Origin of the sequence: Sphingomonas crocodyli (assembly GCF_004005865.1) — a bacterium.
In the GTDB taxonomy this organism is placed as follows: Bacteria; Pseudomonadota; Alphaproteobacteria; order Sphingomonadales; family Sphingomonadaceae; genus Rhizorhabdus; species Rhizorhabdus crocodyli.
Genome location: NZ_SACN01000002.1, coordinates 111073 through 166447, shown reverse-complemented (window position 1 = coordinate 166447; position 55375 = coordinate 111073). Strand labels below are relative to the sequence as shown.

Genomic DNA, 55375 nt, shown 5'->3' with positions numbered 1-55375 from the left:
GCCCGCCCGCAGCAGCGCGCTTGCGGGCACGTCGCCTTTATAGGTCGTCAGCACGATGATCCGCGCGTCGGGGAACTCGCCGCGGATGGCCACGACCGCGTCCAGCCCGTTCATGCCGGGCATCTGCAAGTCCATCAGCGTGATATCCGGCGCAAGATCGCGATAGCGGATCAAGGCTTCCGCGCCATTCGACGCTTCGCCGCACAGCTCGATATCGGACTGATGCTCAATAAGTGCTGAAATACCGTCCCGCAGAAGCGGGTGATCATCGACGACCAATACTTTTATTGGCCGATCTCCACTTGCCATCGTTACGACACCCCCTCCTGGGTTCGGCGCCCCTAATCTAGCCGCGCGCGGCCGCAGAGGCGATGAATTAATATTTTGTTTCGCCACCCACATGGGGATTTCCAAGGCTTCACTTGCCGATGAAAGTGGAGCGGCGCGTCGCAATGTTCGCAGCGTGCGGTGACGGCGATAGGGACGTGGCCTCAGGCGCTTTCCGCTATCGCTGGCGAGAGGGGTAGGGTTGTGGACCGTGAAGCGGATGCTCAGCAGGCACTCGAAAATGGCGAGCAAGCCGGCTGCCCCTCCACGGACGCGGCGTCTGCGGCATCGGTCGGGCACCGCACAATGGAAACGTCTCGCCAATATCCGGATCTGACGCTGGACCCCATCAGGATGGGGCTGACGGTGGTGCAGCAACTTGTCGACTCGCTGGCGGTCGAGGTGAAGCGCCCACTCGCGACGATCGTCACGAGCGCCCAGGCCGGCATGTTGTGGCTGGAACGGCCCGATCTGGACGGCCAGCGCCTCAATCGGCTGGTCGACACGATCCTTCGCAGCGCAAGCCAGGCGACGGCGATGATCGAGCGTTATCGTAGCGTCACCGATATCAGGGAAGCCGTCCCCGGCCTTTTCGACATGAACGATATCGTGCGCGAAGCGGTGCTCGATCTCACGCAGGATGTCTCCGCCAATCGCGTGGGCGTGATCGAATTTCTGGCCCCCGACCTCCCCCATGTGCGCGGCTATGATCGCCATTTCCGTCTGATCCTGTCCAATCTCCTCGCCAACAGCATTCAGGCGCTCGCAACCAGCGAGACAAAGCAGCGCCGGATCGAAGTGGCCACCCAAGTCGACTCCGCCGGCGTCAGCGTCGAAGTGCGCGACAATGGCGGGGGCTTCGGCGGACATCATGGCTTCGCGTTCGAAGCACTCTATTCGACGAAGCCGGCGGCGCTCGGCATGGGCCTTACTATCTGCCGGACCATCCTCACCATCTATGGCGGCACGATCGAAGCAGGCGATAATGCGGATGGCGGCGGCTGGGTGCGCTTCACCATTCCCGCTTATGTCGCGGTGCAGGCGGCCTCGGAAGCGGCCTGACAGTGAGCGAAGCGGGCACGGTCCATATCGTGGACGACGATCCCTTGATCCGTGATTCGATCGAGGAACTGCTTCTGTCGATCGATCAGCCCGCCCGCGGCTATGCCAGCGCGCTCGATTTCCTGGAAACCGCCCCACTCGACGCACCCGGCTGCATTCTGGTCGATGTCCGCTTGCCGCGCATGGGCGGGCTGGAACTGCAGGCCAAGCTCGCCAGCGAAGGCTGCACCCTGCCCGTCATCCTGATGACCGGCCACGCCGACATTCCGATGACCGTGCAGGCGATGAAGGCCGGCGCGGTGGACTTCCTGACCAAGCCGTTGCGTGAGCAGGATATATTACAGGCAATTGGCACAGCCCTTTCGTCCAATTCCGAACGCCGAAGCCAATCGCAGGAAAAGGCGCGACTGACCGCCAGCTACGCAACCTTGTCGTCGCGCGAGCGCGAGGTGATGGCACTGATTTCCGCAGGCAAGCGGAACCGGGACATCGCCACCGCGCTTTCGCTCAGCGAGATCACGATCAAGATCCACCGCGCGTCCGCCATGCGGAAAATGGGCGCGCGGAATACGCAGGAGCTCGTGCGGATCGATCATGAACTGCAGAAGTTCCTGCCGGCCATCTAGCCGCCTCAGTCGTCCTTCCTCACCGCAGGCGGCAGCGACTCCCAGATATGGACCACATCGGCGACAGTCGATGCCGCCAGCTTCTTCATCATGCCCCCGCGATGAAGCTTCACCGTCACTTCCGAAATGTTGAGATCGTAGGCGATCTGCTTGTTCAGTTGCCCAAGCGCGACGGCCTTGAATATCTGCCGTTCGCGCGGCGTCAGCTTGGCGAAAAGCGCGCGGTTCCGTCGCTCCGCCAGCGAGGCGCGACGCTGCGCGCGGTCGATCGCGATCGCGCCCAGAACGGCATCGAGCAACGTCTGGCTTCGCACAGGCTTGGTCAGAAAATCGCAGGCGCCGGCCTTCATGGCCTGGATCGTCATCGGGACATCGCCATGCCCCGTCAGGAAGATCACGGGCGTTCGAACGGCGCGGCCGGCCAGGGTCGATTGAAGTTCCAGTCCGCTGATGCCGGGCATACGCACGTCCAGCACCATGCAGCCGGGCCGGTCGGGCAATTCTGCCGCCAGCAACTCGGCGGACGAACCGAAGGCGAGGCTTTCGATGCCGACGGACAGGAGCAGTTCGACCATCGCATCAACATGATCGCGGTCGTCATCACAGATCAGGACGAGCGGCTTTTCGTCCGAAGGGAAATCAAGGTCGGGCACGCAGGCATCCTGTCAGGAAGTCAGACAGCTTCCCGCGCCGTTTGCCCCGGCGCAAGCGGGAAGACGCGCGCCATGCCGCACCCTATCCCTTTGTATGATCCTGCCGCGCCTCTCATCTGATCGTCGGTGGGCAGGCCACCCCTTAGCCTCGGCGACATAGACCTTTTCCTACGTCGTTGAGGAGAGTTGGCATGCAGAAGATACTTATCATCGGTTCCGGTTTCGCCGGGGTGGACGCAGCTTTGTCCGCGGCGCGCCTGCGTGATCTGCAGGGGGTGAGCGCTGACGCGCTCGAGATCGCGGTCGTGTCCCCCGCTCCCATATTGGGGATGCGCCCGCGCCTCTACGAAGCGAAGCCCGAAACGCTCTCCCCCTCGCTCACCGAACTCTTCGATGCGATCGAGATCCGCTATGTGCAGGGCGTGGTCGAACGGATCGATACCGGTGCCCGGACGGTCGATTATGTCGATGCCGAAGGCACGGTTGGCACGCTCGACTACGACCGCCTCGTCCTCGCCGCGGGCAGTCGCCTGTTCCGCCCGGATCTGCCCGGCCTCTCGGATTACGGCTTCAGTGTCGACAGCGTCGAGGATGCGGTGGCGCTGGACAAGCATCTGCACGCGCTAGCCGACAAGCCGGACAGCATCGCGCGCAACACGATCGTGGTCGGCGGCGGCGGCTTCACCGGGCTTGAGGTGGCGACCGAAATGCCGGGCCGCCTGCGCGAGATTCTGGGCGCGGACGTGACGCCCCGGATCGTCATCGTCGAACGCGCCGCCGCGATCGGCCCCGACATCGGCGATGGCCCGCGTCCTGCCATCCTCGCCGCGCTGGAGGAACTCGGCATCGAGACCAAGGTCGGTTCGGGCATCGCATCGCTCGACGCCGGCGGCGCGACCCTGTCCAGCGGCGAACGGATCGAGGCCGCTACGGTCGTCTGGTCGGCGGGCATGAAGGCGAACCCTATCACCACCCAGATACCCGGCGAACGCGACAATCTGGGCCGCCTCATCGTCGATCGCGATCTGCGCGTGCCGGGCGTGGCCGGTGTTTTCGCAACCGGCGACGTCGCCAAGGCGGCATCCGACGATGAAGGCAACTTCGCCGCCATGTCGTGCCAGCATGCCAAGCGCATGGGTGCCTTTGCGGGCAACAACGCCGCTGCCGAACTGCTGGGCGTCGCGACTGAGGCCTATCACCAGCGCCCCTATGTCACCTGCCTCGATCTCGGTGCCGCAGGTGCATTGTTCACGACCGGCTGGGATCGGCAGATCCAGATGACCGGCGAACAGGCCAAGAAGATGAAGCAGGAGATCAACCAGGTGTGGATCTACCCGCCGCGCCCCAACAAGGCGGAGGTCTTCGCCTATGCGGTGCCGGCCAACGTCGTCGACCTCAGCTGATCCGATGCGCCGGGGCCACATATCCCGTGCGGCCCCGGTACCATTACAGGCCAATCATCAGGGAGACATGAGATGCTCACCGCCACCCGCCCCGCTAAAGCCCGCAACACGACGACGGCACCTTCGCCGATCGTGGCGACCTATGGTCCGGCGGTCGGACGACTGCTCACCGCCCCACTATTCCTGCTCAGCGGCATTGCGAAGCTGAGCGATCCTGCGCCATTCCTTGCCTATATCGCTTCGGTCGGCCTGCCCTTCCCGACTCTCGCTCTCGGCATCGCCATCCTCGTCGAATTGCTCGGCGGCGCCCTTCTGGTGGTGGGATATAAGACGCGATATGTCGCCGCGATCATCGCGGGCTTCACGCTGGCGACGGCGCTCGTATTCCACACGAACCTCGCCGATCAGACCGAATTCCTGTTCTTCTTCAAAAATCTGGCGATCACCGGCGGCCTGCTTCACGTCGTGGCGTTCGGCGGCGGACCGTTCAGCATCGATCGGCGTTGAAATCCTGGACGACGGCGGGGCGGTAAACCGTCTCGCCGTCTTCAGCGATGATGGCGCGGATCCGTGAAGGACGAACTCACCGATACCCACGCGACCGACGCAACCAGCGTGATGATCAACGCCGGCAGACGATCGTCGAAAACGGCGACGAGCTTGAGATAGATCAAGATCGCCAGCAGGATGCCCGCGACGGGATAGAGCCTCGGCGCTCCATCCGACAGCTTTGCGAAGATCGATTGCAGTTCGGGCCACATCGCATGATTCCAGCATGATTGAGCTGGTACCCGCATCGCATATGGGCGGCCGCGATATCATTCTACGCTGGATCAGGCCGCCCTATCCAAAGGTGCAGGCCGTCATGCCTCGTCACGCTTTCGGTGGTCGGCTTTCCAATGCCGCGACAAGTTCGTCGAGCAACCGATCCGCATTGACCGGCTTTACCAGCACATTCCTCGCGCCCAGTTCCAAAGCCCGTGCGCGCGTGATGTCGTCATCATAGGACGTCACGAAGATCAGCGGCAGATTGTCGTCGAGTTCGCGCAACCGTCGCTGCAGTTCCAGCCCGTCCATGCCCGGCATCCGCATGTCGGAAACCACGCAGTCGAACGCGCCTGGCTGATAGCTGGCCAGCAGGCTGCGTCCGCCATCGAAGGTGCGGCTCTGAAAATCGAGCACCTCAATGAGTTCGGACAGCGCGTCGCGCATTCCGACATCATCATCAACAACGGCGATTACGGGCTGCAACACGGATGATCCTTGGGGTGCCATGCACTGGTCTCTACTCAACCCACACTCGACAGTTTGGATGCAACGCGACAGCCATACAAAAGTCTAGCCTCCTACACTTCATCGCACCAGCATGGCACATTGCCCGCACCGGACAGCCCCTGGCGCACATTGCGCATGGGGTGGAGGCAGGGAGATGGTCGGTCATATGAACATGGCATTCGATCTGCCGCCCGACCTGTTCGACCTCTCGCCCGAAAGCATCATCATCTATGATGTCGACGGTGTCGTGCGCAATTGGAACGCCGCATCGCAGCGGCTTTACGGCTGGCCTGCGACCACGGCCGTCGGGCACCGGCTCGATCCGCTGGCGAAAGGCGACTGGCTGCCGCTCGACGAGATTCTGGCCACTGGCCATTGGCGGGGCGAAATTGTCCGCCGCACGATTCATGGTTCCGATATCACTACGCAGATCACCGTTACGGTTCGCCACGACGAGAAAGGGCAGGCGGCCGAACTGATCGAATTCGGGCGAAAAACGCTCACCCCTGTCAAACCGGCAGACGCGCGAAACCTCTCGGTTGCCATCGAACAGCAGCAAGCCGGACGCTTCGAACAACTGCTCGATCATTTGCCGATCGCCTTGTGGGAGATCGACGCCCGCGCCGCTGGCCAGAATTTCGCGCGGCTGCATGATGACGGCGTTCGCGATCTGGCTTCCTATCTCGATGCCCATCCCGACGTCGTCGATTTCACCTGCGACACGGTCCTGATCAGCAAGGTCAATCGGGCCGCGATCCAGATGTTCGGCGTCTCGTCGGCCGAGCCGCTTCTGGGGCCGATCCGCTATCTTTACACGGAGACCCCTTCCACCGCGAACCGGATCATGTGCGCACACTGGAACGGGCAGCGCCATCATGTCGAGGAAATGAAGGTCAGAACCTGTGAAGGCCGCGTGCTCGACGTTCTGTTTCTCGTCACCTTCCTTCAGCTTGACGAAGACGTCGCCACGACCTTCCTAATGTTGGTCGACATATCGGACAGGGTCCGCACCGAGGCGGAACTGGCGGCGCTGCAGGCGAACTTCGCCCATATCGACCGGATCGCAACCCTTGGCGAACTGGTCAGCTCGATCCGGCATGAACTGGAGCGGCCGTTGCGCGCCGCCGAACAGACCGCCCGTGCGATCGGCCGAGATATCGACCGTGGCGTCACGCAGCCCGCACTTCTTGTTCCTCAGATCGAACATCTGATGGCGCAGGCGCTGGGCGCGAACGAAACCATATCGCGCGTGCGCGCGATGACGGTGAAGCGGACGCCCGAGATCCGCCCCGTCGATCTGAACGCGGTCAGCCGCGCCGCGATGCTGATCGTCGATCAGAATTGCCGCGAGAACGCGATCACCCTGGCCGGCAGGCTCGCGCCCGATCTTGCCGATGTGGAGGGCGATGCAGTCCAGTTGCAGCAGGTGATGGTGAACCTGCTGCTGAACGCGATCCACGCCATTGCGGACCATGATGTCACCCCTCGGGACATCGTGATCGAAACAAGCCAGCAAGACGGCACGATCATCGTCGAGGTGCGCGACAGCGGCATCGGCATACTCGACGACGATATAGAACGGATTTTCGCAAGCTTCGTGTCGTCACGTCCGGGCGCGATGGGGCTCGGCCTGTCGATCTGTCGCAGCATATTGCACGCCCATCGCGGTTCGATCGACGTGGAGAACAGGCCGGAGGGCGGTGCGTGCGTGCGGTTTCGCCTCCCCGCTTTATGATCGCCGATATCGCGGGCAGCCATCCCGAACCGATGGCCTGGGCCGATCGCTCCGATCAGGCCATCATCATCTATGGCCCGGATGGTGGCATCCGCTTCTGGAATGTCGGCGCAGAACGTATCTTCGGCTGGTCGGCCGCCGAAGCGACCAGCGGCGGGGCCGCTTCCCCCCTACTCCGCGACGAATGGTTTGGCGCGACGGAGGCGGATTGCGCCTTTCAGCCCCATGTGCGCCGCCGAATGCGGAACGGCGAGGCGATCGACGTCCGCCTCTGGCGACATCAGGGCGCAGCGATCGGACGCCCTGAACTTGCAGTGATCGAGTTTTGCGAACCGCTGGATTTAGACGTGGATATTCCCGGCAAGGCCGCGGAACCGTCGCCCCTTGGGCGCGGCGCGCAGGTGCCTGAACGCTTCGATATATTGCTCGAACATATGCCGATTGCCTTGTGGCAGGTCGATATTCGCAGCGTGACGAACATCTTCGATCGGCTGCGCGGGGAGAATGTCACCGATCTGCCCGCTTATCTTGCGGAGCGCCCCACGCTCATCGATTTCATCTGCGAGACCGTCACCATCATCCGCGTCAACCGTGCGGCTGCGGATTTGATCGGCGCGCGCGACAGCGATGCATGTCTTGGACCAGTCCGCCCGCTTTTCGAACTGTCGCCGGACGCCGCGCTGCGCATCACCGAAGCCCATTATCTCGGTGCGCGAAATCACGCCGAAGAAATCCGACTGCGACGGCATGATGGTGGGGAAATCGACGTTCTGTTCCTCGCGACCTACCCCCGGCCGCCTGAAGACATGACCGTGGCATTCCTTGCCATGTTCGACATTGGCGATCGGCTGCGCGCGGAGCGGGCATTGCACGACGCCCGCGCCGATTTCGCGCGCGCCACGGCACATACGACGATGGGCGAGGTGGTGACATCGATCGCGCACGAGTTGCGCCAGCCGCTGGGGGCGATCGTCACCAATTGCGAGGCGAGTCTGCGCTGGCTGACGCGCGCGGAACCCAATATTCCCAAGGTCCGCCAACTCAGCGACCGCGCGGTCGAAGCCGCGATCCGGGCGTCCGACATTATCGATGGGATTCAGGCCGCGGCGGCACCCGGCAAGCCGCGCCACATCCCCGTCGATATCGCCGAACTGGTCGATCGCGCGTTGCACCTCGTCCGCGATGGTGGCCAGGCGGATGGCGCCGATCTGTCCTGGCGACAAAGCGGCGCCCCCGGCCCGATCGTCGGCGATCCGATGCTGCTCCAACAGGTCATCGTCAATCTGACGATGAACAGCCTGCAGGCGATCGATCCCGCAACGTCGCCCCCACGCGTCAGCATCATCGTCGAGAACGATGAAGCCGGCGCCACGATAAGCGTCCTGGACAACGGCCCCGGCTTTCCAGAGGCGGACCTGCACCGCGTTTTCAGCGGCTTCTACACCACCAAGCCATCCGGCTTCGGCATCGGCCTGACCTTGTGCCGTTCGATCGTGCAGGCGCATGGTGGAACGATCGAGGCAGGCAATCAACCATCGGGCGGCGCCATCGTCCGCATCTCACTGCCGTGTCGGCCCATGCCTTATGACGAAGGCGCCCTCGCCACCGGCCTGATGGCCTGAGACAGTCTGGCGAAAAGAAGACGGGCCGATCTTAGGGGGGAGATCGGCCCGTCAAGGATGCGTCTAGCATCGCGAGCCGGAAGGGGAGGGGCTGACAGGGCAGTTCCGTCTCGCAAAACCTGATTAGCAGCCGCAGCCCCCTCGATCGATCAGACCCAAGGCACAGCGATATCATCCGAACGTATAGCCAGAGGGGTCAGATCCTGATGCGTCCTCCCCGAACGAAATCCAGAAAGAGACGAAACGCCGCCGAATGATGTCGCTGACGGGGGTAATAAAGGCGCAAACCCGGAAAGGGCGGCGTCCAATCGCCGAGCAGTTGCACGAGCCTGCCCTGCGCGAGCGCCTGATCGGCTTCGCAGCGACTGACATAGGCGATGCCAAGGCCCAGCACCGCTGCCTGATAGGCAAGAGCGACCGATCCCATTTGCGCTCGCCCTCGCACCGGAACCGCGAAAGTCGCGCCATCGCGCTCGAACTCCCAGGCCATGACACGACCGCTCGGCAGCCGCGCCGGGATACAGTCGTGATCCGCTAGATCTTCCGGTCGTTGTGGCGCCTTGCGCGCGGCCAAGTAGACTGGGGACGCGACAACGATCAGTTGCTCTTCGTCGCTGAGCGAAACGGCGACCATGTCCTGCGGGACAGCTTCGGCAAGACGGATGCCGGCATCGAAACCGTCGGCGACAACGTCACTGAGAAGTCCGTCACTCCGCAGTTCGACGTCGATCTGCGGATAACGCGCCATGAAATCAGCGAGCGCGGGGAGCAGGCGCGCCGCCGCGACTTCCGAGCTGTTCAGGCGGATGCGCCCCGATGGAGTGGCGCGCAGCCCTTCGACGATCTCGAGCGCTTCCGAAATCGAGGACAATGCGGGTGCCATCCGCGCGATCAACTCATCGCCGGCTTCGGTGGGGCAACGCTGCGCGTGGTGCGGTTGAATAAGCGGATCCCGACACGCTCTTCGACCGAGGCAATCATATGGCTCAAGGTCGGTGGAGAGACGCCCAGTTCCAGTGCTGCCACCCGAAAATTTCTGCGTATCCCCAACAGCCGGATCGCTTCGAGTTCGCGAAGATTGAGGGGTTTCATAATTCGGATTTCTGCAACGATCTATATGATACTGTCGCTATTATCATAACTATCCCTCTCGCCATATTGCTGTCGGCAAGGAGATCGACAGACGATGAGCAAGGTGGTTGTAACCGGTGGAAGCGGCTTCGTGGGCGGGCATTGCATCGCACAGTTGATTGCCGCGGGTCATGATGTGCGCACGACTGTGCGAGACATGTCACGCGCCGAAGAAGTGCGGCGCGCTGCAGGCTCAAACGGGGAAGATTCTTCCAGGGTCGATATCGTCACCGCCGATCTTCTGAATGATGCCGGATGGGCGGAAGCTGCTGAGGGTGCCGACTATATCCTCCATGTGGCATCGCCCTTTCCCAGCGATGCGCCGGCCAATGCCGATGAACTCATAATTCCCGCTCGCGATGGCGCGCTTCGGGTGTTGCGGGCCGCGCGGGATGCCGGTGTGAAGCGCGTGGTGATGACGTCGTCCTTCGCGGCGGTGGGCTACGGCATCCCACAACGCGAGCAGCCTTTCGATGAACGCGACTGGACCGATCCGTCGGAGCCCTCGGTCCAGGCTTATATGCAATCCAAATTCTACGCCGAACGCGCAGCATGGGATTTCATCGATCGCGAAGGCGGAGAACTCGAACTCTCCGTCATCAATCCAACGGGAATCTTCGGTCCGGTTCTGGGTAGCGACGTTTCCACATCGGTTGGCCTGATCCAGGGGCTGCTGGCCGGCGCGATGCCAAAGGTACCGCGTATCTCTTTCGGCGCCGTGGATGTGCGCGATGTCGCAGACTTGCATATCCGCGCCATGACGGCTCCTGCCGCGAGAGGCGAACGCTTCATTGCGGTTGCTGGCAAAGCGCTGTGGCTCATTGAGGCCGCCCACATCCTGCGCGAAGAACTGGGTGTCTCAGCTGCCAAGGTTCCACTGGAAGAAATGCCCGATGCTGAGGTTCGCCGCCTCGCCGAACGCGCGCCTGCTCTTGAGGCGATGGTCCCGCAGCTCGGCATTTTGCGGGAAGCGACCGCAGGCAAAGCCGAACGACTGCTCGGCTGGCAGCCCCGGCCCGCGCGTGACGCCATAATAGCGACCGCCAGATCGTTGATGAACATGGAACCGACGCCTGCTGCATGATCAATCCCTTGGGGCAGCTCTTCCCCTGCCCCAAGGGTATGAAAAACCTATACTTTGGAAATGGGCACCCGCGTCGAACGCGTTAGGCCGATAGCGGTTCGGGCAATAAACCGGCGCGCGCCCACCTTCTACCTGTGTCTCGTCCGGCGTCGTGGTCGGCGTCATTACGAAAGGTAGATCCCATGAAACTCACCGCCTCGCCCTTCATCGCGGCAGCCGCGCTGCTGTCCGTCTCCGCCCCGGCGGCGGCCGAGACTTTTGCCGGCCCCTATGCCGGCGTGCAGGCCGGCTGGAGCAAGAACAAGATCGGCGGCGCGCAGACCGACATCGGCCGCGCCGACATCGGCCGCTCGCGCGACGCCACCACCGCCGGCGTGTTCGCGGGCTATAACTACAAGGCGACCGACCGGATCGTGCTGTCGGCCGAGGCCGGCTTCAGCATGGGCTTCGATGATCAGGTCACACGCATCCGCGGCGCAAACCTCGCCAGCATCGATCCCGAATATGCCTTCGATCTGGGCGCCCGCGCCGGTTATCTCGTGACCGACAATACGCTGCTCTATGTTCGCGGCGGCTACGAAAACATGCGCGCCGCCGTCCGGCTGACCAACGCCGCCGGCGCACGTTACGGCAAGGACGTCTTTGACGGCTGGTCGCTGGGCGGCGGGGTCGAGCGCGCGATCAACGATCGCATCTCCGCCCGCCTCGAATATCGTTACAGCGACCTTGGCGAGGGGTCTTCGAAGTTCGAACGCCATCAGGCGCTGTTCGGCGTGGCCTATCACTTCTGACCAAGATGCGCCGGCGGGCTCCATCACGACCCGCCGGCCTCCCTACCCCTTCGTATGACCGCTCCCCACCCTCCATCTGATGGAGGGCAACCATGCTGCGGCGCTAATTTTCACACATCGAGCAGTTCGATGGCCCCGCGTCCGAGAGCGCGACGGGCTTGAGCCAGGGCCTCACCCAGATCGGGCGGCCAACTCTCGGGACAGGAGCAATGCCGATGCCTCCCCCCAACGAAGCCGACAATCCGATGATGTTCGAAGCGGGCCGCCGCCAGGTTCTGGGCGGAATGACGTTCACCGGCCTGCTGCTTGCCGCCGGCCCCGTTGCCGCCCCGGCGCTCGCCCAACTTCACGAGACAGGAGATATGACGATGGCTACGATCAAGACCAAGGACGGAACCGAGATCTTCTACAAGGACTGGGGCCCCAAGGATGCCCAGCCCATCTGCTTCCACCACGGCTGGCCCCTCTCGTCCGACGATTGGGACAATCAGATGCTGTTCTTCCTCGACAAGGGCTTCCGCGTGATCGCGCATGATCGCCGTGGCCACGGCCGTTCGGCGCAGGTTACGGGCGGCCATGATATCGACACCTATGCGCAGGATGCTGCGGCCGTCGCCGATCACCTGAACCTGCGTAACGCGGTACATATCGGCCATTCGACCGGGGGTGGCGAAGTCACCCGCTATGTCGCGAAATATGGCAATGGCCGCGTCGCCAAGGCCGTGCTGATGAGCGCGATCCCGCCGCTGATGGTCAAGACCGCCAGCAATCCCGGCGGAACCCCGATCGAGGTGTTCGACGGCTTCCGCACGGCACTGGCCGCCAACCGGTCGCAATTCTACCTCGATGTCCCCAGCGGCCCGTTCTACGGCTTCAACCGTCCCGGCGTGAAACCGGTCGAGGGCATGATCTACAATTGGTGGCGCCAGAGCATGATGGGCGCCGCCAACGCCCATTATCTCGGGATCAAGGCCTTCTCGGAAACCGATCAGACCGAGGATCTGAAGGCCATCACCGTGCCGACCTTGGTCATGCACGGCGACGATGATCAGGTCGTGCCGATCGGCGACAGCGCCGAACTGTCGATCAAGCTCCTACAGAAGGGCGAGCTGAAGATCTACAAGGGTTTCCCCCACGGCATGCTCACCACCCACGCCGATCGGATCAACGCCGACATCCTCGCCTTCATCCGCAAGTGACATCCGGAAGCCGGGGGCATCACCCGCTCCCGGCTTCGCACAAGAAGAGAAGCGCCATGACCCAACGAATGGACCCTGCCCAGCAGTCTCCCGACACCTATCGCAAGCTGGTCGCTTTCGCAGTGGCGGTCCGCGGCGGCAGCCTCGATGCGAATATCCGCACGCTGATCGAGATCCGCGCGTCACAGATCAACGGATGCGCTTTCTGCCTCGATATGCACGTCAAGGAGGCAAAGCTGCACGGCGAACGTGAATTGCGCGTCCATCATCTGCCGGTGTGGCGTGAATCCCCGCTGTTCAACGCGCGTGAACGGGCCGCGCTCGCGTGGACCGAGGTGCTGACGCGGCTACCCGAAGGTGGCGTTCCCGATGCGATCTTCAACGAGGTTCGCGCGGAATTCTCCGATCACGAAATGGCCGATCTCACCTTCGCGATCATGGCGATCAACGCCTTGAACCGTCAGGGGATCGCCTTCGCGGCCGTACCGGGATCGTCCGACAAACTCTTCGGCCTGGACAAGGTCGACCTCGCCTGATCCCGACGCAATTTGGAAGCCTGCCCCATGTCCAAAATCCTTCTGCTCAACGCCTCTCCCTATGGCGATCGATCACGCGGCCACGCCTTGGCGATGGAGGTCTGCTCAACCCTCCTTGCACGAGATCCCGCCACCAGCCTGATCGAACGCGATCTCGGCCCGATGTCGCATCAGCCGATCATCCGCGATTATGCAGACGCGATCATCGGCCGGCAGGATCACGGTGTCCCCGCTTTCACCCTCTCGGAAAGCCTGATCCGCGAGCTGGAGGACAGCGACCACCTCATCATCACGACGCCCATGCACAATTTCACCGTTCCCGCCGCGCTGAAGCTGTGGATCGACTATGTGCTTCGGCACGGCCGCACCTTCGGCAACCGCGACGGGGTCAAGTTCGGCCTGCTGCAAGATCGTCCTACGCTGGTCATCGTGACATCTGGCGGAGCGGTGGCTCAGCCGGGCGCGCTACAACCCGATCATCTGACCGACTACCTTCGCGATGTGCTTGCAACCCTGGGCATATCCAACGTCCGCTTCGTCTACATCGAAGGCCCCGCAGACGAGGCTATGACAGCGGCGCGGCGCGTCATACAGGGCGATCCCGTCTTTAGATAAGCGGCAGCACAGCGCCATGTGCTCAAGGCAGGCCCACGCGCTTTTCATTCTGAAATCAACGACCGCAGCGCCACGCGAGGCTGTATATTTTATGTATATTCTTCGCCGAAAAAAATAATCAAAATATTGAAATTACCCAATTTTATATAAATGGTCGGGGGGAGAGAATTCGGACCTGCGACCCATTGGACCCAAAGCAGATGCGCTAAAAGGCTGAACGAAGGGCAGCCTTTGCCATGTGCCTCGGTCAAAACAGTCATTTAGCATTACCATGCATCTTAGCCATTCTGACCCTTACGGACTGGCGTCCGCTTTTGAAGTAAAGGCGAATGGTGTTGGATGTCCGAAAGGGAGGCGCTAAGCAGGCATTTTATTGAATTGAATAACCATATCCATATTGCACGCAGACCGGATATGGCATTGAATCTACCTCTTAAAAATGTCTTTGGCCGCGCAGCTATCGTGAGAGCGTAAGACGGTAAACCAAGACGACATTGTCGTTGTTGTCGGCTCCGTGCTGGCCGTGCAGCGAGGCGTCAAACGGGATGCCGGCGGCCAGGCCGTCGTGGGCCTCGAAGTCGTTGTCATTGCCGACCAGCAGGAAATAGTCGTCGGGCGCCTTCGGATCGAGCGCGGGGAGCAGGCTCATAGCTTCCTGCTTCTCGGACAAGCTGGTCGGTGTCGATGGCAGGGTATCGATGTTCATACCGAAGCGGCGAAGCTGGGCCGGGTTCAGCATGTTGATCAACTCTACCGCGCGGACCGGAATTATGCCGGCGATGACTTGGCCCTTGTGTGCGACCGGTTCGACGCCGGTTTCGTAGATCGAGCCCGCCAGATTGGTTGCGCCTGTCGTGTCGACGAGCAGGATGGTCTTCACCACCGGCGTCTTAGATGGCGACACGGTCGCCCCGCGGCCGATGGCGTCGCGCGCCAGCACCAGAAACTGATGATCGTTGAGCGCGACCACTTCCGATTGCGCGGCGGTCCGGTCCACGGCGCCGCCATCCCCCGCTTCGGTGTAGGTCGGCAGTTCAAGGACATAGTGCCCCACCGGTGCGCGGGGCGTCGGCTCCTTGCCGACATCGTAGAGGAGGATGCGGGTGGCGTTGCGCATCTGTGCCGCCTTGCCGTCGCTGTCCTGCACCGTTGCGGACTGGAGGATGGTGACGAGATGCCGGCCGTCGGGGGTGATCGACAGCGCCTCCAGCCCCTGATTGTTGCGCCGGCCGCTGTCGCCGGGCTTGATGCTGTTGAAGTCGATCCTGCCGTCGGTGCGCGGCATCAGCGCCGGCACGGCGGGGATCGCGCCGATCAGCCGCCCGCGCGCGTCGAAATGATAGATGCTGGCGGCATATTCGTCGGAAACGTAGAGGCTCCCGTCCGGAGCCATGACCAGACCTTCGGAATCGAGGCTGATGCGGCCCGCGCCGTCGCCGCTCGCGGGGCTGGGCATTGCAACGCCATCGCGCATCACGACATTGCTGCCAGGCTCCTTGCCGGTCATCGGCTGGCCATCGGCATCGGTCAGGAAGAAGCCGCCGGCTGGCGTCAGGCGAAGCTGGCTTTGCGATGCGGTTGCCTGTGGCAGATCCGCCTTGCCGGTGTAGGGTTTGAAGCGGATCGTGAACCGGTTGATCCGATTGCGATAATCGAGCGTGCCGGCGACCGAGCCGACGTCGTTCGGCCCGCGATCGGGCATCGTCCAGATCGTGCCCGTATAGCTGCCGTCGCGCAGCCGCTTCCAGCCCGCCTTGTCGACCGCCATTGCCGAGAATGAGCCCAGCGTCTCCCCCGCGAAGTCGCGGGTATCGGCGCTCAGCCGGCCGACGCCAACGAGCCCGTGATTGACGAAGCGCCGTCCGTCCAGCGTCACGACATGGTCGCCCGGCCGGGTTTCGAGATGCGGGGTGGTGAAGGCCGGCGATTCCGCGTCGGCCGGCGCCGCCAGCACGCAGGACAAGGCGAGGATGGCGGCGATCTTCATGGAGCAGTCTCTATAATATCGGGTACGGGGAGGCGACCGGGCCGCCTCCCCGCCATTCCCTTAGAAAGCGGCGCTGAGCGTCCCGAAGATCTGCCGTGGCGCCGACGAGTGGAACACCACGATCGTGCCGGTGGGATCGTTCGGGGCGAACACGCTGCTGTCGAAGTTCGACGCATAACGCTTGTTGGTCAGGTTGGTCACGTTCAGCGACAGCTTGGCGCGCTTGAGCGCCCCGAACTCACCGAAATCATAACCGAAGCCCAGATCGACCGTGGTGTAGCCGCCAAAGCCCTGATCGTTGGTATAGGTGTAGAAACGCTCGCCGGTATATTTGCCCTGGACCGAGGCGAAGAAACCGTTGCTCTTCACGCTCAGCGTGCTGGCGAACATCTTCTTCGGTGTATCCACCTGCTGCTTGCCCTTGGTGGCGTAGAGGATGCAGGTGGTCGTGCAGAAGTTCAGGTCGTCATTATATTCGGTCTCGTTGAGCGAGGCGGAGTTGTACCAGTTCAGCCACGGCAGCGGCCGCCACAGGACGCCCAGTTCGACACCCTTGCTGGTGACGCTGCCGGCATTGTGGAAGGAATTGCCGCAACCCGGATTCTGCTGCTGGTTGGTCGGGCACGGATTGTACTGCAGCAGACGATCGTTGAACTTGACGTGATAGCCCGCGAGCGAAACCTGCACCTGGTTGCTCACGAAGCGATAGCCGCCGTCGAAGCTCTTCGATGTTTCGGGTTTCAGCGTCTTGCCCTGCAGATCCCAGATCGCCTGGCTGACCGACTGCGGCCCTAGCTTGAAGCCGCCCTGATACATGGCGATGTTTTCGGCATAGCTGGCGTACAGTTCATGCCCTTCCGCGATCTTCCAGCGCGCGCCGATTTCGGGAAGGAAATTGTCCTCGGCCACCAGCGTGCCGGTCGCGAACTGGCTCGAGGCCGGCGGCGGCGTCCTGGCGATGCCGGGCAGCGCGGTGGCGGCGGACTTCGAATAGGTGCCCTTGAAACCGAAATCGATGCTCAGCGCGTCGTCGAACAGCTTCACCGTGTCTTCGACGAAGAACTGGCGGGTCTTCCACTTGGTTTCCTGCACCCACTGGGCGCTGGCCGGCTGGCCCTTCAGGAACTTCGCCAGGCTGAACGGGCCGGTGACGTCCTGACGGATGTAGCGCGCCGCGCTGCTGGTATTGCCTTCATACCAGAAACCCGCCTGGAGGCGGTTGATCCCGATGTCCCAGGTGATGGTGCCCAGGCCGCCGGTGCGATCGATCGTGTAACGCGTGTCGCGAATCTGGACGGGGACGTCGTCGGTCGTCGTCGTCGTACCCTGATTGGACAGGCCGGTGATGAAGTTGTTGCCGGCGCCCTTGTCCTTGTGGTGGTACACCTTCGCGCCGATCTTCAGCGATTTGGTGAGATCGAAATCGCCCGACAGATAATAGAGTTCGTCGTTGCGAAGGATCTGGCCGTTCGTGAAGGTGACGTCGGCATTCTTCTGCGGTGCAGGGGCGGCGGCACAGCGGGTCGGCGTCGTCGTCACCGTGCAGGCGGCCACGCCCAGATAGGCTTGCCAGTTCGGTGCATAACCGGCCCAATCATAGCCCAAGCGGTTGAGCATATCCTTCGACAGATAGGCGTCGTCGGCCTGGTTGGTGCGCGACACGTCGACGAAGGCCGTGATCGTGCCGCCGGTAAATTCGTATTTGGCCTTGGCGTTGAGCTGCTTGCCGGTCGACTTCTTGTAGGCGCCCTGATCGACGAACAGATCCTGCTGCGCATAATGGCCCGACAGATAGGCCGAGAAGCCATTATATTCGCCGGTGTCGATGCGGACGAAGGTGCGGTACGATTTCTCCTCGCCGATCGTCTGGCTCGCCTCGATGCCCAGATTCTTGCGCGGATCGCTCGACGTATAGAGCAAAGCACCGCCGAGATTGCTGGTCGACGGAATGCCGAGGCCGGCAATGCCGGTCGCCAATTCGGCACGGCCGAGATTTTCGGAGATCAGCGCGCGGCTGATCGTGAGGCCGTTATAGTTGTTGTAGGCGCCATCGCCCAGCGGAATGCCGTCGAGCGTGTAGCCGAGATGGGTGGTGTTGAAGCCACGGACCTGCAGCGTCAGCGACTGTTCGTTGACGCCCAGTGCGTCGATCGATTGCGCCATCACACCCGGCAGGAAATTCAGCGCCTTCTGCACGCTGGTGCCCGGCGGCAGGACATCAAGGCTGGCCGGCGTCAAGCTCGAAACCGAGCGGGTCTGGCCGCTGCCGACCACCACGATATCGTGCGCATCGCTCATGTCTGCATCGGCGGAGGGAGCCACTTGGGCATTCGCCTGAGAAGCGAAGGCGAAACAGCCAGCAACAGACAGCATCAAAATGGATTTCTTCGACATTCACGCCCCCTTATGACGAGGGCGCGGGATTTTTTCCCTGACACCCTGCAACTTGCGGGGCGGCTATTCCATCCGTCGATGACAATTCGGCTACGATATCGCGTCAAATATTTTTCAGGAGCGTCAATATCGAATGGCAAAGGTTTCCAAGGAGAGAGATTGTAGAATTATAGGAAATATTCGACTGACTGAGCCGACCTGGCCGCTGGACGCGGCCAGCCCGCCGCGCGCCCTATTCGATCGCGCCGGCGCGTAACATCTGGGCGGTCTGGCGCGTCACTGCTTCGGGCGAGACGCGATCCTCCTCCTGCAGCATCTCATCGACCGCGAAGCCGATTTCGACCGACAGCCGCAGGCGGCTCCACAATTCCTGCCGATCGACGTGAGGAAGATAGGGCGCATAAGCATCCGCCAGCCTGTCCGTGACATAGCGATGCGATTCCAGACGGATGCGCACCATGCGGGGTGAGGCGTGCAACGCGCGCAATATCCACACCGCGCCGGGCACGCTGTTGGTCGCCACCGCCGTGTCGTGCAGCAACTCGCCGATATGGCCACGCATCTGATCGATCCCGCCGCCCTGATGCCGCGCGATCCACGCCTCGAGCGCCTCGTTCTGCCGCACCATCAGCCGCTCGCCCAGCGCTTCGAGCACGGCATATTTGTCCTCGAAATAGCGGTAGAGCGCCGAGGGGGCGAGCCCGGCGCGCGCGCAGATCAGATTGGTGGAGATGCGTTCGAAGCCCTGTTCGGCAACGAGTTCGCCTGCGACGTCGAGCAAGCGTTCATAGGTCTGCTGCGAACGCCCCTGCTGCGGTTTCGCGCGCCCGCCCGCGGTCGGCATTAGCGATCCTCTCTTCGGCATCCGATCGTGAAGGATGCTTCATCGTTTGCATGCGTCGCCGGCAAAGTCGATCCAATAGGCGATGAAGGCTCCACAGGGACTAGGCCCCCACGCGACGACAATGCCGCGCGGGGGCCTGGATCTACGCGATCAGAACTTCACGCTGACGCCAAAGTCGCCATTCCACGAATAGACTTCGCGCGAATAGGTCTGGCGCTTGGTCGTCTGATAGAAGGTCATCGGCGCTTCGCTGAGGTTGGAGGCGGCGGCGAACAGTTCGACCCCCTTCATCACGCGGTAGCTGACGCGCGCATCGAGCACAGTGCGCGGGCCGGCATAGATATCCGCCGTCGTGCCTTGCGCCGCGCTGCCGACATTTTCGATGTAGGACGACCGATAGGCGAGCGCCACGCGCGCCTCGAACGGCCCCTTTTCGAAGAAGAGCGTCGCGTTGGCGATCCAGTCCGACTGGCGGAAGAAAGGCAGATCCTCGCTCGTCCGGCCGGGCACATCGACGTTCGATTTCACATAGGTTGCGTTGGCCGACATGCCGAAGCCGTCGAACGGCGCGGGCAGGAAGGTGAAGCGCTTCTGCACGTTCGCCTCGATCCCGAACAGTTCGCCACGATCGGCATTCAGCGGCTGCGACAGCGAGGTGAGCGGCACGCCGGCGAAGCTGGTGTTCTGGATCGTCTGGGTGAAGATCGGGTTCTTCAGCCGCTTGTAGAACATGCCGACCGCGACGATGCTGTCGCTGCCCGGATAATATTCGGCCGAGGCATCGAGCCCCATCGACGTGTAGGGCTTGAGGTTCGGATTACCCGCCGTGCCTGCGCCATTGTCTTCGGTGAAGGTCGGCACGACCGCGTCATAGTTCGGGCGGCCGAGCGTGTTGGTCCATGCCGCGCGCAGCTTGAAGTCGGGCGCGACATTGTAGTTCAGGTGCAGGCTCGGCAGGACGTGGGTGTAGTTCTTGCCGAAGCGCAGCGGCGTGATGCCCGTGGTCGTGCGCAGCTGGTTGGCGTTGTATCGCCCCTCGGTCCGCTCAATGCGCACGCCGCCGATCGCGGTCAGATCGCCCAGCTCGACATTGGCCATGACGTAGCCAGCGTAGATCTTTTCATGGATGCGATAATCGAGCGACGCATTGTTGATCGCGGTCTGCGCGGCATTGAGCGCGATCAGCTGCGGGTTGCGATTGTAGAAATCGAGCACGCCCTGATAGTTCATGCGTGGGCCGAACATATATTCGCCGTTGTAGAAATCGTCCGGCGGCGACAGCACCTGCCCCGTCTGAGCGAAGGTCGAATTGCCGACGGCGTCGCGCTGCGACTGCTGATTGTCACGATCCTTCACGCGATCGATGAACTTGGCGCCGACCTTCACGAAGGTGTTGGTCGCACCGCCATCGAGTGCGATCTTGAAGTCGGCGCGGGCGGTGTGCAGATCCTCGTCAATCTGTTCGCGCCGTTCGCGGATACGCCGCAGCGGATAGGCCGCGGGATCGTAGAGCGTCGGATCGATCGCGGCGAAGGCCGGGCGCTTGCCCGACAGATCCAACGTGGCGGTGCGGTTCGCGGCCGTGCGGAACTCCAGGTCGTCGCGGATCGGCGTATGTTCCTGCGCATGCGCGTAGGTGTAGTTCAGCTCCGCCTCGACCGCGCCGAAGGTCCATTCGACGCCCGGCGAGATATTGTAGAGCTTCTGCGTCTGGTTGTTCTGGCGGAACTGGCGGGTGGCGCGGCCATTGGGGAAGCGGATCGAGGTCGGGCTCAGCACCGTCGGCGTGCCGCCGTTGAGCAGCACGAAGTTGAACTGATCGCGCTCCTCATGATCGGTGAACTCGTTGTAGATCGTGCGCAGATAGACGCGGGTATCGTCGTTCGGCCGCCAATCCAGATTGACGATCCCGCCAATGCGTTCGCGCATGATCCGATAATCGAACATCACCAGATTGGTCGGCGCGTTGATCGAGGTGCCGGCGGTGGTGAACGTCGCCCAGTTGGTCGGTTCGACCAGATCGCTGTCGATGTAACGCTTCGAATAGCTGGCCGCGACGACGATGCCGAATTCCTTGTCGGCGCCGAACGTGCCGCCGTGCGTCAGGCTGCCGCCATAGCCCAGTTTTTCGGACTTGTTGTTATAGGATCCGCGCAGCGTGCCGTAGGTGAAGGGCTTGCTCTTGTCGAAGGCTGTCGGCGTGACGAGGTTGATGCTGCCGCCGATCGCATTGGCATCATAATCGGGGGTGACCGCCTTCACGACCTCGATCGCGGCGACCAGATCGGACGGGATGGTGTCGAGCGCGACGCGGCGCCCCTCGGCTTCGGGAATGCCGACCAGATTGCCGTCGACCGTCACCTGATTGAGATTCGGATCGATACCGCGCACCACGACGTAACGCGGTTCGCCTTGGTCAATCTGGACCGACACGCCCGGCAGGCGCTGGAGCGCTTCGGCGGTGTTGTAATCGGGCAGCTTGCCGATGCCGTCGGAGGCGACGACGTCCGAAATCGTCACCTGATCGCGCTTGCGCTCGATTGCCAGCTGACGCTGGGCGCGGGCGCCGGTGACGATGATCTCGTCGCCCTGAATATCATCGGCTGCGGCCGGCGCGGTGCTCGCCGCGTCCTGCGCGAAAGCGATCGTCGGAATGCTGGCGCCCGCCAGCATCGCGAAGCGGAGCGCAAAGCCGCCGACATGCGCCATCTTCGATGCGAAATTCTGCATTGAACCGTCCCCCGGAAAGCGATGTTGCATCGCGTCACCGGAGGAGCGCCTAAACGAGAGTTAAGACTCTCATATTGCCCCGGCATGACCGATCGATGACATGCGCGAACCCCGGAATTTCGCGCCGAAGGGCGTCACCGCGCTGTCACAAAGCGCGTGGTAGGCGGCGCGAAAATAGGAGTCGCCATGCCTGCTCTCTGGGATCGCCGCACGCTTCTTCAGGCCGCCGCACTGGCGCCGGCCCTATCGCTGTTTGCGCCGACGCGGCTCGGCGCGGCGCCCGCAACCGGCTTCACCCATTCGGTGGCAAGTGGCGATCCTTCGCGCGACGGCGTCACGCTGTGGACACGTTTCGTCACGGCGGATGGCGCGGAAGCCCGACTGAAGGTCGAGGTGGCCGAGGATGAAGGCTTCCGACGGATCGCCGCCCGCGGCACCGCGACCGCATCGCCGATCAACGATCATTGCGCCCATGCGCGGCCAAGCGGATTGCGGCCGGGCCGCTGGTATCATTATCGCTTCATCGCCCCCGACGGCAGCATCTCGCCGATCGGCCGCACCCGCACGCTGCCGGCCGGATCGATCGATGCATTCCGCATCGGCGTCTTTTCCTGCGCCAATGCCACGTCGGGCTGGTTCAACGCTTATGCCCATGCCGCCGCGCGCGACGATCTCGACCTGATCGTCCATCTCGGTGACTATATTTACGAATCGCCGACCGACCGGTCCGATGCGATCGCCGAGTTGGCGACGTCGCGCGCGATCATGCCGACTGGGGAGGCCATATCGCTGGCCGATTATCGACTTCGCTATGCCAGCTATCGCGCCGATCCCGCGCTGCAGGAACTGCACCGCCGTTTCCCGATGATTGTGATGTGGGATGATCACGAAACGGCGAACAACAGCTGGACCGAAGGCGCGAAGAACCACGGGCCCGAAGACGGCAATTGGGATGTTCGCAAGGCGGCCGGTGTTCGCGCCTTCCGCGAATGGCTGCCGATGGGCGACGCCGATTATGCCAGTTATCAGATCGGCGATCTCGCGACGTTGTTCCGTCTCGAAACCCGGCTGATCGCCCGCACCAAGCAACTCGAACTCAGCGATATCCTGCGCGCCGGCGGCGATCCGCGTGTAGCGGCCGAGGCGTTTCGGAAGGGCCCGCTCGCCGATCCCGCGCGCACGATGATGGGCGCGAAGCAGGAGAAATGGCTGACTGACGCGATAGCGCGATCGACGCGGGACGGAACGCGCTGGCAGATATTGGCGCAACAGACGGTGATGGCGCCCATCCTGCTGCCCAAGGTCACATCGTCCTGGTACGCGCCGACCGTCAGGCCGGGGCCGAATGCCGAGGCCGAACTGCGCTTCGCGGCGATGCTCACGCAGATGGGCATAGCGGAAGGAATGGACCGCTGGGACGGCTATCCCGCCGCGCGCGACCGCCTGTTGGGTGCCGCCGCCCACGCCCGCGCCAATCTGGTGGTGCTTAGCGGCGACAGCCACAATGCGTGGGCATCCGATCTTATCCATGACGGCGCGCCCGTGGGCGTCGAGTTCGCCGGGCACAGCGTCTCGTCACTGGGCATCGACAAGCGCTTCGGCGGCGATCCGCAGACGATCGCGGCGGATTTCATCGCAACGAATCCGAAGCTCAAATGGTGCGACACCAGCCGTCGCGGCTATATGGTCACCAACCTGACCCGCAACGCCGCCAGCAACGAATGGCTTTTCCTGCCATCGTTGACGACCCGATCAACGGAAATCCTTGATCGGGTGGCGTTTTCAACCGAACGATCGAGCAGGCAACTATCCTCCCAATAAGATCGAACAATCGCCTCAACGACGTTCAAATTGTTCGACTCTAGCCCAATGGCAGCTTTCGGGAATGAGTGTGGGCCACCGCTATGACCGAGATTGCGCGCAGAACAGCCACTCGTGACGCGCAATTTGGTGGGATTCCGTAAGTTTGGTGCACCCCTTGGGTGCACCAAACTTCTGGCTGTGCCAAATTACGAAAAACCCTTTTAAATCAAAGGGCTTGGTGCGGTCGAGAAGACTCGAACTTCCACGGCCTTTCGGCCACAACGACCTCAACGTTGCGCGTCTACCAGTTCCGCCACGACCGCACACCGAGTAGGATCCCGGCGGGCCGGGATGCTGGTAGGCGGGTGCCCCTAGCAAAGCGTTCGGGGGGACGCAACACCGATTCCGATCAATATAAAAACATCGGCATGCCGCGGATGTGAATGAGCTTGGGGCGATAGGTCTCGGGATCGTAGAGACCCGCGACATCGACGGTCTTGGTGCCGCTCAAAAGCGTGTCGATCGGGACGTCGCAATAATTGCCGTCGCGCAGGGCGAGCATGCGCCCCGTCTCCCCGCTGCCGATCATCTGGATCGCCATCGCACCGAAGGCGAAGCCGACCATCCGGTCGAGCGCGTCGGGTTCACCCGCGCGCATCAGATAGGCGAGTTGCTGGACGATCGTGCCCTGCCCGGTCTTCTCCTCGATCGCACGCGCCAGGCGGCCGCCGATCGCCTCCGCCTGGCGCTGCGTATTGGACAGCGAGCGATCGTCGGCGGCCACCTCAGCCCCCGCAATCGTGGCGCCTTCGGAAATGACGCACATCGCGTAGCGGCCGGGGCGGCTCAACCGATCCTCGACCAGCAGCGGGATCAATCGGTCGGGATCAATCGGCACTTCGGAGATCACGGTGCGATCGACCTGCGCAAGAAAGCCCGAGAGCAGGGCCGTCTCGCCGCTGCGCCGGCCGAACAGTTCGACCACCGCGATCCGCTCATGGCTTTCGGCGGTGGTGCGCAGCGCGTTGATCGCGGTGACCGATCGGGTGATCGCGGTCGAGAAGCCGATGCAATAATCGGTCCCGAACACGTCATTATCCATCGTCTTGGGGATCGAGATGACAGGAAAGCCCTGCGCCGAGAGATGCGCCGAGAAACGCAACGTGCCATCCCCGCCCAGCGTGATCATCGCGTCGATGCCCAGCTTGTCGAGCACGTCGAGGACATGCGCGGTACGATCGCCGCCCTTCACGGTGCGCGGATCGGTGCGCGAGGTGTGGAGCATCGTGCCGCCGACCCGGTCGATCCCGCGGACGGCCTCCCGATCCAGCGCGATCGTGTGGGTCGCGACACTGTTCGGATCGGCGGGATCGATCTCCAGAAAACCCTGCCAGCCGCGTCGGAAACCGACCACGTCCCACTGCCGATCGAGCGCGGAAAGGACGACCGACCTTATACAGGCATTGAGCCCCGGCACGTCGCCGCCGCCCGTGAGGATTCCGATCCGCATGCTCGCTCCTTCGCCTTGTCCGATGTTTCTAACCGGCGAAAAGCGATCCGGTTCAGTCGCCGGTGGGGCTTACGAAGCTCAGGTGCAGGTTCTTGGCGCCGCGCGGAATATCGACGGCGGCGCTGTCGAAATCGGCCGAACCGCCCGCCGGGATGGTCGCGACGGGGCGTGTGATCGTCCAGCTATAGACGGTCTTGCCCTGCGTATCGCGCAGTTCAGCGCGGATATCGCGCACCGTCTGCGTTTCCTGCGTCGGATTGACGATGCGGCCGGCGACGACGAGCAATTCGTTGCCGCTGGCGGTTTCGCGCCGATCGGGATTGCGCGTCATCTTGATGAACAGCGGCTCGGGCGCAGGCGTGATGCCCACCGTCTTCGCCAGCATGTTCGGCCCGATCGCGAAGACCGCGCCGATCGCGGCGAGCAGCAGCAGCGCGATGATCGCCGCCATGATCGTGAACAGCTTCGTCGTGTTGCGGCGCGGGCGGCGATGCGCGATCGCGGTGGTGACCGGATCGGGCGTGGTGACGGCCTCCCCGCCATAATTGGCGACAACCTCCGGCTCGGGGATGCTCGGGGGTACAGGCGGGGGCGGCGGGGCGACGGTGGGCTCTGGTTCCGGCGCGGGAGCCACAGGCAACGGCGCGGCGGGCTGCGGGAGATCGAGCTCGGGCGGCTCCTGGAACCAGCTGTTACGGCAATTGGCGCAGCGAACCTGCCGGCCGGTCGGGCCGACGGCGGTATCGGGAACGAGATAGCGCGTGTTGCACGCCGGGCAGGAAATGATCATCTGCGCACCTTCCTAGACCTGCCATTGACTCGTCCGCAAGGATTGTCGCGCCGCAACCGCTATGTCATGGGCTGGGCGGCACAGGAACGAGGCACCCTCCCTTATGGTTTCGGCGGATGCCGGCAACATCGTCCAGTTCGACAATGTCGGCCTGCGCTATGGCAGCGGGGCCGAGACGCTGTCCGATCTGAGCTTCAGCCTGGCGGCGGGCGCCTTCTATTTCCTGACCGGCCCTTCGGGTGCGGGCAAGAGCAGCCTGCTGCGCCTGATCTATCTGGCGCAGCGGCCCAGCCGCGGCGTGATCCGCATGTTCGGCGAGGATGTCGTCACGCTGCCACGCCAGCGCATGCCAGGCTTCCGCCGACGGATCGGCGTGGTGTTTCAGGACTTCCGCTTGGTCCCGCATCTGTCGGCCTATGAGAATATCGCCCTGCCCCTGCGCGTGAATGGCGTGGCCGAGGCCGATATCGACCAGCCGGTGCGCGAGATGCTGGAATGGGTCGGCCTGTCTGGCCGCGCCAACGCCAAGCCCCCCACTTTGTCGGGCGGCGAGCAGCAGCGCGTCGCGATCGCCCGCGCGGTGATCGGCCGCCCCGAAATCCTGGTCGCCGACGAGCCGACCGGCAACGTCGATCCGGAGATGGCCGAACGGCTGCTCTACCTGTTCGAAGCGCTCAACAAGCTGGGCACGACGATCCTCGTCGCGACCCACGATCTCCACCTCGTTCCCCGCGTGCCGAGCGCGCAGCTGATGCGGCTCGATAAAGGCTATATCGCCGATCCCACCGGCACGCTGCGCTATCCGCCGAGGCGCGGCTGATGGCGCGCGAACGCGATCAATGGGTCGGCGGGCGCGCCGCACGGCGGCTATTGCCCGAAGGCTGGCCATCGGGGCCGATGCCCTGGGTGATCGCGATCATGATGTTCCTGATGGTGCTGGCGGCCGCCGCAGGCCTCGCGCTCGGTCTCGCCGCCAGCTCGCTCGACCGAAGCCTGACCGCACAGGTCACGATCCAGATCGTCGATGCCAACCAGGCGCGCCGTGATGCCGCCGCCGCGCGGATCATCGCGGGGGCCAAGGCCCTGCCCGGCGTCGCGCGGGTCGAGCGGGTGAGCGATGCGGCGATGGGCGAACTGTTGCGCCCGTGGCTGGGCGGTGGCCTCGCCGATACCGACCTGCCCGTGCCCGCGATGATCGACATCGCCTTTGCGCCCGAACCGGGCAACGCGCCCACGGCGGTCCGCTGGATGACGAAGAAGATCAGCCCGGCCGCGCGGATCGACGATCATGCGCAATGGCTGCGCCCGCTCGCCGGGCTGATGGGGTCGCTGCGCTGGCTGGCGGGCGTTCTCGTCCTGATGATGGCGGCGGCGGCGGCGTTCACCGTCGTGCTGGCCGCGCGCGCCGCGCTCAACACGCATCGCGCGACGATCGAGGTTCTGCACCTGCTGGGATCGACCGACGGGCAGATCGCCTCGCTGTTCCAGCGGCGCATCGCGCTCGACGCGCTGACCGGCGGGATGGTGGGCCTGCTGCTCGCCAGCCTCGTCATCGTGACAGTAGGCGAACGGATCGTCGCGGTCGGATCCGATCTGCTCGGCACGATCGGGCTGCCGATCGCGGCCTGGGGTCTCTTGGCTTTGCTGCCGATCGCGGGCACGATCCTGGCGATGATCGCAGCGCGGCTCACCATTCTCGCATCGTTGAGGCGACGGCTATGATCATGCGGATCATCGGCCTGGGCGCGGTGCTGTGGATGGCCGGATTCCTGATCTTCGCGCTGTTCCTGCCGCAGCCCGCGCCCGACGACGCCGTGACCGACGGCATCGTCGTGATGACGGGCGCGTCGGGGCGGATAGAGCGGGGCATCGAGCTGATCGAGGCCAAGCGCGCGAAGCGGTTGCTCGTCTCGGGCGTCGATCGGCGGGTGAAGCCGCATGAGTTCGCCAAGCAGTTCAAGGCGCCGGTGCGGCTGATGGATTGCTGCATCGACCTGGGCCAGGAATCGGTCGACACCCGATCGAACGCAACCGAGGCGGCCGATTGGGTGAAGGCGAACCGCTACAAGTCGATCCGCCTCATCACGTCCGACTGGCACATGTCGCGCGGCCGCTTCGACCTGAGCGACGCGACCGACGGGGTCACGATCCTGTCCGATGCGGTGCCGAGCGAGCCGGGCCTCGTCCTGCTGGTGCGCGAATATGACAAATATCTGCTGCGGCGCGTGGCGGCGCTGATCGGCATATGATCGCCTTCCTGCGCTCCGCTTTGTTCGCACTGATCTTCTATGTCGGCACCGCGCTGATGGTGCTGTGGGCGATCGTGCTGCTGCCCTTCGTCCATGCCGAACGGACCGTGTCGGGCTATTATTGGGCGCGTTTCCACCGGTGGTGCGCCCGCTACATATTGGGTATCCGGACCCGCGTGGAAGGCACGCTGCCCCCCGGCCAATACTTCATCGCCTCCAAGCACCAGTCGATGTACGAAACGATGGAAATCATCTTGGTCGGCGACAAGCCGATCGCGGTGCTCAAGCGCGAACTCGACACGATCCCGCTGTTCGGCCGCGTCACCCGCCAATATGGCACGATCCCGGTCGATCGCACCGGTTCGGCCAGCGCGCTACGCGCCATGCTGAAGGCGGCAGCGGCGGCCAAGAAGACGGGCCGATCGATCATGATTTTTCCCGAAGGCACGCGCGTGACGCCCGGCGAGCAACCGCCGCTGCAATCGGGCTTTGCCGGCCTCTACAAGGCATTCGGCCTGCCTGTGATCCCGATCGCGCTCGACAGCGGGGTCGTCGCCCCGCGCCGTCGCTTCGTGAAGCGCCCGGGCATCGTCACGATGCGGCTCGGCGAGGTGATCCCGCCGGGCCTGCCGCGCGACGAGATCGAGGCGCGGGTGCACGCGGGGATCAACGCTTTGGAGACCAACCCTAACCCCTAACCGTCATCCCGGCGGAGGCCGGGATCTCAGCGAGCATCCCGGCGCAAGTTCGCCACAAGAGCCTCCTGAGATCCCGACCTCCGCCGGGATGACGGGGTGGCTTAGTGCGAGCGGCCAAAGTCGGGCGCGGCATCGTCCTGACCCTGTTCGATGATCGAACGGCGGATCGCGCGGGTGCGGGTGAACAGATCGAACAGCTGATCGCCGTCGCCCCAGCGGATCGCACGCTGTAGCGCGGTCAGATCCTCCGAGAAACGCTGGAGCATTTCCAGCACCGCATCCTTGTTCGACAGGAAGACGTCGCGCCACATCGTCGGGTCAGACGCCGCGATGCGGGTGAAATCGCGGAAGCCGCCTGCCGAGAATTTGATCACCTCGCTGCGCGTCACCTCTTCCATATCGGAAGCGGTGCCGACGATCGTATAGGCGATCAGGTGTGGCAGGTGGCTGGTGACGGCGAGAACGAGATCGTGGTGCTTCGCATCCATCGTCTCGACATTGGCGCCGAGCCGCTTCCAGAAGGCGATCACGCGCTCGACTGCGGTCGGATCGGCGCCCTCGGGCGGGGTGACGATGCACCAGCGGCCGTTGAACAGGGTCGCAAAGCCCGCCTCCGGCCCGCTATTCTCGGTGCCCGCAACGGGGTGCGCGGGGATGATCGTCGCGCCGGGAAGTGCGGCGGTGAGCGCGTTGAGGATCGTCTCCTTCGACGACCCCACATCACTGACGATCGCATCGGCGGGCAGATCGGCGGCAATCTCCGCACCGACCGCGCCCATCGCGCCGACGGGCACGCACAGGATCACCAGATCGGCGTCGATCACCGCCACGCCCGCCGTGTCGGCGATATCGTCGAGGAAATCGAGCGCGTCGGCGCGCGCGCGGACATCGGCATCGCCGTCATAGCCGGTGACGCGCACCGTCGGCATCGTCGCCCGCACGGCGCGCGCGACCGAGGAGCCGATCAGCCCGAGGCCGATGATCGTGACGCGCGCGAAGGGCAGCATCAGCCTGCGTTGTCCACGAGCTTGCGGAGCGCCGCGACCATGCCGCGGCATTCGTCCTCGGTGCCGATCGTGATGCGCAGCGCATTGGGCAGGCCCTGCCCCGGCAGCCAGCGGACGATATAGCCCGCATCCATCAGCCCCTTCAGCGCGGCTTCGGCGGTCAGCTTGCCGTCGAACAGCACCAGCGAGAAGTTCGCCTTGCTGGGCACCGCGCGCAGGCCGGCATTGCCGAGGCCGGCAATCTGATCCTCGAACCAGCGCAGCCACTTCGCATTATGCGCGCGGCTCTTGTCGACGAAGGCGGTGTCGGCGACGGCGGCGATCGCAGCGGACTGGCCACCCGTCGTCACGTTGAACGGCGCGCGGATCTTGTGGAGCGCGTCGATCACCTCGGCCGAGCCATAGCCCCAGCCGATCCGCTCGGCGGCCAGACCATAAATCTTCGAGAAGGTGCGCGTGACGAGGACATTGGGCGCGCTCATCGCGAGCGCGAGGCCGCCATCATCCTCCCCGACCTCCAGATATTCGGCATAGGCCTGATCGAGCACCAGCAGGCAATCGGCCGGGATCGCCGCGTGGAGGCGCGCAATCTCCGCCTTGCCCGCGAAGGTGCCGGTCGGGTTGTTCGGATTGGCGACGAAGATCACCCGCGTCTTCGGCGTGATCTTCGCGATCAGCGCGTCGACGTCGGTCGCATAATCCTTGTCGTCGGCCTCGATCGGCTCCGCGCCGACGCGCCGCGCCGCGATCGGATAGACCGAAAAGCCATAACGGACGAACAGCACTTCATCGCCCAGCCCGGCGAAGGCGCCGGTCGCGAGGTGGAGAATCTCGTCCGATCCGGTGCCGTAGATGATCCGCGCGGGATCGAGCCCGTGCTGCGCGGCAATCGCCTCGCGCAGCGCCGCCGCCGATGCATCGGGATAGCGATCGAGCGTGGTGGCCGCTGCCGCATAGGCCGCGCGTGCCTGATCGCTGGTGCCGAGCGGATTTTCGTTCGACGAGAGCTTCGAGACCTTGCGGCCGTCATCGGTGGTCGAGCGGCCCGGCACATAAGGCGCGATCGCGTCGATCCAGGGTTTGGGAGCGGGCTTGGACATGGCTCGGCGCTCTATGCGGCCCTGTCCCGATTGACAAGGCGGCGGGCGGGTCATAGCCCCCGCTTCCCATGTCCGACGACGTCCGCTTCGGCCTAGCCCGCACCGTCTCGCTGCCCGGCCCGCTGGCGCTGGATGGCGGCGCACAGCTGTCGCCGGTCGAGATCGCCTACGAAACCTATGGCACGCTGAACGCCGACGGATCGAACGCGATCCTGATCTGCCACGCGCTGACCGGCGATCATCATGTCGCATCGACCCACCCGATCACCGGCAAGCCCGGCTGGTGGACCCGCATGGTCGGCGCGGGCAAGCCGATCGATCCGGCGCGGCACTTCATCATCTGTTCGAACGTGCTGGGTTCCTGCCTCGGCTCCTCCGGCCCCGCGTCGAAAGACCCCAGCGGCGCGCCTTATGCGATGCGCTTCCCGGTCATCACGATCCGCGACATGGTCCGCGCGCAGGCGATGCTGGTCGATCACCTCGGCATCGGCACGCTGGAGGCCGTGGTCGGCGGATCGATGGGCGGGATGCAGGTGCTCGAATGGGCGGCGACCTATCCCGATCGCGTGCGCAGCGCCGTCGTCATCGCATCGGCAGCGCGGCACAGTGCGCAGAACATCGCATTCCACGAGGTCGGGCGGCAGGCAATCATGGCCGATCCGCAATGGCGCGGCGGCGATTATTATGCCGATGGGAAGCCCCCCGCCGCCGGCCTGGCCGTCGCGCGGATGGCGGCGCACATCACCTATCTGTCCGAAGCGGGGTTGACCGAGAAATTCGGCCGCCGCCTCCAGAAGCGCGACGCCAAGAGCTTCGGCTTCGATGCCGACTTCCAGATCGAATCCTATCTGCGACATCAGGGGATCAGTTTCGTCGATCGCTTCGATGCCAATTCCTACCTCTACATCACCCGCGCGATGGATTATTTCGATCTGGCCGAGGAGCATGGCGGCCTGCTCGCCAACGCCTTCCGGGGAACGAACACGCGCTTCTGCGTGGTGAGCTTCGACACCGACTGGCTCTATCCGACATCGGAATCGCGCGCCGTGGTTCATGCGCTCAATGCGGCAGGCGCGGCGGTGAGCTTCGTCGAACTCTCCTCGCCCTTCGGCCACGACGCCTTCCTGCTCGACGTGCCCGAACTCAACCGCGTGGTCGACGGCTTCCTGAGGGCCGGCGAATGAGCGAGAACATCCTCCTCTCGGACGATCCCGCGCGGCTCCAGTTCGACCGGATTCATGCGTGGCTCGCATCGAGCTACTGGTCGCCGGGGATCGAGCGCGAGCTGGTCGAGAAGGCCGCCGCAGGATCGCACTGCCTGGGCGCCTATCGTGGGGTCGAGCAGATTGGCTATGCGCGGATGGTCACCGATCGCGCGACCTTCGGCTGGATCGCCGACGTGTGGATCGAAGAAAGCGAGCGCGGACAGGGCCTCGGCCGGCACATGGTCCGCTGGTTCGTCGAGCATCCCGATTATGCCGATCTGCGCCGCATCGGCCTCGTCACCAAAGATGCGCATGGCGTCTATGAGCCGCTGGGCTTCCACGCGCCGATCCGCCCGCAAAATTATATGGAGCGGCTCTCGCCCGATTTCGCCGCTTCGCTGAAGGCAATGACATGAGCCTGCGCCCCGACCTTGCGATCATCGCGAACAATGTCGCGGGCGGATCGCGCGTGCTCGACATCGGCTGCGGCGACGGCGAGCTGATGGCGGTGCTGCGCGATGCCAAGGGATGCGACGCGCGCGGGATCGAGATCGACGGCGCGAACGTCAGCGCGGCGGTCGCGCGTGGCCTCTCCGTGATCCAGGGCGATGCCGATACCGACCTGATCAATTATCCCGACGACACCTACGACTATGCGATCCTGAGCCAGACGCTCCAGACCGCGCGCTCGCCCGATCGCGTGCTCGACGATCTGCTGCGCATCGGCCGGCGCGCCTTCGTCTCCTTCCCCAACTTCGCTTATTGGCGCGTGCGCTGGTCGCTGATGTGGAGCGGCCGGATGCCGGTGACGGCGGCTTTGCCGGTCAGCTGGTACGAGACCGAGAATATCCACCAGCTGACGATCGAGGATTTCCGCGCCTTCGTCGCCGAACGCGGGATCACGGTGGAAAACGCCTGGTTCCTGACCGGCGACCGCCGCCGCGGCGCGGCGGCGGCGAACCTGCGGGCAGAGCAGGCGGTTTTTCTGCTGAGCCGCTGAGGCTTCCAAGAAAAAGCCCCGCCGGAGCGGGGCTTTGAGACTTACTGATCCAGGAACGAGCGCATCTTGCGGCTGCGGCTCGGATGCTTGAGCTTGCGCAGCGCCTTCGCCTCAATCTGGCGGATGCGTTCGCGGGTGACCGAGAATTGCTGGCCGACTTCCTCGAGCGTGTGATCGGTGTTCATGCCGATGCCGAAGCGCATGCGCAGGACGCGTTCCTCGCGCGGGGTGAGCGACGCCAGAACCCGCGTGACGGTTTCCTTGAGGTTCGCCTGGATCGCGGCGTCGACCGGAATGATCGCGTTCTTGTCCTCGATGAAATCGCCCAGGTGCGAATCCTCCTCGTCGCCGATCGGCGTTTCGAGGGAGATCGGCTCCTTGGCGATCTTCATCACCTTGCGAACCTTTTCGAGTGGCATCGAAAGCCGCTCCGCCAGTTCCTCCGGCGTCGGCTCGCGGCCGATTTCGTGGAGGATCTGGCGCGAGGTGCGCACCAGCTTGTTGATCGTCTCGATCATGTGGACCGGGATACGGATCGTGCGCGCCTGATCCGCGATCGAGCGGGTGATCGCCTGACGGATCCACCATGTCGCGTAGGTCGAGAACTTATAGCCGCGGCGATATTCGAACTTATCGACCGCCTTCATCAGGCCGATATTGCCTTCCTGAATGAGGTCGAGGAACTGCAGGCCGCGGTTCGTGTACTTCTTGGCGATCGAGATCACGAGGCGCAGGTTCGCCTCGACCATTTCCTTCTTGGCGATACGCGCCTCGCGCTCGCCCTTCTGGACCATGTTGACGATGCGGCGGAACTCGACCAGCGCCATGCCAGTCGCCTGGCCGATTTCGGCGATCTCGCCACGGATACGCTCGACCGCGTCGACTTCGTTGGCCGCGAACGCCGCCCACTTCTTGTCGATGCCGGCGACCTTTTCCAGCCAGCCCTCTTCCATCTCATGGTTGATGTAGCGATCGAGGAAGTCCTTGCGCGGCACCTTGTGGCGCTCGGCAAGGCGCAGCATCTGGCCGCCCAAGGTCGTCAGGCGACGATTGAACGAATAAAGCTGATCGACGAGATATTCGATCTTCGCGCCGTGGAACTGGACGCTCTCGACCTCGGCGGTCAGCTGCTCGCGCAGCTCCTGATACCGCTCTTCCTCGGCCGCGGCGAAGTCGTTGCCGACGCCCAGCGCGTTGAGGCGGGCTTCCTGCACGGCCGAGAAGGTCTTGTAGAGATCGGTGATCGTCGCGAACTTTTCGAGCGCGAGCGGCTTCAACTGCTCTTCCATCTGCGCGAGGCTGAGGGTGTTGTCCTCTTCCTCGTCGTCCGACGGACGCGGCGCGCGGCGCTCGGTCATCGAATCCTCGTCGTCGCCGTCGGGCGCCGCCTCTTCCTCGGGCTCTTCTTCTTCCTTGAAGCTGGGGCCGGCGGTTTCGGCGGAGATTTCGCCGCCCTCTTCGGCACCCTCGACCTGCTCGGCGGTCGGCCCCTTCGAGAGCATCGCGTCGAGATCGAGGATCTCGCGCAGCTGCATCGTGCCTTCGTTGAGCTGGGTCGACCAGTCGATGATCGCGTTGAAGGTGATCGGCGATTCGCACAGGCCCAGGATCATCGTGTCGCGGCCGGCCTCGATCCGCTTGGCGATCGCGATTTCGCCCTCGCGCGACAGCAGCTCGACGGCCCCCATCTCGCGCAGGTACATGCGGACGGGATCGTCGGTGCGATCGACCGTTTCCTTCTTGGTGATGGTCGTCAGCTGCGGGGCGGCATCGCCCTCATCGGCTGCGGCGACATCATCGGCGCCATCGTCCTCAGGCTCGGCATCTTCGCCGGCATCCTCGTTCTCGACGATGTTGACGCCCATTTCGTTGAGCGCGGCCATGACGTCTTCGAGCTGATCCGAAGACATCTGGTCCTGCGGCAGCGCTTCGTTGAGCTGGTCGTAGGTGATGTAGCCCTTGCGCTTCGCCCGCGCGATGAGCTTCTTGAGCGAGGCTTCGTTGAGGTCGATCAGGGGCGCATCGCCGCTCTCGTTACGCTCAGCCGCTTCGCTACCGTTCGTCTTCGCCATTGTTATCCGTTCGCCGCCGCCGGCTCGCCCGAGCCGAGTTGATATCCGTGTTCCCGAAGAAGTTGCATTCGATGCCGGATTTCGGCGCGCAACTCTTCGATTATAGCATAGTCATCGAGGCCTGTATCTTCGATGGCCCGCCGATTCAATCGATCAAGCTCCGCCGCCAGCTCCTGCTCCTCGACAAGGAACCGGACCAGCGTGGTCAACCGATCTGTCGCGCCATTCGGATCGATGATCCACGGGAAGCGCAGGTCCCGTCGCATATCGTGTTGGAGCGCCTTGGCGAGGTCGCTGGCCTCCAATATGGATTTTACGCCGTCATATTCAAGCTCTGGCCTGTCGATCACCGCATTTACGATGCGATCGCGCCACTGTTTCAACAGATCGTCGCCGAAATCGACCCGGTAGAGCGCGTCCGCCGAATCGACGATCAGGCGCGGGAATCGGAAGAAGCCGTAGAGCGCAGAGCGTGCGAGGCTGTGATAGAGCCGGATATCGCCGCGCGGACCGGACAGGCGCACCGCCTCCCCCACCGCTTCGCGATCGCGCTTCTTCCAGCCGAAATCGTCGAAGAACAGATCGTTGAAGCTGCGGCGATATTCGTCCTGCAGCAATTTGTCGGCGAAGCTGCCCGCCAGCGTGTTGAGATGGTGACGGACGCCGGCGCGCTCCTCCGGATTGGTCGCATCGATCGCCGACACCTGCGAATCGTAGAGCAGGCGCATCAGCGGCTTTGGCGCGGAGAGAATCGTCTCGATCGCAGCGCGGCCGCCTTCCTTGACGACATCGTCGGGATCCTTGCCCGCGGGCAGCAGCGCGAAGCGCAGCGTCTTGCCCACGGCCATCACCGGCAGCGCGCGTTCGGCCGCGCGCAACGCCGCCTTCTGCCCGGCCTTGTCGCCGTCGAAGCACAGGATCGGCGCGTCGGCGAGGCGCCAGAGCCGCTCCATCTGCCCTTCGGTCAGCGCGGTGCCGAGCGGGGCGACGGCTTCGTCGATCCCCGCCTTCGCCAGCGCGATCACGTCCATATAACCTTCGACCACGACGACGCGGTTGGACTTGCGTGACGCGGGCGAGGCGCGATCGATGTTGAACAGGCTGCGCCCCTTGTCGAACAAGGGGGTTTCCGGGCTGTTCAGATATTTGGGCTCGCCGGTGTCGAGGATGCGCCCGCCGAAGGCGATTGTCCGCCCGCGCTGATCGCGGATCGGAATCATCACGCGGCCGCGGAAGCGATCATACGGCTCCTTGCCCTCGACCGAGATCAACATGCCGGTTTCGACCAGCGGCCCGTCACCGAACTGCTTGAGCGCGGCCTTGAGCTTGCCCCGCGAATCGGGGGCGAAGCCGATCCCGAACGCCTTCTGCAGCCCCTCATCGATCCCGCGCCGCTTGAGATAGGCGCGCGCCTCGGCACCCTCGATCCCGCCAAGCTGGTCGATGAAGAAACGCTCTGCCGCCGCCGTCACCTCGTGCAGCCCGAGTTCGCGCTCGTGCCGTTCGGCCGCGCGCGGATCGGGTGCGGGCATCTCCATGCCCGCGGCGGCGACCAGTTCCTTGACCGCATCGATGAAGGGCAGCCCCTGCGATTCAGTCAGGAAACGGATCGCATCGCCATGCGCGCCGCAGCCGAAGCAGTGGTAAAAGCCCTTGTCGTCGTTGACGTAGAAGCTGGGCGACTTCTCATTATGGAACGGGCAGCAGGCTTTGTACTCGCGCCCGGCCTTGGTGAGTTTGACCGACTTGCCGATGAGGGTCGACAGCGTCGTGCGCGCGCGGATCTCGTCGAGGAATTGGGGGGAGAGCGACATCTACTCCCCCTCCCTGCCAAGGGAGGGGGTCGGGGGGTGGGTCACGCCGGAAGAGCGCGTATCGCGCCCCAACAACTCCACCTTCGTCGGCCGCCCCGCCGCCACTTCAACGATCGCCCTCAACACACCATCGAGATTGCCCGCCACATCCTCGTTCCGGACGCGCAGCACCCGATAGCCCATCCGCCCGAGCGCATGGTCCCGATCCGCATCGCGCGCGGCATCATGGGTGTCACCGTCCACTTCGATCACGAGTCGAAGATTGCGGCAGACGAAGTCGCAGATGAAGCCCCCGATCGCGATCTGGCGGCTGAATTTGAGATCGTTCAGGCGCGATCCGCGCAAATGCTGCCAGAGCCGGTCTTCGAAGGGCGTGGGTTCGGCCCGCATGTCGCGGGCGAAGCCGGCAAGTCTCGGGTTTATTCTGCGCGGAATGACCCACCCCCAACCCCCTCCCTTGTCAGGGAGGGGGCTATTAAGTTCAGCCCAGCCGCGCCTTCACCAGGCCGCTGGCCTTCGCCATATCCATCTGGCCCGCATGCCGCTCCTTGAGCGCGGCCATCACCCTGCCCATGTCCTTGACCGACGTCGCACCAAGCTCGGTCGCGATCGCGTCGATCGCGGCCTTGGCTTCGTCTTCGGACATCTGGGCGGGGAGGAAGCGTTCGATCACCGCGACTTCGGCCGCTTCGGCGTCGGCGAGTTCCTGGCGGCCGCCCTTTTCGAACATCTCGATCGATTCGCGGCGCTGCTTGATCATCTTCTGCAGGACTTCGGTGACGAGCAGATCATCGTCGGGCTGCGTCGTCGCGGTGCGCAGTTCGATGTCGCGATTCTTGATCGCCGACTGGATCAGGCGGATCGCCGCCGTTGCGCCCGCGTCACGCGCCTTCATCGCGGCGACGAGCGCCGTCTTGATATCGTCTCGAATCATGGGGATGCCTGTTCAGGATCGTAAAGCGGGACCGCTAGCACGTTTGGCCGCATTTTAATAGAATTGACCCGCCCCGATCCCCCACCTAGTTACGCCGCCGTTTGCCCGCCCGCCGACCCCAACAAAAGGAGCCCAAAGTGGCCGAAACCGATCACGCGCGTCTGACACCACCCAAGGGTGCCACCGGCGTATTGGTTCTAGGCGACGGGACCGTCATTTGGGGCCGCGGCTTCGGCGCCGAGGGCGATGCGGTGGGTGAGGTGTGCTTCAACACCGCGATGACCGGCTATCAGGAGGTCATGACCGACCCGTCTTATGCCGGGCAGATCATCGCCTTCACCTTCCCGCATATCGGCAATGTCGGCACCAACCCCGAGGATATCGAGGCGATCAACCCCCACGCGCTGGGCATGATCGTGCGCGAGGACGTGACCGATCCGGCGAACTTCCGGAACACCCAGCATCTCGACGCCTGGTTGAAGGCGAACGGGCGCATCGGCATTTCGGGCGTCGACACCCGCGCGCTGACCCGCGCGATCCGCATCGGCGGCGCGCCCAACGGCGTGATCGCGCATAATGCCAAGGGCGAGTTCGACGTTGCCGCGCTGATCGACAAGGCCAAGAGCTGGCCCGGCCTCGAAGGCATGGATCTGGCGAAGGACGTTTCGGCGACGCAAAGCTATCAGTGGCGCGATGGTCTCTGGACGCTCGGCCAGGGCTATGATGTCGACGCCGCGGGGCCGGATGCGCCGCATGTCGTCGCGATCGACTACGGCCTGAAGCGCAACATCCTGCGCAACCTCGTCGCCGCCGGCGCGCGGGTGACGGTGGTCCCCGCGACCGCAACCTTCGACGACGTGATGGCGCACAATCCCGACGGCGTGTTCCTGTCGAACGGCCCGGGCGACCCGGCTGCGACCGGCGAATATGCGGTGCCGGTGATCAAGAAGCTGCTCGAGGTCGGCAAGCCGCTGTTCGGCATCTGCCTTGGCCACCAGATGCTCGGCCTCGCCGTGGGCGCCAAGACCTTCAAGATGCACCAGGGCCATCGCGGCGCGAACCACCCGGTCAAGCGCACCGATGACGGCCGGGTCGAGATCACGTCGATGAACCACGGCTTCGCGGTCGACACCGACAGCCTGCCCGCGAATGCCGAGGCGACCCACATCTCGCTGTTCGACGGCAGCCTCGCGGGCTTGCGCCTCACCGACAAACCAGCCTTCAGCGTCCAATACCACCCCGAAGCCAGCCCCGGCCCGCAGGACAGCCACTATCTGTTCGAGCAGTTCGTGGGGCAGCTTCGTCAACCGACGAGGGCTTGAGATGGCAGTTGTCCGCGATTTTGAGATTAAGGATCTCGACCGGATCACTAGCCATTCAGAGGTCGAAGCGACGGTGAGCCTCGTGGAATGCGATGGCGAGAAGTTTGTTCAGATCGACACGTACGGCTCGAAGGATCGAGCCATCCCCGGAAAAACCTCTCAGAGTCTGCGGCTCTCCGAAGCTGCATTCAAGAAACTGAGCGAAATCGCAGGCAAGCACTTCTAATGCCCAAACGCACTGACATCTCCTCCATCCTCATCATCGGTGCCGGTCCGATCGTCATCGGGCAGGCGTGCGAGTTCGATTATTCGGGGACGCAGGCGTGCAAGGCGCTGCGCGAGGAGGGCTATCGCATCATCCTCGTCAACTCGAACCCCGCGACGATCATGACCGATCCGGACATGGCCGACGCGACCTATGTCGAGCCGATCACGCCCGAGATCGTCGCCAAGATCATCGAGAAGGAACGGCCCGACGCCGTCCTGCCGACGATGGGCGGGCAGACCGCGCTGAACACCGCGCTCGCGCTGTTCAACGACGGCACGCTGGAAAAATATGGCTGCCAGATGATCGGCGCGGACGCCGAGGCGATCGACAAGGCCGAGGACCGGCTGAAGTTCCGTCAGGCGATGGACAAGATCGGCCTCGAAAGCCCGCGTTCCGAAGTCGCCCACACGGTCGAGGAGGCGCTGCGCGCGCTCGATTTCGTGGGGCTGCCCACCATCATCCGCCCCAGCTTCACGATGGGCGGCACCGGCGGCGGCATCGCCTATAACAAGGACGAGTTCATCCGCATCGTGACCGGCGGTCTCGATGCCAGCCCGACCACCGAAGTGCTGATCGAGGAATCAGTGCTCGGCTGGAAGGAATATGAGATGGAGGTCGTGCGCGATCGCGCTGACAACGCCATCATCATCTGTTCGATCGAGAATGTCGATCCGATGGGCGTCCATACGGGCGATTCGATCACCGTCGCGCCCGCGCTGACGCTGACCGACAAAGAATATCAGATCATGCGCAACGCGAGCATCGCGGTGCTGCGTGAGATCGGCGTCGAGACGGGCGGTTCGAACGTCCAGTTCGCGGTGAACCCCGCCGACGGCCGTCTGGTCGTGATCGAGATGAATCCGCGCGTGTCGCGCTCCTCGGCGCTCGCATCGAAGGCGACCGGCTTCCCGATCGCCAGCGTCGCCGCGAAGCTCGCGGTCGGCTACACGCTCGACGAGATCATGAACGACATTACGGGCGCAACCCCGGCGTCGTTCGAACCGACCATCGATTACGTGGTCACGAAGATTCCGCGCTTCGCCTTCGAAAAGTTCAAGGGCGCCGAGCCGCTGCTCCACACCGCGATGAAGTCGGTCGGCGAGACGATGGCGATCGGCCGCAACATCCACGAATCGATGCAGAAGGCGCTGCGCGGCCTCGAAACCGGCCTCGTCGGCTTCAACGTAGTCGACGAGCTGAAGGGCGCCCCCAAGTCGCGCATCGAGGCCGAGCTGGCCCGCGCGACGCCGGATCGCCTGCTGATCGCCGCGCAGGCTCTGCGCGAAGGTCTTACCGTCGACGAAATCCACAAGATCGCCAAGTTCGAACCGTGGTTCCTCGATCGCCTCGCCGAGATCGTCGCGGCCGAGGAGAGTGCGTGCCGTGACGGCCTGCCCAACGATGCCGATGGCATGCGTAAGCTCAAGGCGATGGGCTTCTCCGACAAGCGGCTCGCCTGGCTGGCGCTCCAGTCGGCCAACCTTGCCGGCAATGCGACCGGGCAGGCGCGCGGCGGCGGCATCGTCCATGATGCGCTCAAGGCCATGACCGGCGGCATCACCGAGAAGGAGGTGCGCGCGCATCGCCACAAGCTGGGCGTCCGCCCGGTCTTCAAGCGGATCGACACCTGCGCGGCCGAGTTCGAGGCCAAGACGCCCTACATGTATTCGACCTACGAAGCGCCAAGCTTCGGCGAGCCCGAGTGCGAGAGCAACCCGACCGACCGCGAAAAGATCGTGATCCTTGGCGGCGGCCCCAACCGGATCGGTCAGGGGATCGAGTTCGACTATTGCTGCGTCCACGCCTGCTTCGCGCTGGCCGAGGCGGGCTATGAGACGATCATGGTCAACTGCAATCCCGAGACCGTCTCGACCGATTACGACACGTCGGACCGCCTCTATTTCGAGCCGCTGACCGCCGAGGACGTGCTGGAAATCCTGCATGTCGAGATGTCGAACGGCACGCTGAAGGGCGTCATCGTCCAGTTCGGCGGGCAAACGCCGCTCAAGCTCGCGCAGGAGCTGGAGGATGCGGGCATCCCGATCCTGGGCACCTCGCCCGACGCGATCGATCTGGCCGAGGATCGCGAGCGTTTCGCCGCGCTCGTCTCCGATCTGGGCCTGCATCAGCCGCGCAACGGCATCGCGCGCAGCCGCGAAGAGGCGCTGAGCGTCGCCGAACGGGTCGGCTATCCGGTCCTCATGCGCCCGTCTTACGTGCTGGGCGGCCGCGCGATGGAGATCGTCGAGGATCCCGCGCAGCTGGAGCAGTATATCACCACCGCTGTGCTGGTGTCGGGCGACTCGCCCGTGCTGATCGACCAATATCTGCGCGACGCGATCGAGGTCGATCTCGATGCGATCTGCGATGGCGACGATGTCGTGATCGCAGGCGTGATGCAGCATATCGAGGAAGCAGGCGTCCATTCGGGCGACAGCGCGTGCACCCTGCCCCCCTATTCGCTGCCCACCGACATCATCGACGAGATCAAGCGCCAGGCCGATGCAATGGCCCGCGCGCTGATGGTCCGCGGCCTGATGAACGTCCAGTTCGCGGTGAAGGACGGCAAGGTCTATCTGATCGAGGTCAATCCGCGCGCCAGCCGCACCGTGCCCTTCGTCGCCAAGGCGATCGGCACCCCCGTCGCCAAGATCGCGGCGCGGGTGATGGCGGGCGAGAAGCTGGCCGCGCTGCCCAAGATCGATTTGGACATCAAGCATATCGCGGTGAAGGAAGCGGTGTTCCCGTGGGCGCGCTTCCCCGGCGTCGATCCGGTGCTTTCGCCGGAAATGAAGTCGACCGGCGAGGTGATGGGCATCGACAGCGATTTCGCTACCGCCTTCGCCAAGGCGCAGCTGGGCGCCTTCACGAAGCTGCCGCTGGCCGGGACCGTGTTCGTATCGGTCAAGGATGGTGACAAGCCGCAGATCCTGCCCGCGATCGGCAAATTGCTCGACATGGGCTTCCGCGTGATCGCGACCAGCGGCACGGCGGATTACCTCCAGAATGCCGGCCTGCAGGTCGAAAATGTCCTGAAGGTGCAGCAGGGCCGCCCGAACATCGTCGACAAGATCAAGGACGGCGACGTCGACCTGATCTTCAACACGACCGAGGGCTGGCAGTCGCTGCAGGACTCGCAATCGATCCGTACGACGGCGCTCTACGGCAAGGTTCCCTACTTCACGACAGCGGCCGCTTCGGTCGCCGCGGTCGAGGCGATCGCGGCACTTCGCGAGCGCAAGCTTGAAGTACGGGCGCTCCAATCCTATTATTCTGCCCCTCACGCCTGATCCCCCGCAATGCAGGAAGACAGTGTGGGCGGCCCGCAAGGGTCGTCTGGGGGGCGGGCTTATCGGACGAAAGGGTTGAAGGCAGATGGCCAGCGTTGAGAAGTTGCCGATGCTCCAGGAAGGCTATCGCATGCTGACCGAAGAGCTCGCGCGTCTCAAAATCGAGCGGCCGCAGATCGTCGACGCGATCGAAGAAGCGCGCGCGCATGGCGACCTTTCGGAAAATGCCGAATATCACGCCGCCAAGGAGCGCCAGGGCCAGATCGAAGCGACGATCAGCGATATCGAGGATCGGCTGAGCCGCGCGCAGGTGATCGATCCGCGCGATCTTTCGGGCGATCGCATCGTCTTCGGCGCGACCGTGACGATGCTCGACGAGGACGACAAGCCGGTAAAGTATCAGATCGTCGGCCAGACCGAGGCGAACGCCAAGGACGGCAAGATCAGCTACAATTCGCCGCTGGGCCGCGCGCTCATCGGCAAGAAGGTCGATGACGAGGTCGAGGTGACGGTGCCGTCGGGCGAGCGGTTCTACCTCGTCTCGAAGATCGAGTTCATCTGATCGCGGGCCGCCTTTTGAAGGTAATGGGCTGCCCATGAAAATGCCGCCCGCACGGGCCACCACCATGATCGCCGTCGCGACGATCGCCAGCTATTTCATCCTGGCGGTCGCCGGCCTTTCCGAAACCGCCGACTTCATCGGCGGTTTCATTCCGGCGCGTCTGGGCGGGATCGAACTCGAAGGCGCGCTGCCCGTCTGGATCACGCCGCTGAGCGCGACCCTGCTGCACGCGGGCATCGTCCATCTCGGCTTCAACCTGCTGATCCTCGTCTATTGCGGGCGCTCGGTGGAAGCCGCGGTGGGGACGTTCGGCACGCTGCTGCTCTACCTGATCGGCGCCTATGCGGCGGCACTCGCGCAATATCTCGCCTCCCCGCTCGATATGTCGCCGATGATCGGGGCGAGCGGGGCGATCTCGGCCCTGTTCGGCGCCTATGCCTTGCTGTTCGGCCGCCCGCGCGACAGCAACATGCCGCCGCGCGTCGCTTATGCGCTCAACGTCGTATGGCTGGCGGTGGCGTGGGTCGGCATCCAGCTGATGATCGGCTTCGCGATGCCCGGCGCGGGCTTCACCGTCGCGATCTGGGCACATATCGGCGGCTTCCTCGCCGGCCTTCTCCTCGCACGCCCGCTGCTGCTACTCAAATATCGCAGCGCATGAAAAAACCCTCCCCGATCGGGGAGGGTTCATTCGGTTCAGTCCAGATCCGGCTCCAGCAGCTTGTGGAGATGGACGATCACATATTTCATCTCAGCATCGTCGACGGTGCGCTGTGCCGCGCCCCGCCACGCATTTTCCGCCGACTTATAGTCGGGGAAGAAACCGACGACGTCGATCTTGGACAGATCCCCATAATCGAGCCCGCGCGGATCGGTGACCCGACCGCCGAACACCAGATGCATCTTGCTCATATTCAAATCTCCTGCGCGCCTGCAGGGCGATCCTCTTATGACGGCGCGTTTAGCCGCGCGCCTTCATCATCGCAACGAGTGCGTCAAAACCCTTGCGCTGGATGATCGCATCGAAATCCTGCGCCTGCGTCATCGCCAGGTTGATATTGGCGACGGTCAGGTTCGTGATCTTGAAGACGCCGCCGACCTGGCCGACCGACCAGACCGCCGTGATCGGCTGCGAACCGGGCTTGGCCACGGTCGTCGTCACGTTGAAGCCGCTACCTGCGGGCGCGGTGCGCACGACCTTCATCGTCGCCTTCGAATAATCGTAGAGATTGTCCGAATAGGTGCCGATGATGAAGTTCGGGATCGCAGCCTTGTACGCGGCCTTCTGCGCCGGGGTGATCTGGTTCGCCCAGCGGCGGATCAAGCGGTCGCCGATCGCATCGATCGCGAAATGCTGCGACAGCAGCTCGCGGAACTTGGTGCGCACGGCGGCCTTGTTGCCCGTCTTGAGCACGGCGAAGCTTTCGTCGCCCAGCGTGCTGACGAAGGTGGCGGCATCCTTGTTCGCGATCACCGCGGCCGAAGCCGGGGCGGCCATCGGCACGACAATGCCGGTCGCCAGCATCGCGGCGGTGCCGATGGAAAGCAGAATCTTCTTCATTCGAATCTCCGTGATCGGATGGCGCGTGCCATCCGCTTGAGCATTGCGTTAGCGGCCGGGCGGTGAACCCGGCTTGAACCTGTTATTTGCGGATCGCGCCGGCGGCCGCGCTGCCCGCCGTCTCGGCGACCTTCGCGATCGATTCGATCAGCTTGCCGACCTGTTTACCCGCCGCATCGGTGCTGAAGCCCGCCGCGTCGAGTTCGGCCCTGCCCGCATCCTTGCCGGCGGTCAGCGCCGCCTTGGCGCGATCGACGATCTCGCCGCCATATTGGCCGAGCAGTTCGCCTTCCTTCTTCGTCTTGGGCAGCAGCGCGCCCACGACCGCGCCGACCGCGACGCCGGCGGCCAGCGCCACGACCGGAAAGCTGTCGACGCCTTCGCCCACCTTGGCCTTGGCGGTTTCATAGCCGGCCTTCACGGCCTCGGCCGATTCATTCAGCTTCGCGCTCGCCAGCGTCGCGGCACGCTCGGCGCTATCCTTGACCTTCGTCATCGACCAGTCTCCTCGGAAGCGGGCGGTTGCGCCGGCGTAACGGCGCCCTCGCCCCTGTAACCAACGGCGCCCGTTCGGGTTGCACCGAGACGATCCGCCACCTTGAAAGCAAATTTACCCAGTCGCGGCCGCAGGACCAACAGCGCCCCGCCCGCGATCCACAGGATCGTGCGGATCGGCTGACGCCGGGCCTTTTCGACGACGCGATGCGCCAGCGACTGCGCGTGATCGAGAACCTCTTCGGTCAGATCCTCGAGCAGGGCGCGCGGGTGGAGCCGCGCCTGCGTATCGCCGATCGCATCGAGCACCGCGGCGCGCGCCGTGCGGCTGCGGGCGCGGGCGCGCTCGATCAACGGCTCGATCGCACCCTGCGGCTTATCGTCGCGATCGTCATCCTCGATCATCGAGACGAGGCGCTTCATGCCCATCTTCGCGCACAGCCCGGCGGCGATCGCGCCGATCAGCGCCGCCACCATCGCCCCGCCGAACGGCGTCAGATAAGGCGACAACGCGAAAGCCAACGACATCAGCAGCACCACCGCCGCCGCCTGGCCCAGCAATAGCGCGCCGACGATCAGGATGATCGCCAGCTTGGCGCGCGCGATCCGCCGGTAGAAATCGATGCGGAGGAGCGCGACCTCCGCCTCGATCAGCGTCCGGATATCGGCCGTTAACCGCGTGAACAGCGCGCGGATCGGCTCATCACCGCCGCCCGCTGCAGCTTCGCCTTCGCCCCGATCCGCCAAAATCAGCCCTTCGGCGCGGCATCAGGCTCCGACGCCGGAGGGGTAGAGTCAGCCGCAGGCGACCCGTGGCCCGTCTCCGTGCCTTCGGGGAAACCTGCCTTCACGACGCGCGCCACCGCGAAGCCGATTGCGGCGGCAGCGGCGATCGCGATCGCCGGGCTGCTGCGGATCATGCCCTTGGCATCTTCGAACAGCTGCTCGGCGTCCTTGGCCTTCAGATTGTCCGAAAAGCCCGTCACCGCCTCGGCCGCCTGGCGGACATAGCCCGCATATTGCGCGCCCAGCTTCTCATCGACCGCATTGGCCGCGTCGCCGATCAGCGTCGCGACATTGTCGAGCGCCTCGGTGGTGCGGTCCTTGCCCTGCACCGTGAATTCCTTGGCCTTCGTATTGGCCGTGTCGGCGAAGCCCGACATCGTCGAGGTGAACGCATCCTTCGCGTCGTCGAATGCCGAACCCTTGCCGTCTTCCGCCGCCATCTTCGATCTCCCTGTCGGGTGGTTCAAACCATCGTTCAACAAACCATGTGTGGACGATAGCGTTCCGTTTCCAGACCCGAAACGACTTCATATTTGCCTAATATCCTTACCACCGATACAGGCCCGGCAAGCCCACGCCCAGCAGAAAGGTTCGTCCCCGAAATGACCGCAATCATCGAGGTTCATGGCCGCCAGATCATCGACAGCCGCGGCAATCCGACCGTCGAGGTCGACGTGCTGCTGGAGGACGGCAGCTTCGGCCGCGCGGCGGTCCCGTCGGGGGCGTCGACCGGCGCCTATGAAGCGGTCGAAAAGCGCGACGGCGGCAAGCTTTGGCTCGGCAAGGGCGTGTCCGAAGCGGTCGAGGCCGTGAACGGCGAGATCGCCGAAGCGATCGTCGGCATGGAGGCCGAGGACCAGTCCGAGGTCGATCTGCGCATGATCGAGCTGGACGGCACCGCAAACAAGAGCCGCCTGGGCGCGAACGCGATCCTGGGCGCGAGCCTTGCGGTCGCCCGCGCCGCCGCCGATGCGCGCGGCCTGCCGCTCTATCGCTATGTCGGCGGCGTCCAGGCGCAGGTGCTGCCGGTGCCGATGATGAACATCATCAACGGCGGCGCGCATGCCGACAACCCGATCGACTTCCAGGAATTCATGATCATGCCGGTGGGCGTGGACAGCCTGTTCGACGCGGTCCGCTGCGGCTCGGAAATCTTCCACACGCTCAAGAAGGCGCTGCACGAAAAGGGTCTGGCCACCGCGGTCGGCGACGAAGGCGGCTTCGCCCCCAACCTCGCCTCGGCCCCCGACGCGCTCGACTTCATCATGTCGTCGATCGAAAAGGCCGGCTACAAGCCCGGCGAGGACGTGGTGCTGGCGCTAGATTGCGCGGCGACCGAATTCTTCAAGAACGGCGTCTATGATTTCCACGGCGAAGGCGTGAAGCGTTCGCCCGCCGAAATGGCCGATTATCTGGCCGAACTGTGCGCCCGTTACCCGATCGTCTCGATCGAGGACGGCATGGGTGAGGACGATTTCGAAGGCTGGAAAATCCTGACCGACAAGATCGGCGGCAAGGTGCAGCTGGTCGGCGACGATCTGTTCGTCACCAACCCGAAGCGTCTGGCGCAGGGCATCAAGGACGGCCTCGCCAACTCGCTGCTCGTGAAGGTCAACCAGATCGGCACGCTCACCGAAACGCTGGAAGCCGTCACGATGGCGCAGCGCGCGGGCTACACCGCCGTCATGTCGCACCGTTCGGGTGAGACCGAGGATTCGACGATCGCCGACCTCGCCGTCGCCACCAACTGCGGCCAGATCAAGACCGGCTCGCTCGCGCGTTCGGACCGGCTTGCCAAGTATAACCAGCTGATCCGCATCGAGGAGCAGCTTGGCCCGATCGCCACCTATGCCGGCCGCGCCGCGCTGAAGGCGCTGGCCTGACCTCTTAAATCCTCCCCCGCCAGGGGGAGGTGTCAGCGCAAGCTGACGGAGGGGGAGGATGGTGGCCAATTCGAGTTGGTCGAACCCGCCCCCTCCGTCGCCTTCGGCGCCACCTCCCCCTGGCGGGGGAGGATTATTACGGACACGATTCGACGAATCGAGTCGCCGCATCGCCACAAGGGGTTGATGCGGCGACGATTTCGTGATTCTCCTTTGCGATCATGAACCGTGCGCCAATCCTTCAGATGGTCAAATCCGCTGCGATCCCCGCGGCGGCGATCCTGATCATCGGCTATTTCGCCAGCGCCGCGCTGATCGGCCCCAACGGGCTGTTCGCGCTGGGCGGCTATCGTGCGCAGCTGAAGGACAAGCAGGCGCAGCTCAAGGCCGCGCAGGATTATCGCGCGACGCTGCGCCACCGGGCCGAACTGCTCGATCCGCGCCATGTCGATGCCGATTATGGCGACGAGATCGTACGCCGCACCACAGGGCAGGTCCGCCCCGACGAAGTCATCATCCCGCGCGACTAAATTGGTCGATTAATCATCGGCTGACGAACATAGACAGGCCGGCCGTGCATTGATACCGGTGTCATGGTTGATCATCGGGCGTTGCGATATTGCGATCGGCCCGCCTATAAGTCCCCGCAGTCCACCGCCCCCCGGCAAAGGAACCCGACTTGGCCAAAGCAGCCTCTCCGCGCGCAGCTTCCCCCGCGCGCAAAGCACCCGCCCGTAAAGCGCCCGCCGCGAAAGCTGCGCCGGCCGCCACCGCCGTCTCCAACCGCGAGCGCCCCGCCGATCCGACGCGCTATGAAGCGACCAAGACGGAGATGCTGGAATTCTACCGGCAGATGCTCCTGATCCGCCGCTTCGAGGAAAAGGCCGGCCAGCTGTACGGCCTCGGCCTGATCGGCGGCTTCTGCCACCTCTATATCGGCCAGGAGGCGGTTGCCGTCGGCCTGCAGTCGGCGCTGGAAGTCGGCAAGGATTCGGTGATCACCGGCTATCGCGATCACGGCCACATGCTCGCCTACGGCATCGATCCGAAGGTGATCATGGCCGAGCTGACCGGCCGCGCCGCCGGCATCTCGAAGGGCAAGGGCGGATCGATGCACATGTTCTCCGTGGAGCATCGCTTCTACGGCGGCCACGGCATCGTCGGCGCGCAGGTCTCGCTGGGCACCGGCCTCGCCTTCAAGCATAAATATGCCGGTGATGGCGGCATCGCGATGGCCTATTTCGGCGATGGCGCCGCGAACCAGGGCCAGGTGTATGAGAGCTTCAACATGGCGGAGCTCTGGAAACTCCCGATCATCTTCGTGATCGAGAACAACCAGTATGCGATGGGCACCAGCGTCAATCGCGCCTCGTCCGAAGATCAGCTCTATCGCCGTGGCGAGAGCTTCCGCATTCCGGGCATCCAGGTCGACGGCATGGACGTGCTCGCGGTGCGCGGCGCGGCTGAGGAAGCGGTCGCCTGGGTCCGCGCCGGCAAGGGCCCGATCCTGCTCGAACTCAAGACCTATCGCTATCGTGGCCATTCGATGTCCGATCCGGCCAAATATCGCTCGCGCGACGAAGTGCAGGCGGTTCGCGACAAATCCGACCCGATCGACCATCTCAAGAAGGAGCTGGAGGCCGTCGGCGTCACCGAGGACGAGCTGAAGAAGCTCGAAAAGGATATCCGCACGATCGTGTCCGAGGCGGCCGATTTCGCCGAGGAAATGCCGGAGCCCGAGGCCGACGAACTCTATACCGACGTGCTGGTGGGAAGCTACTGAGATGCCGATCGAACTGAAGATGCCCGCCCTTTCCCCGACGATGGAGGAGGGCACGCTGGCCAAATGGCTCGTCAAGGAAGGCGACGCCGTCAAGTCGGGTGACATCCTGGCCGAGATCGAGACCGACAAGGCGACGATGGAATTCGAAGCCATCGACGAAGGCACGATCGCTTCGATCGCGGTGGCCGAGGGCACCGAGGGCGTGAAGGTCGGCACCGTCATCGCGACTTTGGTCGAGGAAGGCGAGGACGCATCCGCCGCCGCCAAGCCCGCACCGAAGAAGGAAGAACCCAAGGCCGAAGCGCCGAAGGAGGCCCCCGCGCCTGCTTCCGAAGAGGAAAAGCCCAAGAAGGCCGAAAGCGCCACGCACGCGATGGTCGCCGCCGTCGTGGACACCAACGAAGCGCCCGAAGTTCCCGAGGGTACCGAGCTGGTCAAGACCACGGTCCGCGAAGCGCTGCGCGACGCGATGGCCGAGGAAATGCGCGCCGACGGCGACGTCTTCGTGATGGGCGAGGAAGTCGCGCAATATCAGGGCGCCTATAAGGTCACGCAGGGCCTGCTCGACGAGTTCGGCGACAAGCGCGTCATCGACACGCCGATTACCGAATATGGCTTTGCCGGCATCGGTTCGGGCGCGGCGATGGGCGGTCTCAAGCCGATCATCGAATTCATGACGTTCAACTTCGCCATGCAGGCGATCGATCACATCATCAATTCGGCCGCCAAGACCAATTATATGTCGGGTGGCCAGATGCGTTGCCCGATCGTGTTCCGTGGCCCGAACGGCGCCGCCGCCCGCGTCGGCGCGCAGCACAGCCAGAACTATGCCCCCTGGTATGCCGCCGTCCCCGGTCTGATCGTGATCGCGCCTTATTCGGCAGCGGACGCGAAGGGCCTGCTCAAGGCCGCGATCCGATCGCCCGATCCGGTCGTGTTCCTGGAGAACGAGCTGCTCTACGGTCAGAGTTTCGATGTGCCGAAGCTCGACGATTATGTCCTGCCGATCGGGAAGGCGCGCGTCGCCAAGGCCGGCAATGACGTCACGATCGTCAGCTATTCGATCGGCGTTGGCCTGGCGCTGGAAGCCGCCAAGCAGCTGGAAGGCGAAGGCATCGACGCCGAGGTGATCGATCTGCGCACGATCCGCCCGCTCGACAAGGCGACCGTGCTCAAGAGCCTGAAGAAGACCAACCGCATGGTCATCGTCGAGGAAGGCTGGCCGGTCTGTTCGATCGCGTCGGAACTGATGGCGATCGCGATGGAAGACGGCTTCGACGATCTCGACGCGCCGGTCCGCCGCGTCACCAACGAAGACGTGCCGATGCCCTATGCCGCGAACCTGGAAAAGGCGGCGCTGATTAAGGTCAGTGACGTAGTGGGTGCGGTCAAGTCCGTGTGTTACAAGGACTAACCAACCCGGACGACTCACGAGGTAACGAGGCGCGCGGATGATGTACGGCGGTTACGATTTCGCGCGCACTGCGGACGGGCTTGTGCCCGTCCGCGCCTCGATGGGCCTGATCGGCACGGGGGCTTCGGTCGGTGGTGTGCCGAGCGCGCGCGAAACCTCCGTGCTCGACGATCTGACCTTCGATTCCCGCATGCTGTTCGTCGAGGATGACGAGCATATCGCCGACGTGATCGGCATCATGCTGGAGGATCTGGGCTTCGATCTGACCCACGCCCCGAGCGGCGAAGAGGCGCTGTCGATCCTCGATCGCGACAAGCACGGGTTTGACATCATCATGACCGATATCGTCATGGGCGGGATCAGCGGGGTCAGCCTCGCCAAGAAGATCCGGTCGATGCACCCGCGCCTGCCGATCATCCTCGCATCGGGCTATAGCGACGAGATTATCGGCGGCTATAGCGGCGGCTTCGAACTGATCCGCAAGCCCTTCTCGCGGCGCGAGTTGATCGCCTGCCTTGCGCGCCACCTGAAAGCCGACGGCGCCGCTTGACCCCTCTCGCCCTGGCCGATCCGGAGCGCCGGCTGGCGCTCGCCTACGCCCCTGCCCCCGCCCGCCCCGCGCTCGAAACGCTGTGGCTGATCGATGAGCGGATGGGCGCGATCGTCGCGGCCGCACGCGAACCGGCGATCGGCGCGATGCGGCTCGTCTGGTGGCGCGACGCACTGGCCGCGCTCGACATGCGCGAGGCGCCCGCAGAACCGCTGCTCGCCCGCGTCGCCGCAACGCTACTGACCACAGGGGTTAGCGGCGCGGCGCTATCGGCGCTGGAGGAAGGTTGGTCCGCGCTGCTCGACAGCGAGATGCCCGACGAGGAGATGATGCGCCTCCACGCCTCACGCGGCGCCGTGCTGTTCACATTGGCAGCGCGCGCACTGGGCGCCGATGCGGAAGATATCGCGGCGGCAGGCGAAGGCTGGGCGCTTGCCGATCTCGGCCACCGCATCAGCGACCATGACGCCGGCCCACAGGCCCGCCGGATGGCGGCCGAGCGTCTGGCGACAGTCAATCCGCATCGCTGGCCGCGCGCCCTGCGCGCCCTCGGCCTGCTCACGCTGCTGGCGACCCGCGATGCGGGCGCGATCGAGCGCCACCAGGGATCGCCCGCCCGCGTCCTGCGTGGTGCGTTCTACGGCCTTACGGGGCTTTAACGCGCGTAATCAGCCATCACGCTTTTCGTGAGCGTGCTGGCGCTGTGGCACAGCCGGTCGTCGATCATGAACTCGGGCATTTCGCAGTCGAACCAGCGATCGACATGCCCCCAATGATAGGCGCTCGACATGTAGAGCCCGCGCAAGCCATCGAGCGAGGCATATTCCTGTTCCCAGACATAGTGCCACGTCTTCGCCCCGCGCGCCTTCACCACCGGGTTAAGCGCCCAGTTGACGATCGTATCGATATAATCGGGCATCGCCGCGGTCTCGTCGGCGAACTGCTTCTCGATCGCGGGATCGACCTCTTTGAAGAAGCTGAGGAACAGCGCGCGATAGACGCCGTCGGTTAGGCCCGGCTGCGGCACCGCGAAGCGCGAGACGGCATAGGCCGCCGCGTCGAGCTGCTGCACGATCGGATCGGCCTCGATGCTGTCCAGCACCGCATCGATCCCGCTCGCGGCCCAGGCGGCCTCGTCGGCGAAATGCGCGTGCCACACCTTGTCGCCGCCCATGAAGCTGACGGGCAGGCCGTCGCCCACATAGCTGAGATCGGCCTTCACCTGCTCGGTCGCGCGGGCGATCAGCGCGTCGCGCGCGGCGGCGTCGCTATCGGGGGTAAAGGTGATGAGCGCGGTCTGCTTAAACATGGGCCGCGGCCTCCTCATGCGCGCGGCGATCGCGCCAGACGACCAAAGGCGCGATCTTCGCCCAGAAGCCCCGCACCGCCGGCATGCCAGCACCACCCAGCCGCGCTTTCCAGAAGCCGGCCGTGTCGGGCACGCTCCACACGAAGGTCAGCCGGTTCGATTGCCCGGTCAGATAGATGGGCGGGCTGATCAGCGCCTGCTCCAGCTCCATGCCCCGCGCACGCGCCGTCGGCGCATAATCGTCCATATAGGCCTTGTGCACCTCCGCCGCGCGGCCGGGCGCGGCATCGATGATGTCGGTGATGGTGATCTTCGCCATGCCTCTCCCCGCTTTTTCGTCTTTATCGAATCGGGCCTAGCAAACGGAGAGTGCTCCGGATAGCCGATCTGGGGTAGGCGGCGGTCAGATCTTCCGGTCGACGATCCGATCCTCGGTAAACTCGGTCACCACCTGCCGCTCGGCGATCCGCCAGCCATCGGCGGTGCGCGCGTAGCGATCGTGATAGGTGATGTGCATGACGAAATCGTCATGCTTGCCATCATCGCGCGGGGTCAGGTGATGCGCGAGCGAGTAGATTTCGCCGGCGCCCGAATCGCCCTCCACCGAAATCCGCTTGTTCAGGACGGTGTGATAGGTGCGCACATAGCGGTTCAGCTGCGGCGGAATCTTCGCGAGATCGGCGCCCTTATATTCGAAGCCCGCACCGAACAGCCGGGCATCGGGCGTGAACTGCGCGGTGAAGCTCTCCGGGCTGCGCGTGTCGACGCCATGCGCATAACCCAGCACCAATTTCTCGATCGCGCGCTCGTCCACGACGCGCTGAATATCCTGCGGCATTCTTCTCTCCTTATCGCCCGCCGGACTTTAGGCCACCGCATGGCTGCGCTGTCGACGGGCGATCAGGATCCTCCTCAGAACCGGAAAATGCCACCGGTCAGAAACTGGTTCGCCTTGTAGCGGCTCGTATAGTCGTTCCGGCGATATTCGGCGCGGATCGACGTCGTCGGCGACAGCGCGAACTCGGCCCCGCCGCCATATTGCGATCCGCTCAGCCACCTCGCCTTGGGCGGGATGGCCACGATCAGGATGGTCGGCCCACCGAACACTTCGCGGACTCGCTCGGCCGAATAGCCCAGCCGACCGTAGAGAAGCAGGTTGGGGGTCGCGAGAAATCCGGCCCGCGTCGACACCGCATAACCCCATTTGGGATCGAAATCGCTGAAGGTGCCGGCGCCGTCATCCGCCCGAACCGCGCCTGTCGCGCCATTAACTTCGACCTGCACGCCGACGACCGCCTGCCCGAGCGACAGATCGTAGCCCGCCAGCGCGCCATAGGAGAACGCCGTATCGCTCCCCCTCAACGTGCGGCCGGCGATCGTCGCGGATGCGGAACGCTCAACCGCACCCAGTTGAATACCGACATGTGGGCCAGAAAAGGGCGCTGCGATGGTAGGGGCCGCCCCCAATAGTGCAACGATACCTGAAGTTATCGTATGAAGTGTTCCCATCATTCCCTCCATCATATTGCCATCGTTATGACGGAGACGTCTCGGCGCTGCCTTACGGATACGGAACAATAACTGCCTGTCCGGAGCCAAGCGGCGCCGTGCGCGTATAGAGCGCGAGGTAAAGCCTGCCGCCAAGCAACTCCGCACGATCGCGCGCCGGCAGCACCATATGCGCCGTCCCGTTGGCGCTTCCGGGCAGGATGAGATTGGCGAGGACCGGCCCCGGAGCCCCGTCTGCGGCCCCGCGGTGGATCGTCAGTGCGATCACGTCCGGAGCGGCCACGCCAGCTTCGGCGGTCACGTCGAGCGCGCCTGTCGTCGGATCGTAGCGAAAGCGTGCCGAGGCGGAGCCGGCCGCGGTTGCGAAGGTCCGCACCGCCGGTCCCTTGCCGTCGATCAAAGGCGGCGTGCTGAACGGGGCTTTGCGCGGATGCGCCACCCGCTCCC

General features: G+C 64.2%; 58 protein-coding genes and 1 tRNA gene (2 of these 59 running past the window's edge). 30 read left to right on the top strand and 29 right to left on the bottom strand.

Going from position 1 to position 55375, the window contains the following annotated elements; genetic code table 11:
• Positions 1-309 carry the start of a response regulator gene (locus EOD43_RS15400; RefSeq protein WP_127744931.1) on the bottom strand. The gene continues 324 nt to the left of window position 1, outside the view, so 309 of the gene's 633 nt are visible here — the first part of the coding sequence; the start codon lies at positions 307-309; its stop codon lies beyond the left edge, outside the window.
• Between the two features lie 324 nt (positions 310-633).
• Here EOD43_RS15400 and EOD43_RS15395 point away from each other — a divergent pair, with 324 nt between their 5' ends.
• Both EOD43_RS15395 and EOD43_RS15390 read left to right on the top strand, forming a co-directional pair.
• Positions 634-1389, top strand: a complete 756-nt coding sequence (locus EOD43_RS15395) for a sensor histidine kinase (protein WP_127744930.1) — start codon at positions 634-636, stop codon at positions 1387-1389.
• A gap of 2 nt (positions 1390-1391) precedes the next feature.
• Positions 1392-2015: a response regulator transcription factor gene (locus EOD43_RS15390; protein WP_127744929.1), complete on the top strand. Its 624-nt coding sequence runs from the start codon at positions 1392-1394 to the stop codon at positions 2013-2015.
• A gap of 5 nt (positions 2016-2020) precedes the next feature.
• Here the strand turns inward: EOD43_RS15390 and EOD43_RS15385 are convergent, their stop codons facing one another.
• On the bottom strand, positions 2021-2668 hold the full coding sequence (locus tag EOD43_RS15385; protein ID WP_240653258.1) for a response regulator transcription factor: 648 nt from the start codon (positions 2666-2668) through the stop codon (positions 2021-2023).
• A gap of 191 nt (positions 2669-2859) precedes the next feature.
• Between EOD43_RS15385 and EOD43_RS15380 the strand changes: the two genes are divergently transcribed.
• Complete coding sequence (locus EOD43_RS15380) at positions 2860-4071, top strand: NAD(P)/FAD-dependent oxidoreductase (RefSeq protein ID WP_127744928.1); 1212 nt, start codon at positions 2860-2862, stop codon at positions 4069-4071.
• A 72-nt stretch (positions 4072-4143) separates the two neighbouring features.
• Positions 4144-4578 (top strand): DoxX family protein, encoded by a 435-nt coding sequence (locus tag EOD43_RS15375; RefSeq protein WP_127744927.1) that lies wholly within the window; start codon positions 4144-4146, stop codon positions 4576-4578.
• Between the two features lie 41 nt (positions 4579-4619).
• On the opposite strand, the gene EOD43_RS15370 is transcribed toward EOD43_RS15375, so the two are convergent.
• Together EOD43_RS15370 and EOD43_RS15365 are read right to left on the bottom strand one after the other, a co-directional pair.
• Complete coding sequence (locus tag EOD43_RS15370; protein WP_127744926.1) at positions 4620-4832, bottom strand: hypothetical protein; 213 nt, start codon at positions 4830-4832, stop codon at positions 4620-4622.
• 112 nt (positions 4833-4944) lie between these two features.
• Positions 4945-5346, bottom strand: a complete 402-nt coding sequence (locus EOD43_RS15365) for a response regulator transcription factor (RefSeq protein WP_127744925.1) — start codon at positions 5344-5346, stop codon at positions 4945-4947.
• A 166-nt stretch (positions 5347-5512) separates the two neighbouring features.
• On the opposite strand from EOD43_RS15365, the gene EOD43_RS15360 reads away from it, so the two are divergent.
• Together EOD43_RS15360 and EOD43_RS15355 are read left to right on the top strand one after the other, a co-directional pair.
• Positions 5513-7081, top strand: a complete 1569-nt coding sequence (locus EOD43_RS15360; protein ID WP_164857256.1) for a PAS domain-containing sensor histidine kinase — start codon at positions 5513-5515, stop codon at positions 7079-7081.
• A complete protein-coding gene (locus tag EOD43_RS15355; RefSeq protein ID WP_127744923.1) occupies positions 7078-8703 on the top strand; it encodes a PAS domain-containing sensor histidine kinase in 1626 nt (541 codons plus the stop codon). The genes EOD43_RS15360 and EOD43_RS15355 overlap by 4 nt, the downstream gene beginning before the upstream one ends.
• 196 nt (positions 8704-8899) lie before the next feature.
• On the opposite strand, the gene EOD43_RS15350 is transcribed toward EOD43_RS15355, so the two are convergent.
• Together EOD43_RS15350 and EOD43_RS15345 are read right to left on the bottom strand one after the other, a co-directional pair.
• Complete coding sequence (locus EOD43_RS15350; RefSeq protein ID WP_127744922.1) at positions 8900-9586, bottom strand: LysR substrate-binding domain-containing protein; 687 nt, start codon at positions 9584-9586, stop codon at positions 8900-8902.
• Positions 9587-9594: 8 nt separating this feature from the next.
• Positions 9595-9795, bottom strand: a complete 201-nt coding sequence (locus tag EOD43_RS15345; protein ID WP_127744921.1) for a helix-turn-helix domain-containing protein — start codon at positions 9793-9795, stop codon at positions 9595-9597.
• 94 nt (positions 9796-9889) lie between these two features.
• On the opposite strand from EOD43_RS15345, the gene EOD43_RS15340 reads away from it, so the two are divergent.
• The 5 genes from EOD43_RS15340 (at position 9890) to EOD43_RS15320 (ending at position 14059) form a co-directional block, all read left to right on the top strand.
• Positions 9890-10918 (top strand): SDR family oxidoreductase, encoded by a 1029-nt coding sequence (locus tag EOD43_RS15340; RefSeq protein ID WP_127744920.1) that lies wholly within the window; start codon positions 9890-9892, stop codon positions 10916-10918.
• A 182-nt stretch (positions 10919-11100) separates the two neighbouring features.
• Positions 11101-11709, top strand: a complete 609-nt coding sequence (locus EOD43_RS15335; protein ID WP_127744919.1) for an outer membrane protein — start codon at positions 11101-11103, stop codon at positions 11707-11709.
• Positions 11710-12077: 368 nt separating this feature from the next.
• Entirely contained in the window at positions 12078-12908 is an 831-nt protein-coding gene (locus EOD43_RS15330) for an alpha/beta fold hydrolase (RefSeq protein WP_206363584.1), read from the top strand.
• A gap of 56 nt (positions 12909-12964) precedes the next feature.
• Entirely contained in the window at positions 12965-13444 is a 480-nt protein-coding gene (locus EOD43_RS15325; protein WP_127744918.1) for a carboxymuconolactone decarboxylase family protein, read from the top strand.
• Positions 13445-13471: 27 nt separating this feature from the next.
• Positions 13472-14059 (top strand): FMN-dependent NADH-azoreductase, encoded by a 588-nt coding sequence (locus EOD43_RS15320; RefSeq protein ID WP_127745335.1) that lies wholly within the window; start codon positions 13472-13474, stop codon positions 14057-14059.
• A gap of 457 nt (positions 14060-14516) precedes the next feature.
• Here EOD43_RS15320 and EOD43_RS15315 read toward each other — a convergent pair whose 3' ends face one another.
• The 4 genes from EOD43_RS15315 to EOD43_RS15300 form a co-directional block, all read right to left on the bottom strand.
• Positions 14517-16046: an esterase-like activity of phytase family protein gene (locus tag EOD43_RS15315; RefSeq protein WP_127744917.1), complete on the bottom strand. Its 1530-nt coding sequence runs from the start codon at positions 16044-16046 to the stop codon at positions 14517-14519.
• A 60-nt stretch (positions 16047-16106) separates the two neighbouring features.
• Complete coding sequence (locus EOD43_RS15310; protein ID WP_127744916.1) at positions 16107-18440, bottom strand: TonB-dependent receptor; 2334 nt, start codon at positions 18438-18440, stop codon at positions 16107-16109.
• Positions 18441-18672: 232 nt separating this feature from the next.
• Complete coding sequence (locus tag EOD43_RS15305; protein ID WP_127744915.1) at positions 18673-19284, bottom strand: TetR/AcrR family transcriptional regulator; 612 nt, start codon at positions 19282-19284, stop codon at positions 18673-18675.
• A 150-nt stretch (positions 19285-19434) separates the two neighbouring features.
• Positions 19435-22014, bottom strand: coding sequence for a TonB-dependent receptor (locus tag EOD43_RS15300; RefSeq protein ID WP_164857255.1), 2580 nt, complete (start codon positions 22012-22014; stop codon positions 19435-19437).
• 186 nt (positions 22015-22200) lie between these two features.
• Between EOD43_RS15300 and EOD43_RS15295 the strand changes: the two genes are divergently transcribed.
• A complete protein-coding gene (locus EOD43_RS15295; RefSeq protein ID WP_127744913.1) occupies positions 22201-23835 on the top strand; it encodes an alkaline phosphatase D family protein in 1635 nt (544 codons plus the stop codon).
• Between the two features lie 218 nt (positions 23836-24053).
• Here EOD43_RS15295 and EOD43_RS15290 read toward each other — a convergent pair.
• From EOD43_RS15290 to EOD43_RS15280, 3 genes are all read right to left on the bottom strand, one after another.
• Positions 24054-24140 (bottom strand) — tRNA-Leu (locus EOD43_RS15290).
• A gap of 86 nt (positions 24141-24226) precedes the next feature.
• The gene (locus EOD43_RS15285) at positions 24227-25327 is read right to left on the bottom strand and encodes a 6-phosphofructokinase (RefSeq protein ID WP_127744912.1); all 1101 of its coding nucleotides are present in this window, start codon (positions 25325-25327) and stop codon (positions 24227-24229) included.
• Positions 25328-25379: 52 nt separating this feature from the next.
• Complete coding sequence (locus tag EOD43_RS15280) at positions 25380-26117, bottom strand: zinc-ribbon domain-containing protein (protein WP_127744911.1); 738 nt, start codon at positions 26115-26117, stop codon at positions 25380-25382.
• Between the two features lie 103 nt (positions 26118-26220).
• Between EOD43_RS15280 and ftsE the strand changes: the two genes are divergently transcribed.
• From ftsE to EOD43_RS15260, 4 genes are read left to right on the top strand one after another with little or no spacing between them, the layout of a single operon-like run.
• The gene (ftsE, locus tag EOD43_RS15275) at positions 26221-26937 is read left to right on the top strand and encodes a cell division ATP-binding protein FtsE (protein ID WP_127744910.1); all 717 of its coding nucleotides are present in this window, start codon (positions 26221-26223) and stop codon (positions 26935-26937) included.
• On the top strand, positions 26937-27839 hold the full coding sequence (locus EOD43_RS15270) for a cell division protein FtsX (RefSeq protein WP_127744909.1): 903 nt from the start codon (positions 26937-26939) through the stop codon (positions 27837-27839). Before ftsE ends, EOD43_RS15270 begins: the two co-directional genes overlap by 1 nt.
• Complete coding sequence (locus tag EOD43_RS15265) at positions 27836-28366, top strand: YdcF family protein (protein ID WP_127744908.1); 531 nt, start codon at positions 27836-27838, stop codon at positions 28364-28366. The genes EOD43_RS15270 and EOD43_RS15265 overlap by 4 nt, the downstream gene beginning before the upstream one ends.
• Positions 28363-29064 carry a lysophospholipid acyltransferase family protein gene (locus tag EOD43_RS15260; protein WP_127744907.1) on the top strand — a complete coding sequence of 234 codons (702 nt, stop codon included), beginning with the start codon at positions 28363-28365 and terminating at the stop codon, positions 29062-29064. The genes EOD43_RS15265 and EOD43_RS15260 overlap by 4 nt, the downstream gene beginning before the upstream one ends.
• Positions 29065-29165: 101 nt before the next feature.
• On the opposite strand, the gene EOD43_RS15255 is transcribed toward EOD43_RS15260, so the two are convergent.
• Both EOD43_RS15255 and hisC read right to left on the bottom strand, forming a co-directional pair.
• The gene (locus tag EOD43_RS15255; protein ID WP_127744906.1) at positions 29166-30071 is read right to left on the bottom strand and encodes a prephenate/arogenate dehydrogenase family protein; all 906 of its coding nucleotides are present in this window, start codon (positions 30069-30071) and stop codon (positions 29166-29168) included.
• Positions 30071-31171 carry a histidinol-phosphate transaminase gene (gene hisC, locus EOD43_RS15250; RefSeq protein WP_127744905.1) on the bottom strand — a complete coding sequence of 367 codons (1101 nt, stop codon included), beginning with the start codon at positions 31169-31171 and terminating at the stop codon, positions 30071-30073. Before hisC ends, EOD43_RS15255 begins: the two co-directional genes overlap by 1 nt.
• A 68-nt stretch (positions 31172-31239) precedes the next feature.
• On the opposite strand from hisC, the gene metX reads away from it, so the two are divergent.
• From metX to metW, 3 genes are read left to right on the top strand one after another with little or no spacing between them, the layout of a single operon-like run.
• Complete coding sequence (metX, locus tag EOD43_RS15245; RefSeq protein ID WP_127744904.1) at positions 31240-32355, top strand: homoserine O-acetyltransferase MetX; 1116 nt, start codon at positions 31240-31242, stop codon at positions 32353-32355.
• Entirely contained in the window at positions 32352-32792 is a 441-nt protein-coding gene (locus tag EOD43_RS15240; protein WP_127744903.1) for a GNAT family N-acetyltransferase, read from the top strand. The genes metX and EOD43_RS15240 overlap by 4 nt, the downstream gene beginning before the upstream one ends.
• Entirely contained in the window at positions 32789-33376 is a 588-nt protein-coding gene (gene metW, locus EOD43_RS15235) for a methionine biosynthesis protein MetW (RefSeq protein WP_127744902.1), read from the top strand. Before EOD43_RS15240 ends, metW begins: the two co-directional genes overlap by 4 nt.
• 41 nt (positions 33377-33417) lie before the next feature.
• Here metW and rpoD read toward each other — a convergent pair whose 3' ends face one another.
• Genes rpoD through EOD43_RS15215 form a run of 4 tightly spaced genes read right to left on the bottom strand, consistent with a single transcriptional unit; the run spans position 33418 to position 38196 of the window.
• Entirely contained in the window at positions 33418-35448 is a 2031-nt protein-coding gene (gene rpoD, locus EOD43_RS15230) for an RNA polymerase sigma factor RpoD (RefSeq protein ID WP_127744901.1), read from the bottom strand.
• 2 nt (positions 35449-35450) lie between these two features.
• Positions 35451-37262, bottom strand: coding sequence for a DNA primase (dnaG, locus tag EOD43_RS15225; protein WP_127744900.1), 1812 nt, complete (start codon positions 37260-37262; stop codon positions 35451-35453).
• Entirely contained in the window at positions 37263-37685 is a 423-nt protein-coding gene (locus EOD43_RS15220; protein ID WP_276318205.1) for an endonuclease domain-containing protein, read from the bottom strand.
• A 58-nt stretch (positions 37686-37743) separates the two neighbouring features.
• A complete protein-coding gene (locus EOD43_RS15215) occupies positions 37744-38196 on the bottom strand; it encodes a GatB/YqeY domain-containing protein (protein ID WP_127744898.1) in 453 nt (150 codons plus the stop codon).
• Between the two features lie 137 nt (positions 38197-38333).
• On the opposite strand from EOD43_RS15215, the gene carA reads away from it, so the two are divergent.
• The 5 genes from carA (at position 38334) to EOD43_RS15190 (ending at position 44299) form a co-directional block, all read left to right on the top strand.
• Positions 38334-39518, top strand: coding sequence for a glutamine-hydrolyzing carbamoyl-phosphate synthase small subunit (gene carA, locus EOD43_RS15210; RefSeq protein WP_127744897.1), 1185 nt, complete (start codon positions 38334-38336; stop codon positions 39516-39518).
• Position 39519: 1 nt separating this feature from the next.
• Positions 39520-39744, top strand: a complete 225-nt coding sequence (locus EOD43_RS15205) for a methionyl-tRNA formyltransferase (protein WP_127744896.1) — start codon at positions 39520-39522, stop codon at positions 39742-39744.
• Complete coding sequence (gene carB / locus EOD43_RS15200; RefSeq protein ID WP_127744895.1) at positions 39744-43076, top strand: carbamoyl-phosphate synthase large subunit; 3333 nt, start codon at positions 39744-39746, stop codon at positions 43074-43076. Before EOD43_RS15205 ends, carB begins: the two co-directional genes overlap by 1 nt.
• An 85-nt stretch (positions 43077-43161) precedes the next feature.
• Positions 43162-43638, top strand: a complete 477-nt coding sequence (gene greA / locus EOD43_RS15195; RefSeq protein WP_127744894.1) for a transcription elongation factor GreA — start codon at positions 43162-43164, stop codon at positions 43636-43638.
• 34 nt (positions 43639-43672) lie between these two features.
• Complete coding sequence (locus EOD43_RS15190) at positions 43673-44299, top strand: rhomboid family intramembrane serine protease (RefSeq protein ID WP_127744893.1); 627 nt, start codon at positions 43673-43675, stop codon at positions 44297-44299.
• Between the two features lie 35 nt (positions 44300-44334).
• Here EOD43_RS15190 and EOD43_RS15185 read toward each other — a convergent pair whose 3' ends face one another.
• The 5 genes from EOD43_RS15185 to EOD43_RS15165 form a co-directional block, all read right to left on the bottom strand.
• Positions 44335-44550 (bottom strand): DUF4170 domain-containing protein, encoded by a 216-nt coding sequence (locus EOD43_RS15185; protein WP_127744892.1) that lies wholly within the window; start codon positions 44548-44550, stop codon positions 44335-44337.
• A gap of 49 nt (positions 44551-44599) precedes the next feature.
• On the bottom strand, positions 44600-45199 hold the full coding sequence (locus EOD43_RS15180; protein WP_127744891.1) for an MlaC/ttg2D family ABC transporter substrate-binding protein: 600 nt from the start codon (positions 45197-45199) through the stop codon (positions 44600-44602).
• Between the two features lie 82 nt (positions 45200-45281).
• Entirely contained in the window at positions 45282-45695 is a 414-nt protein-coding gene (locus EOD43_RS15175) for a hypothetical protein (protein WP_127744890.1), read from the bottom strand.
• Complete coding sequence (locus EOD43_RS15170) at positions 45692-46441, bottom strand: phage holin family protein (RefSeq protein ID WP_164857254.1); 750 nt, start codon at positions 46439-46441, stop codon at positions 45692-45694. Before EOD43_RS15170 ends, EOD43_RS15175 begins: the two co-directional genes overlap by 4 nt.
• A 2-nt stretch (positions 46442-46443) precedes the next feature.
• Positions 46444-46920: a hypothetical protein gene (locus tag EOD43_RS15165; RefSeq protein WP_127744888.1), complete on the bottom strand. Its 477-nt coding sequence runs from the start codon at positions 46918-46920 to the stop codon at positions 46444-46446.
• A gap of 162 nt (positions 46921-47082) precedes the next feature.
• Between EOD43_RS15165 and eno the strand changes: the two genes are divergently transcribed.
• The 6 genes from eno (at position 47083) to EOD43_RS15135 (ending at position 52769) form a co-directional block, all read left to right on the top strand.
• The gene (gene eno, locus EOD43_RS15160; protein ID WP_127744887.1) at positions 47083-48363 is read left to right on the top strand and encodes a phosphopyruvate hydratase; all 1281 of its coding nucleotides are present in this window, start codon (positions 47083-47085) and stop codon (positions 48361-48363) included.
• Positions 48364-48584: 221 nt separating this feature from the next.
• Positions 48585-48893, top strand: a complete 309-nt coding sequence (locus EOD43_RS15155; protein WP_127744886.1) for an FtsB family cell division protein — start codon at positions 48585-48587, stop codon at positions 48891-48893.
• A 149-nt stretch (positions 48894-49042) separates the two neighbouring features.
• A complete protein-coding gene (gene pdhA, locus EOD43_RS15150) occupies positions 49043-50146 on the top strand; it encodes a pyruvate dehydrogenase (acetyl-transferring) E1 component subunit alpha (protein ID WP_127744885.1) in 1104 nt (367 codons plus the stop codon).
• 1 nt (position 50147) lies between these two features.
• Positions 50148-51560 carry a pyruvate dehydrogenase complex E1 component subunit beta gene (locus EOD43_RS15145; RefSeq protein WP_127744884.1) on the top strand — a complete coding sequence of 471 codons (1413 nt, stop codon included), beginning with the start codon at positions 50148-50150 and terminating at the stop codon, positions 51558-51560.
• A gap of 37 nt (positions 51561-51597) precedes the next feature.
• Positions 51598-52110, top strand: a complete 513-nt coding sequence (locus EOD43_RS15140; RefSeq protein WP_127744883.1) for a response regulator — start codon at positions 51598-51600, stop codon at positions 52108-52110.
• Entirely contained in the window at positions 52107-52769 is a 663-nt protein-coding gene (locus tag EOD43_RS15135) for a hypothetical protein (RefSeq protein WP_164857253.1), read from the top strand. The genes EOD43_RS15140 and EOD43_RS15135 overlap by 4 nt, the downstream gene beginning before the upstream one ends.
• Here the strand turns inward: EOD43_RS15135 and EOD43_RS15130 are convergent.
• The 5 genes from EOD43_RS15130 to EOD43_RS15110 form a co-directional block, all read right to left on the bottom strand.
• On the bottom strand, positions 52766-53419 hold the full coding sequence (locus EOD43_RS15130) for a Dabb family protein (RefSeq protein ID WP_127744882.1): 654 nt from the start codon (positions 53417-53419) through the stop codon (positions 52766-52768). The two genes, EOD43_RS15135 and EOD43_RS15130, sit on opposite strands and share 4 nt — an antisense overlap.
• Positions 53412-53738: a hypothetical protein gene (locus EOD43_RS15125; protein ID WP_127744881.1), complete on the bottom strand. Its 327-nt coding sequence runs from the start codon at positions 53736-53738 to the stop codon at positions 53412-53414. The genes EOD43_RS15130 and EOD43_RS15125 overlap by 8 nt, the downstream gene beginning before the upstream one ends.
• Before the next feature lie 84 nt (positions 53739-53822).
• The gene (locus tag EOD43_RS15120; RefSeq protein ID WP_127744880.1) at positions 53823-54257 is read right to left on the bottom strand and encodes a nuclear transport factor 2 family protein; all 435 of its coding nucleotides are present in this window, start codon (positions 54255-54257) and stop codon (positions 53823-53825) included.
• 74 nt (positions 54258-54331) lie between these two features.
• Positions 54332-54928 (bottom strand): outer membrane protein, encoded by a 597-nt coding sequence (locus EOD43_RS15115; protein WP_164857252.1) that lies wholly within the window; start codon positions 54926-54928, stop codon positions 54332-54334.
• Positions 54929-54980: 52 nt separating this feature from the next.
• A protein-coding gene (locus EOD43_RS15110; protein WP_240653256.1) for an amidase crosses the window boundary here: on the bottom strand, positions 54981-55375 show its final stretch. Its footprint extends 1429 nt past the window's final position; only the last 395 of its 1824 coding nucleotides appear in the window; its start codon lies off the right edge, out of view; the stop codon is at positions 54981-54983.

Bases quoted from the DNA above. Each gene is read 5' to 3' on its own strand.
- EOD43_RS15155 (WP_127744886.1), top strand. From the start codon at position 48,585: ATGAACCGTGCGCCAATCCTTCAGATGGTCAAATCCGCTGCGATCCCC.
- EOD43_RS15310 (WP_127744916.1), bottom strand. From the start codon at position 18,440: ATGTCGAAGAAATCCATTTTGATGCTGTCTGTTGCTGGCTGTTTCGCC.
- EOD43_RS15340 (WP_127744920.1), top strand. From the start codon at position 9,890: ATGAGCAAGGTGGTTGTAACCGGTGGAAGCGGCTTCGTGGGCGGGCAT.
- EOD43_RS15165 (WP_127744888.1), bottom strand. From the start codon at position 46,920: ATGGCGGCGGAAGACGGCAAGGGTTCGGCATTCGACGACGCGAAGGAT.
- ftsE (WP_127744910.1), top strand. From the start codon at position 26,221: ATGGTTTCGGCGGATGCCGGCAACATCGTCCAGTTCGACAATGTCGGC.
- EOD43_RS15280 (WP_127744911.1), bottom strand. From the start codon at position 26,117: ATGATCATTTCCTGCCCGGCGTGCAACACGCGCTATCTCGTTCCCGAT.
- EOD43_RS15215 (WP_127744898.1), bottom strand. From the start codon at position 38,196: ATGATTCGAGACGATATCAAGACGGCGCTCGTCGCCGCGATGAAGGCG.
- EOD43_RS15255 (WP_127744906.1), bottom strand. From the start codon at position 30,071: ATGCTGCCCTTCGCGCGCGTCACGATCATCGGCCTCGGGCTGATCGGC.
- EOD43_RS15355 (WP_127744923.1), top strand. From the start codon at position 7,078: ATGATCGCCGATATCGCGGGCAGCCATCCCGAACCGATGGCCTGGGCC.
- EOD43_RS15335 (WP_127744919.1), top strand. From the start codon at position 11,101: ATGAAACTCACCGCCTCGCCCTTCATCGCGGCAGCCGCGCTGCTGTCC.
- EOD43_RS15300 (WP_164857255.1), bottom strand. From the start codon at position 22,014: ATGCAGAATTTCGCATCGAAGATGGCGCATGTCGGCGGCTTTGCGCTC.
- EOD43_RS15350 (WP_127744922.1), bottom strand. From the start codon at position 9,586: ATGGCACCCGCATTGTCCTCGATTTCGGAAGCGCTCGAGATCGTCGAA.
- EOD43_RS15305 (WP_127744915.1), bottom strand. From the start codon at position 19,284: ATGCCGACCGCGGGCGGGCGCGCGAAACCGCAGCAGGGGCGTTCGCAG.
- EOD43_RS15120 (WP_127744880.1), bottom strand. From the start codon at position 54,257: ATGCCGCAGGATATTCAGCGCGTCGTGGACGAGCGCGCGATCGAGAAA.
- EOD43_RS15370 (WP_127744926.1), bottom strand. From the start codon at position 4,832: ATGTGGCCCGAACTGCAATCGATCTTCGCAAAGCTGTCGGATGGAGCG.
- EOD43_RS15260 (WP_127744907.1), top strand. From the start codon at position 28,363: ATGATCGCCTTCCTGCGCTCCGCTTTGTTCGCACTGATCTTCTATGTC.
- EOD43_RS15125 (WP_127744881.1), bottom strand. From the start codon at position 53,738: ATGGCGAAGATCACCATCACCGACATCATCGATGCCGCGCCCGGCCGC.
- EOD43_RS15330 (WP_206363584.1), top strand. From the start codon at position 12,078: ATGGCTACGATCAAGACCAAGGACGGAACCGAGATCTTCTACAAGGAC.
- EOD43_RS15285 (WP_127744912.1), bottom strand. From the start codon at position 25,327: ATGCGGATCGGAATCCTCACGGGCGGCGGCGACGTGCCGGGGCTCAAT.
- EOD43_RS15325 (WP_127744918.1), top strand. From the start codon at position 12,965: ATGACCCAACGAATGGACCCTGCCCAGCAGTCTCCCGACACCTATCGC.
- EOD43_RS15395 (WP_127744930.1), top strand. From the start codon at position 634: ATGGAAACGTCTCGCCAATATCCGGATCTGACGCTGGACCCCATCAGG.
- EOD43_RS15190 (WP_127744893.1), top strand. From the start codon at position 43,673: ATGAAAATGCCGCCCGCACGGGCCACCACCATGATCGCCGTCGCGACG.
- dnaG (WP_127744900.1), bottom strand. From the start codon at position 37,262: ATGTCGCTCTCCCCCCAATTCCTCGACGAGATCCGCGCGCGCACGACG.
- EOD43_RS15270 (WP_127744909.1), top strand. From the start codon at position 26,937: ATGGCGCGCGAACGCGATCAATGGGTCGGCGGGCGCGCCGCACGGCGG.
- eno (WP_127744887.1), top strand. From the start codon at position 47,083: ATGACCGCAATCATCGAGGTTCATGGCCGCCAGATCATCGACAGCCGC.
- EOD43_RS15185 (WP_127744892.1), bottom strand. From the start codon at position 44,550: ATGAGCAAGATGCATCTGGTGTTCGGCGGTCGGGTCACCGATCCGCGC.
- EOD43_RS15180 (WP_127744891.1), bottom strand. From the start codon at position 45,199: ATGAAGAAGATTCTGCTTTCCATCGGCACCGCCGCGATGCTGGCGACC.
- EOD43_RS15130 (WP_127744882.1), bottom strand. From the start codon at position 53,419: ATGTTTAAGCAGACCGCGCTCATCACCTTTACCCCCGATAGCGACGCC.
- EOD43_RS15140 (WP_127744883.1), top strand. From the start codon at position 51,598: ATGATGTACGGCGGTTACGATTTCGCGCGCACTGCGGACGGGCTTGTG.
- greA (WP_127744894.1), top strand. From the start codon at position 43,162: ATGGCCAGCGTTGAGAAGTTGCCGATGCTCCAGGAAGGCTATCGCATG.
- hisC (WP_127744905.1), bottom strand. From the start codon at position 31,171: ATGTCCAAGCCCGCTCCCAAACCCTGGATCGACGCGATCGCGCCTTAT.
- EOD43_RS15365 (WP_127744925.1), bottom strand. From the start codon at position 5,346: ATGGCACCCCAAGGATCATCCGTGTTGCAGCCCGTAATCGCCGTTGTT.
- EOD43_RS15345 (WP_127744921.1), bottom strand. From the start codon at position 9,795: ATGAAACCCCTCAATCTTCGCGAACTCGAAGCGATCCGGCTGTTGGGG.
- metX (WP_127744904.1), top strand. From the start codon at position 31,240: ATGTCCGACGACGTCCGCTTCGGCCTAGCCCGCACCGTCTCGCTGCCC.
- EOD43_RS15205 (WP_127744896.1), top strand. From the start codon at position 39,520: ATGGCAGTTGTCCGCGATTTTGAGATTAAGGATCTCGACCGGATCACT.
- metW (WP_127744902.1), top strand. From the start codon at position 32,789: ATGAGCCTGCGCCCCGACCTTGCGATCATCGCGAACAATGTCGCGGGC.
- EOD43_RS15320 (WP_127745335.1), top strand. From the start codon at position 13,472: ATGTCCAAAATCCTTCTGCTCAACGCCTCTCCCTATGGCGATCGATCA.
- EOD43_RS15360 (WP_164857256.1), top strand. From the start codon at position 5,513: ATGAACATGGCATTCGATCTGCCGCCCGACCTGTTCGACCTCTCGCCC.
- rpoD (WP_127744901.1), bottom strand. From the start codon at position 35,448: ATGGCGAAGACGAACGGTAGCGAAGCGGCTGAGCGTAACGAGAGCGGC.
- EOD43_RS15375 (WP_127744927.1), top strand. From the start codon at position 4,144: ATGCTCACCGCCACCCGCCCCGCTAAAGCCCGCAACACGACGACGGCA.
- EOD43_RS15175 (WP_127744890.1), bottom strand. From the start codon at position 45,695: ATGACGAAGGTCAAGGATAGCGCCGAGCGTGCCGCGACGCTGGCGAGC.
- carB (WP_127744895.1), top strand. From the start codon at position 39,744: ATGCCCAAACGCACTGACATCTCCTCCATCCTCATCATCGGTGCCGGT.
- EOD43_RS15240 (WP_127744903.1), top strand. From the start codon at position 32,352: ATGAGCGAGAACATCCTCCTCTCGGACGATCCCGCGCGGCTCCAGTTC.
- EOD43_RS15115 (WP_164857252.1), bottom strand. From the start codon at position 54,928: ATGGGAACACTTCATACGATAACTTCAGGTATCGTTGCACTATTGGGG.
- EOD43_RS15315 (WP_127744917.1), bottom strand. From the start codon at position 16,046: ATGAAGATCGCCGCCATCCTCGCCTTGTCCTGCGTGCTGGCGGCGCCG.
- EOD43_RS15295 (WP_127744913.1), top strand. From the start codon at position 22,201: ATGCCTGCTCTCTGGGATCGCCGCACGCTTCTTCAGGCCGCCGCACTG.
- EOD43_RS15265 (WP_127744908.1), top strand. From the start codon at position 27,836: ATGATCATGCGGATCATCGGCCTGGGCGCGGTGCTGTGGATGGCCGGA.
- EOD43_RS15380 (WP_127744928.1), top strand. From the start codon at position 2,860: ATGCAGAAGATACTTATCATCGGTTCCGGTTTCGCCGGGGTGGACGCA.
- EOD43_RS15145 (WP_127744884.1), top strand. From the start codon at position 50,148: ATGCCGATCGAACTGAAGATGCCCGCCCTTTCCCCGACGATGGAGGAG.